This is a genomic window from Marinoscillum furvescens DSM 4134 (assembly GCF_003386095.1).
Taxonomy (GTDB): domain Bacteria; phylum Bacteroidota; class Bacteroidia; order Cytophagales; family Cyclobacteriaceae; genus Marinoscillum; species Marinoscillum furvescens.
In genome coordinates this window covers 60,163-117,833 of the sequence record NZ_QREG01000020.1, presented here as the reverse complement: position 1 = coordinate 117,833, position 57,671 = coordinate 60,163, and the positions used below count along the sequence as shown (strand labels likewise).

Here is a 57,671-nt window from a genome sequence, read left to right as displayed (position 1 = left end):
CCCATAGAGTTCCATGTTGATGCCATTGGCATGCATATGGTTGCCCAGCGACCCATTGAGGGATACCATCATTCCGTCCTGGCCTTCGCCCATGCGCTGCACATGCCAGCTCACATTGGGTGCATAGAAAGTTTGTGTGATGTAATCCTCCCGCTGGCCTGCAGTATACCTGGGATCCAGCTCCAGCGGCTTGCTGGCAAAGAAGGAGGTGATTTGTGCTCTGGGCTTACGCTTGCTTTTGGCGCTTCCCTCTGAAGAAAACAATCGATACATCTCTGTATATTTCTTTTCCCGGTCCGTATCACCATATTTCTGAGCCAATCGGATCATAAGGGCCATAGCATCTGTACTGAGTGGGCCGTAGTTGCTATCACCAAAAGCAATGGTTTGCCCATTGGGAAACAGGTACTGTGGCAGCACCTGCACCGCCTTGTCCATCACCGGCATGTAGGGCAGCAGGTTGTGCTCAAACGTATTGTCAAAGTCATAAATGAACCTGGTGAGATCTTTAATCACTCCAAAGGAGTAGCCCGGACACTCGGCCCAAACACCATTGGAGAAATCGTAACCATATGCCAGGAACCGATTCATCGACCACTGGCGAGCAGAGGTTTCATTCAGGATATAATTGATATAATGCTGTCGCCCTTTGCCATCATCGTAGTGATCGTCATCCTGCAAGACCATGGCAGCTTTTAGGATGATTTTAGCCTGGTGGAGGTTCCAGTTGTTTTGAGGTACGCCGTTTTTGATGATGAGGTCATTCCATTTTTTGATAGTTGCGTCGTACAGTCTTAGTCTGTCTGGTGCACTCTCTTCCACATACTGGTGTAAAAAATCATACAATACGGCAGCATCTGTGAGCGTGCTCTCGTGGATCACCTGAAAGCAGGTAAGCCCAACAAGCGTCTGAATGTGTCCGTTGAGTAAGTCGATGGGTTCGCTGCGGTAGTACATGCCCATCATGTAGGTATCGAATATATCAAAAGCAAAACGAGCATATCGCTCATCACCTTCAAGCCAATACAAAAACGCTGCATCGCGGGCATAACCAATAATTCGCTGGTTGTGGCGATGTATAATTCCTCCGGTCTCCGAAGGGTCTACCCACTCCATAGGCCTGCCTTCTTTCCGACGGTTGACAAGGTAAAGTCCTCGTTCGTCATTCATATACGGCAGGATGTCTTCCAGCTCGGGCATGGCATAGTCGGTAGTATAATCTCTGGAGCCCGTAAAGCGCACTGTAGGCACCGGTGCTTCCCCATCGGCATGAGAATAGTAGATCCCTTCTACATATACATTGGTTGCCTTTGTTTTCCAGTACATCATAAGCCTTGACACCATCCACTCCGGATCTGACACATGACGCTCTACGTGCGCATCGATGCGTTGATGTATACCATCCAATACTTCCTGAGCCCAGGCTTCTTTTTTGATGGTTTTCAGCAAATCCTTTTTGCCTTCCTGATTGACATAAATCCGGGGGAATCCATCTTCCAGATTTTCAGGAAGCGGAATTTGGGCTTGAAGTCCAAAAACGATGAACAACAAGAATATTTGGAAGACCTGTTTAAAAAATAGCATTGCTCAGACTGTATTTATTTGATGGTGCCAATTTCCGGCTTTAGCCTTTTTAGGGATATAATTTCCCAATCCACGTTTATAAATTATGATTCATTTATAGTCGGCATTAAGCAACTTGCTTAAAATGTTGGGGTAACTCCAGTCTGCCTCACTTCCACCCCCTCTGGTAATAGAATCTCCAAAACAGATAATTTTCATGTTTGCAGAGACTAAAGCATGCTCAAGCAGTATGTGGTATACATTCATGGCTATGAAATGATACCCCAACCCCGTGGGATGAACACCATCGCGCTTGGAACTATTTCGTTCATTTTTGATGAACAAATCCTGGTTATGATTCGGTAAATTCAATGCCCGAAACTTCAAATTGAGATCCAGAAAATGAACGCTGGAGTCTGTTGCGAGCTTCTGCATTATTGCTTTTGCTGAGTCCAACCGTACATTTGGGGGATCTGTAAATAAGTCGCGATCGTGCCTATCAAACAGGTAACTAGTATCTACAGGCGGAGGGCTCAATAGAAGGACCTCAGCACCATTTTGCTTGATCCTACTCACTATCAATTTCAAATTATCAGCGTATGTTGCATAGGAAAGCATCTTTCGTGAATTCAACATATCATTGGTCCCAACCATTAAAATGACCATACCCGGATGTTTTTGAAGGACATCCTCCTCCAACCGATCCAAAAGGTTGAATGTATTGTTTCCACCCACTCCTGCATTGATTACACTGACCTGCCCGGCTAATGTGAACATAACCAAATAGGCCAGCACAAAGCAAAGCGACCTCCACTGAAAGCCGTAACTGGTATTGCTCCACTTTACATGTTTCATTGACTTACAGTCGTCTATCGGCACTTAGTATTTGATCAGCATTTAGTAGCTCTTGTTTTATGTCCTCATACTTGAGCTCATGAACGGCCTTGCCTTTGTCCACTGACATACCTGCCACCACTCCTGCACTTTGTCCAAGGATCATAAACACAGGCTCCATCCGGATAGACCCAAAGGCAATGTGCGAGCTGGACACTGCAGTAAGCACGAGTAAGTTTTCGCATTCTTCTTTTTTGGGTAGAATGGTACCAAGGTGAATCTGATATGGTTGCTCGGGCTCTACCCCCAAATCGCCTTCGTTTTGCACATACCCTTCCTCTGTAATGTAGCGCTGCGTATTGTGCGAATCCATAGTATATGCGCCCATACCGATAGGTTGCTTCACGGGACTTCTGCCCATGATTTCATTTTCCGTCATGACAAACTCACCAATCATTCTTCTGGCTTCCCGTACATATATCTGGTAAGGCCAATGGTCATTGTCTACAAACTCGTCTTTGGCAAGTCCCCACTTTTTAAAATTCTCTCTGAGCTCTTTTGGAACACTTTCATCATGGCCCCAGAAATATAAAAGCCCTTTGTGGTAGTTGATATGCTCTTCTAAAATCGCCTTTCTTTCCTCGTAAGAAGCCTCTGGATAGTCATAATTCATACCGATGTTGTCCGAACTAAATGGCCCAACGTTGTTTACATCTCGCTTGCCATTGGGAATTCTCCCTCCCCCAAACATGGCATGACGACCTGCACGAAATATACGTCTGAGTAGTTCATACTCCGCCGAATCGTAGTTTTCCGGCTTTTCAAATGGCTCTACATTACCTTCAGCATCAGTGGTGCAAAGGCGGTAATTATAAGCTTGTATGCGCTTGTCTCCGGTACCATTTTCTCCTAGAGGTTCGGTAGAGATGCGTGGCAAAACCCCGCTGCTCGGATCCCCCGGGATAACATATGGACTGATATTTAATTGCTGGTGATGGAAATTGTGACTGTGGTGGAAATGTCCTTTTTGTACGCCGTTCCAGGTTTCGTTGTAGACGCTATTGGCCTCTCTACCTACGTGATAATTTACACCCGCAGCAGCCATGAGGTCACCTTCGTAGGTGGCGTCCATAAAAATGTCTGCTTTAAAGGTTTTTCCGCTCAACATTGTGATGGATTTGATTTGCTTACCTTCCATCTCCACACCATTTTCACGATCGAGCCATTCGTCCCGGAGCACTTCGATGCTATTTTCAGCAATGAATTCTTCAAAAATTTGCTCCGCCACATGTGGTTCAAAGGTCCACATGGTTTGCATACTATCATTGATGGCTGTGGTACCCTGGGCTTCGTTACCATATTCCGATCTTGGCTGCCAGTTCCAGGCGTCTTCATTTTGGTAATGCAAATACACCCGATGGTAAAACTCGCGAGACAGTCCGCCAATCACTGATTTATCACCAACATCGGTAAAACCAAGTCCACTTGCGGATAAACCGCCAATGTGTTTTTCTGGGCAAACAATGAGGACTGATTTATCCATCTGGGCAAGCTGAACTGCCGCTGTAATAGCAGCACTAGTACCTCCATAGATTACTACGTCAGCGTCTTTGTCTGTGGATGGTTGGGAGCAGCTCAACACCAGAATTGTGAGCAGTATACTCCCAAATAAACTTGTTATGGATCTTCCTTTCATATTTGTGAATGGTTGTGTCATTGACAAGGTTAGTGGAAACAAAGAGTCCATTTTGTCAATTATGACCCAACCCAAATAAATAATGACCCAAACACCCAACTTCACCTTTCAATAGACTAACTATTGAAACCACCCTAATTTCTTACGGTCACCATCCATGACTAGACCATCTACCCAATCACATAAAAATGAAGCGCTAATCCACGACCAGTTTTTTCTCAATGGTTCTATTCTGCATCTTTAACCTAACCAAATAAAGTCCAGAATCTAGATGCATCAAAGAGACTCTCCTGGTCTTTGACACCATCTTAAATTTCAGTTTCTGAGTACCATCGACACTATAAATTTCCACTAAACAACCTTTTTCAGCTCTAATTGTGATTTGACCTGTGGCAGGATTAGGATAAAAGGCAGCACCATCAAACAGTTTTTCGGAGCCCAGTATTGTTCCACACTCACCTTCAGCAACCTCACATCCACACTCTCCTGCTGAAACCTTATCACCATTATCTGGGCACTCATCTCCTTTCTCTGCAACATATCCTTCAGGCTGAACACATTCACTCACAGTGCTGGTAGAGTCTCCTAATCCATCACCATCAGCGTCCTCATACCAAACCGCAGGACTGGAAGGTTCTACGCCTGTATCTCCTCCAGAGCACACACCACAGTCATCAACCATTGCTGTCCCTCCATAAACACCACTACAGTCTTTTGCCAAGCCCCTGGCCTTTGCATAAAGCTCCTCTGTGCGTTTGCGTAATTCTTTCAGTACTGAAGCATAGGCTTCATCACCTGCCAGATTATTTTGTTCCAATGAGTCATTTTCCAAATCATACAGCTCCTCAATGACCGGATCTTGCTCGTGATAGACAAAATACTTCCACTTAGCTGTGCGTACTCCATGAGCGCGATAGGATTTACCAGCTGCTACTTCGGCATCATTTTGCTCTGGGGTTTTGCGAATCATAGAACTAAGAAACCGATCCTCAATAAACACCGCATCCTGCCACTCAGACATCTCCTGAGTTTGATCCAAAACACCACTAAAATCACTACCCTGCATCATCTCCGGCACCTCTACACCTGCCAGTGAAAGAATCGTTGGAGCGATATCTACAGAAGAAATCATAGCTGCTTCACGTCGCTTACGTTCGGCGGCTGCCTTACGTCCATCAAAAACGATTAGCGGCTGCTTGATAGACTCTTCGTAGAGCAGTGCTTTGTCATACAAGCCGTGAGAGCCCTGAAAACGCCCATTGTCACTGGAGTAAATAATGATGGTGTTGTCCAGCATGCCGCGCTCTTTGAGCTTGGCAACCAACTTGCCCACCTGAGCATCTACACTATACCCTTGAGTGGCAAACTCCCTCACTTGCTCCTGGTATTGCTCCAAAGTGGCGGTTCTTTCTACGTGCAGCCTAAATCCACGCGCATAGTCCTGCACTACCTGTGGGAGGTCATTGTTAGGGCCTTCCACGTAGTTGTCAGGCACTGAAAAATTTTGATTTTTGAAAAGATCATAATGCTCTGCAGGAAACTCATTACCATCATGTTTCACAGCATAAAAGAAAGTCGTCAGACAAAAGGGCTGATCTGCCGGCTGGGTATCAATAAATCTGAGCATGGCATCTCCTGTCTTGAGCGTTCTTTCAGTTCTGGGTCGACCAGTATGATAGATTTGCTGTAAACCCAAATCATCTTCCGGCCAAATCTGCACTCCATGGGTTGGGTGATCATCACGGGTTTCTGCTCCGGCAAAAAAATCAAACACGTCCCCAACTTTACTTTTGTAGGTATACCCATCAGGAATTTTATTGCTGGGTCTTTGCCGCTCATCTGTAACGGTAAAACCAAACTTTCCGATAAAGCCATTTCGGTAGCCTGCTTCTTTCAATTTGGCTGGATAAGTTTCCGCAAACTCAGCCACAGGAAATGTCAGGTTAGAAGGTGCCGCAAAGCCTGTCTGGTGATTAGAAAGGTACCTCCCTGAGAGCATCGTCACCCGGCTGGGCATACAGATAGCCACAGCATAGGCCGCATTGTCAAACACTACTCCCTCCTCTGCCAAAGAGTCGATGTGAGGGGTATTAAACTCCGGCCTTCCATAGCAGCCCATATTGTCCCACCGCTGGTCATCGGTCATCAGGTAAATAATATTAGGTCGATCGGTCACCTGTCTTTCGTTGACTCTGAAATAGATACTATAAACAATACTGGTACTACCGTCCTCGGTACTGACCATCACAGTTGTAGTACCGGGGAGCTCTTCAGCCGGAGTGATCACTACACTGGCATTGGGATCTTCGGCTTTTGCTGTCACTGGAGGCACTTCCGTGCTACCTTCTGCCAGGATGGTTTCATAGGACAATTGTTTTGGATCGAAACCCGGATATAGCGACACCCCTTCTACTGATAACTCTTTCAGATCAGCACTTACCGGAACCACTTCGTCTTGATCACCAGCACCATCATCTGCCAGCAAAGCAGCAGCTTCAATATCTGCAACTGAGGAAAATGTAGCAATCCAGTCTACAGCATATGCGGCGGTGGTGTTTCTATTGAAAACATTGATAGACGTAAGGTTATAAGTTGCCTGTGTGTAGTCTCCCGGGGCAACATCCGAAAGCAAATAGTACTTCACCTCATTACCCGCTTTGGTTGTAAACGTACCTGTGGGGCCGGGTTTGGCTCCCCAACCTCCTGCTCCCCCGGAGTTGAACTGGATGGTGGGGTTTGCCCCTACAAACGGACCAATGTACTTGATAGCGATGTAAACGTCTTCCGCCGGAATCAAAGTGAAATCTGCATTTGCAAATCCGTTATTGTATCGAATGTCCTTGTTGGATCCGCTGGATGCTGCTGCCAGGTGGCCATTGGCCACTACATCATCGTCATTGAGAATATCCCAAAGACCTGGATCACCATCCACCGAAAAGGTGAAGGTAAAATTTTGAGACAGATCGTCAAACGTTTGGGATTGCGCTGCAACAGCACACCCCAGAAGACACACCACTAGTGCGCTTTTCAATATTAATAATCTTCGTTTCATAACATTTCCTATTCTTTTATCACTCTTTTCACAACAACCTCATCATCGCCCTATCCTGAGAAACTCCCGCTAGCACATCATAGACGAGTTTCTCCTACTTTTTCACTTGCCGATTCCGTGCTTCCTGTATGAACCTGGCATCCAGCTCCGGTGAGTCTTTGTATTTTAGTCTCAATGCTTTGAGTTGTTCTTTAAGATCAGTCACCACGTCCTGATACGCCGGATCGTCAATGACATTCTGCATTTCCATTGGGTCTTTCTGACGGTCGTAGAGCTCCCACTCATCCACATCGTAGTAAAAATGCACCAGCTTGAATTCTTTAGTGACGATCCCATAGTGACGCTTCACCATGTGCACAGACGGGTACTCATAAAAGTGGTAATAGACCGCATCTCTCGTCCAAAGTGAATCCTTTCCGGTCAGGAGCGGCATCAAACTTTCGCCCTGCATGTCGTCAGGTGCTGAGATATTTGCGGCTTCCAGAAAAGTCTGTGCAAAGTCGAGGTTTTGTACCATTTCCTCATTGGTGATCCCTGGTTGAATCTTATTGGGCCAGCGAATCAATAAAGGTGTTTTGAAGGACTCATTATAGATAAAGCGCTTGTCGAACCAGCCATGTTCGCCCAGGTAAAATCCCTGATCGGAGGTGTATACTACGATGGTGTTTTCGGCTAGCCCACTTTCGTCGAGATAGTCGAGCACACGCCCTACGTTATCGTCCACAGACTCGATGCATGCCAGATAATCCTGCATATAGCGCTGGTACTTCCATTTGATTTTTTCTTCATCCGTCATCGTTGGCCAGTTCGCTTCGAAGTAGTCAGAGATGGAATCCAGGACGGCATCATATTGTGCCTTTTGCGCATCATTCATGCGAGCATAGGTTTTGTAGCCCCAGGTCTGATTGCCCGGCACCACAGGCTTTACTTCTCCCATGCGATCCGTTGTTTCGTGTCGTACTTTGCTGTCACTGTTGTACTTCATATGCTTCAGGATGTTCATCTCCGCTGTTTTGGCAGCTGTCCCTCTGTTTTCATAGTCGTCAAACAAAGTTTCTGGTTCAGGAAAAGTCATTTTCGCATATTTCTGAAACTTGTCGCCCCTTGGCCACCAGTTTCGGTGGGGAGCTTTATGCAAATACATCATCAGGAAGGGCTTTTCTGGATTCCGCTTTTCCTTTAGCCAGTTGAGCGTGAGGTCGGTGATGATGTCCGTCACATAGCCCATAATGGTGGTGTCTCCTTCTGGCGTGATAAAGTCAGGGTTTAGGTAATCTCCCTGCCCCGGCAAGATCATGAAGTCATCCACACCCTTTGGGTTGTTACCAAAATGCAGTTTCCCGAACATGGCCGTCTCATAGCCGGCTGCTTGAAAGAGCTGCGGAAACGTAACTTGCGTGGTATCAAAGGCCGACAAATTGTCAATCTTTCCATTGATATGGGTGTGCTTTCCGGTAAGGATGGTTGCTCTGGAGGGTGCACAAATGGAGTTGGTGACACAGGCATTGGTAAAGCGCATTCCCTCTTTGGCAATCCGGTCTATATTGGGCGTTTGGATCAGGTAATCGCTATAAGCACTGATGGCCTGGTAGGCATGGTCATCAGACATAATGAAGAGAATATTGGGACGCGAGTCCTCCTGCTCCTGCTTTGAAGTGCATCCACTGATAAAGACCAGGAGTATCAGAGCTGTAAGAATTCTATTGCTGTTGAGATATTGGTGCATTGTCATTTTATTGTTCTGTCAGTGGTGTATAAGTTACGGTTATACTTCCTTCGGCCAGGGGCTCCACAAAATCCACCCCGATACGAAATGCCGGACCGCCTTCTCTCAGGTGCTCTACTGGCACTTGCTCATCGTTAAGCGTTACACGGCCACCTGTGGCGGTGACCACAGCTTTTACCTGCTGACCATTCTCAGTTAATATTAGTGTTTGAGCATCGACTATTTCATAGTCACTAAGTGTCATAATGGCCGTGCCAAATTTTACTGGTTCATTAGCCGTAAATGCATCGGTAACGGTGACAGTACCTGCGCCTGTTTTATCATTTTTCATCGATCGAGTGAGGGTTTTCAACTCGGGCACTTCATAGGCCGGCAGGATGTCCATCACCAACTGGTCGTATGCCGAAGAAAAATCTGTTTCCAACACCTTCCCCGCAAACTTCCTTCCTTTGGACTGAAGGGTGTTGTTGATCCTGGGCACAGGGTGCCCCCATGAGCTACGGGCTGGATTGTTGTCCGAAAAGGCACCTGCCCGGTACGAAGGAGCACCAATGTCTCCGGCCAGAATTTCATCTCCATAGGCGATGATGTAGCTACCCACATCCATGTGATTGTGGTTTTCGTCGTTGTGCCCTGCTTTGATGGATATAGAAAACGGAACCGCTTGCTGTCCACGGGAAATCACCACGCCATAGTCATCAAAGTACGTGACTGATGGCAGATTTACCGGCTCAGGTGTGTCACCCACGTAATTTTTATATGCTGCCCCCAGCACAATGGACTGTACCGATTCATTGGGCCTGAAAGCATCCTGCTTCTGAGCGCCATAGTATTTGGTAGCCATCAGGTAGGCAAAGTTGTCACTACCACTTTTCACACGTGTGACACCATCCGAAAATGGAGAATAAAGCCCCGGATGTATCTGGAACAGTTCGGGAAAATTAGCTACCCGCTTGAGTTTCTCAGGATTGTCAAAGGCAAACAAGTTGATACTTCCACCTGAGTAATCATAAAGTATCTCTGCCAGGTAGAGGTAGTGGCCAAACCCATAATTCCAATAGCCTGTACCTTCTGAGCAATAACCATCCTCACCAAACCCTGACAAGTAGTAACGCATGCTGTTGATGGCACTACCTACCGCTTGCAGACGCTTTTCATGACTTTCCTCGGCCACCATAATGGTAAACAGCGTACCTGATGTGCAAACCGAGTTCCAGTTGCTGGTGCTGCGTATCCAGCTATTGCTTTTTGGTTTTCGCTGCTTGGTAGAAGCCAGATAAGAATCCGTAATTCGCCATTTGAGCTGTGTATTGATTTCGGTCCTCAAATCGGTGGGTAGTTTGTCCGCCAGCAGCTCATCCGCCAGTGCCAGCACCAGGGCAAACTTGCGTGCTCCCAGGTCAATGTGCACGCGTTTCCCCTCCAGCACTGTGTTTTCATCGTCATCGTGATTGGGATGGATCCATGATTTCATAGACAGAATGGCTCGGGCATGTGCTTCTATAGCGTCTAGATACTGCCCGTCATTGCGCATGCACTCTGCCAGGATAAACTTCTCCAGCCGGTCCATGGTACGGTAATAGCGTGGCTTATAAATCCCACGATTTCCTTCGCGATTTGCCCTGCGGTATATTTCATCGGAAATGGGTACCTCGGACTCCCGGTCTTTCAGCTCATCTGCCTCTTTCAAATAATACTTCCCTAAGTCTGTATCTGCAAAACCTGTCCAGTACTGTCGATCTGTGTAGGCAGGCGCGGGCTGAAAGGGTTCTTCAGGGATGACACCCTCCAACATCGCCAGTTGCTGCTCATTCGGGTGAATGCCCTCTGGGTCTGCCAGGGCCAGATACTTTGCTATGTCCAGCGTCTGTGGCTCTTGTGCTTGGCTACAGCCGAAAAAAGCAACCATACAGAGGATAATGCCCAGCTTTTTCATACTCAAAGCTTTTCGATGTACACGTAATAAGCCGGATGTCTTCTTCCTGCCTCATCTAGCAGCTCTGCCTCCATGTCGTACTTACCAGCAGGGATCCGTGCTTTAAAAGTCACTTCCTCCTGTCCGTCATTTATGTCCTGGGATTTGGAAAAGTCTGCCAGATAAAGGAAAGCCTTTTTAAAATCATTCTTTTCACCTGCTGGTGCCACCCGATCGTATTCTATAGTTTTTTCCTGCGCCGGGAAAGTGGCATTGATAGCCAGCTGACTTTCGCGCGGAAACCTCCTCAGTGTAATGGTGTACTCCCCATCTGCTACAAATTCGATTTTCCAACTTCCTCCTGCCGGAGACGGCCGTATCGCACTGTTTTGATGCCACGCATTGGCGTATCTTCCACTGATCAGGTCATGAGCGGATATTTTTGTAGGGTTTTCATACGGTGAACCCACTTTGATGTAAGCATACTTTTCATCTACTCCCTCATCGATAAACGACTGCCACCAACGCTCATAGCCCACAGCCAGACGAGCTGCTACCTCCGGGTAGTTACCGATCACATTGTTTTCCTGCCCTCGGTCTACCCGCATGTCATAGAGCTTATCTCCGTCTACCAGGCGCCAGTGCTCATCCATGACGGTGTACTTGCGGTACTTCACCAGATTTTGCTCCCGCTGCGTGTCCATGTAGAGGATTCGATTTTCCCATTCGGGATTGTCTTCTGTGAGCAAAGGTTTTAGGCTTTTGCCATCCAATGGTTTTTTCGGATGAAAGTTTAAGTCCAGCAATTCGACGAAAGTGGGCAGTAGGTCATAGTGTGCCACCAATTGATCGATATCTTTTCCTCCGGTGAGTTCACCGTTGGGCCAGCGGATGAAAAAAGGTACGCGATGGCCTCCATCGTATTGGCTGCCTTTGCCGCCTTTGAGGCCTGCATTGTAAGTACTGCGACCGGCAGAGGTACCATTGTCGGTGGTAAAGATCAGGATGGTATTGTCGGCCAGGTCCAGTTCTTCGAGCTTTTCTTCGAGCTTTTTGAAATTGTCGTCAATGTTGGTGATCATCCCATAAAACCGCAGGAGACGCTCGTTCAGGTCTTTGTATTGCTTTCCCTGATACATCTCAAAATACTCCTTCGGTAGGTTGTAAGGTCCATGGGGAGCATTCGTAGACAGGTAGCAGAAGAACGGCTGGTCTTTGTTGCTCTCAATAAACTCCAGTGCCTCACCGAAAAAGACATCCGTGCAATAGCCCTCGTATTTTTTTGGTTCACCATTTTTGAAATAAGTGTCATCAAAGTAGTCATTGCCCCAGTAGTCGGGTCCCTGGCCTACTCCACCGGCACCATGCATGACCACCTGGTGAAAGCCCCGGTCCTGCGGCCGAAAGGGATAATTATCTCCAAGATGCCACTTGCCAAACATGCCATTTTTGTAGCCGTTTTGGGCTAATACCTCTGGCAAGGTGGTTTCATCTTCCAGGAGCAGCGAACGCCCGGCTATGGTGTGGTAGACATTTACCCTGTTGCAGTGGCGCCCGGTCATGATCGATGCGCGGGTAGGTGCACAGGTGGTAGACACGTGATAGTTGGTCAGGTGTACCGACTCGTTGTAAAATTGATCAAGGTTGGGCGTCTTGATGTAAGGGTTACCGGTGCATCCCAGATCGCCCATCCCCTGGTCATCAGTAATGATGAAAATGATATTTGGGCGCTCAGGACTGGTATTTTGTGCTGATGCCGCCTGCATACCAAAGCACGTCAGTAAAACAATAGTCAGTAATTTTTTCATAGTGGTTTATAGTTCAGGTTCACCTTTGAGGTACTTGAGCGACTTTAAAAATTGATCCATCTCACGTACGGTGAGGGTGTAAAACTTCCCATCGTATTTGTAATTGTTAAAGAAGCCGTGCCCAGCCTCATCGTATAGAAATAGCTCACATCGAGCCCCTGCTTCATCCATTTTGGCTTTATAGTTTTCTGCGATAGATACCGGAATCAGATGATCTTCTTTGCCTAGAAAAACGATAGTAGGCGGTGCTTCAGCGGTAATGTTGTGTGCCGGCGAAATCTCCCGCCAGCGCTCACCCATCCGCTCATTCTGAAAGCCGTCAGGTCCATTGTCAAATACGGGATTAAACAGCACCGTCGCATTGGGCTTAGAGCTAATGCTCAGGTCCTCATCCGGCTCGTCAAGTGTGGGACAGTTGGCCGTAGCTGCAGCCAGGTGTCCACCCGCCGATCCACCGGAAGCCACAATTTTCTTCGGATGTACATTGAGCGTTTTGGCATGCTTTCGCAAAAAGCGAATGGCAGATTTGGCATCCGCCACCGACTCATAAGGTGTGGTTTTGTGCCGTGACTTTACGCGGTAGTCGGCACGTACAGCGATCATGCCTCTGGAAGCCAGATATTCCGCTTGTGGCAAAAACTGCTTTACAGTGCCTCCATTCCAGCCACCACCGAAAAAGAAAATGATGGTAGGGTATTTCTTCCGTTTTTTAAAGTTTTCGGGATAGTGAATGGTCATGTCCAGCGAGACGCTATCGATGGTTTTGTAGGTTAGCGTAATGGGCTCCTTTTTATCCGCGGCCTCAATGATTGATTTTACGCTTTGCGCATTTACAGCTCCTACTGTAAAGAGCAACATTGCTATGAGTATTTGCTTCATGATTAGTTTGATTCTTGTGCGATCCAGTTGATTTGAGGCCAGTTTTCATTGACATAGGGCTGTGGGGCTCCTGGTGTGGAGCGCCCAGATTGTATGACCTCAGTGATTTCTTTTTCCAGCTGCGCTACGATGGCCGGGTGCTCAAAATACAGGTTGGTGGTTTCTCCGGGATCCTCCGCCAGGTTGTAGAGCTCATACGGTGCTTCACCTTCCTCCGGCTCTATAAATTTTGGCTTCAGGGAGCCTCCCGAGCCTCGAAACATGTTGAGCTTCCACTTCCCTTTGCGTATAGCAAAGTGTCCGGTAAACGAATGATTGACCACCACACGACTGGAGTCATAAGCTGATTTGCCTTCCGGCTGAATGAGCGGAAGGAGGCTGTGACTGTCCTCTGCTGCATGATCGGGCAGCTGTACACCCACGATCTCCGCAATGGTAGCCATATAGTCTGTCTGACATACGGGTAGGTCCACAGTAGTGCCTGCAGGAATAGCTGCAGGCCAGCGCATCAAAAACGGCACGCGATGGCCTCCTTCGTAGATGTCTCGTTTGCCTCCTTTAAAATGTAAAGAACTGTAGTGTCCATACGTATCCCTTTGGTACACATAGTTGCTCTCTGCTCCATTGTCTGACGAAAAGACCACCAGGGTATTCTCTTCCAGGCCATTGGCCCGCAAAGCCTCCAGTACCTGTCCAACTCGATAGTCGGTTTCTACCATAAAGTCTCCATAGTTTCCACAAGCGCTGATGCCCTGAAAGTCAGGGTGTGTACAATGCGGCAAATGAGGACTGGTGAGCGGCATGTAGAGAAAAAAGGGATCACCCGCTTTGGCGGCAGCTGCACGATCATTGATGTATTGTACCGCTCGCGTTGCAAACTTTTCCAGCACCTCTTCGTCATTGAAAGTAGGAGCCACTTCCAGGTATCCACGGCTCCACTCCTCTTTGTAAGGAGGGGTCATGCGGTAGGTGCGTGGAGTTACGTCCATTTTCTTTTTGGTAAATAACACCGGAGGATCCAGCACCCGATCGTTTTCCAGATAGGTCAGGATGCCATAGTTCATGGAGGCAGGAATACCGAAAAAATAGTCAAACCCCCGATCTATCGGACCTTCGCGAAAAGGTTTGGACCAGTCCCTGCTTTCGTTTACGGTACCTTCAAACTCCATCTGCAGGTGCCACTTGCCTACCATCGCAGTATGGTATCCCTGATCGCTAAGCATGGAAGCCAGCGTCATCCGGTCTTCCTCTATGAGACAAGGACCATCTGCGCGCAGTACGTTTTCCTTCAGTGACGTCCGCCAGCTATAGCGGCCGGTGAGTAGTGAATACCTCGACGGTGTACACACCGCATCGCTGCTGTGACCATCTGTAAATATTACACCTTCATTGGCAATCTTGTCGATGTTGGGTGTTTGAAACTTGGCATTGGGATTGAGTGCGCTCACATCTCCATAGCCCTGATCATCGGTATAGATGATGACGATGTTGGGACGAGAGGTGTCTGGTGCCTGCTGGTTACAGCTCACCCCTATCCAAAGGGTAAATGCAAAAAAAAGAATCTGATTAATTCGAATCATTAATAATTTGATTATCAATTAGTTATTAGATCCTGAAAGTGTACCAATCGGGCGGATTTCTTGTCCGGTGGTACGCCCCACATTGGTATCTCCAAGCTCCATTCTGGCTGTTTCTACCACCAGCATAATCTCCGTCACCTTCTCAGGATACAGGTCTATTACATTGTATTGCTCTCCAGGATCGGACATAAGGTTGTAAAGCTCAGGCTGCTCCACAGAACGTTTCTGCACCTTACCCCGATGGCCATCCTTACCGGGCGTAATTAGCTGAGCATAACTATGCGGAAGCACCAGTTTCCAAATGCCTTTGCGCACCGCATTTAGTCGGTTTTTATTGAAATAGTACAACACACTCTCGCGAGGACTTTTTGCCTGGGTGTTTCTAAGCAATGGACTGATATCAACTCCGTCTATTTTATTTTCGGACAGCTGACCGCCAGTAATACTTGCAAATGTGGGCAGCAGGTCTATAGCGCAGGCCAGCTCATTACTGATGGCTCCAGCCGGCACCTGTCCGGGCCACCGGATGATAAACGGCACCCTTTGCCCTCCATCCCAGTTGGTGAGCTTACCGTCTTTCAACCCTCCCGAAGAGCCTCCGTGATTGCCAAACCAGGTCCAGGGGCCATTGTCGGAGGTGAATACCACCAGGGTATTGTCCGAAAGCCCATTTTGCTCCAGTGCTTTCATGATTTCTCCTACTGACCAGTCCACTTCCATCATCACATCACCGTAAAGCCCTTGCTCACTTTTGCCGCGAAACTTATCTGAAACACCTAAGGGAATGTGTGTCATAGTATGCGGCAAGTACAGAAAAAACGGTTGGTCTACATTCCTTTGGATAAAATCCACCGCCTTTTCGGTGTAAAGCGTAGTGAGCTGGTCCTGATCCTTCAGGCTCGTGAGCGTTCTAATGGTTTCATTTCCTTCAATCAGTGGTAGTTCGGGATATTTATTTCTTCCGTGGTTTTCGGGCACCCTTTCGCCCGTCACATCAGAGTGTGGCCACATGTCATTGGAGTATGGAAGGCCAAAATACTCATCAAACCCATGTTGCATCGGCAAAAACTCCTTTTGCCAGCCCAGGTGCCATTTGCCAATACATGCAGTGGCATAGCCCTGATCTTTAAACATCTCCGCCATGGTGTATTCATCGGTATTGAGCCCCACAGTATCACGGGGAAACAATGCCCCGGAAATACCGATCCGGTTGGGATAACATCCGGTGAGTAATCCGGCTCTGGAAGCACTGCACACCGGCTGAGCCGCATAGAAGTTGGTAAACCGGGTACCCTCACTGGCTAACCGATCAATGTTGGGAGTGGTATAGCCCGTGGCTCCATAACTACCCAAATCACCGTAGCCCACGTCATCCATGAGGATGACGATCACATTGGGTTGTGTGGTGTCTGGTTTTTTTGGCGTACAGCCACCTCCTACGAGCGCTATGCAAAGTGTAATCAAACAGAGAAATGAAAATTGATTCATAGGCTTATATCTTCTCGATCTTCACATAATAGGCGCCTAGCTCAGTGCCATCCTCCAGAGTAAACCATGTTTGAAGATGGCTCTCTCCTGGTTGTAGCTCCATGGTAAACCCTACATATTCCTCATTTCCAGCTACAGGGCTGCTGTATTCCTGATCTTGAATTTTTATACGTGCCTGTTGGATACTTAGGGACTTGCCTGGCTTGCTGGCGTCCACACTCGTGCCAGGTAGTGCTGGTCTGATGGGCGCTTCCGCATGGAGTGCCAGGCCGGTCTCCTCCGGCCACCTGCGCAACTCAAATTTATAGGTACCCGCCTCGGCAACTCTAACACGCCAGAAGCCATTGTTGACATAGCCCGACCTGATGTGACGCTGTGCCCATGGAGTGTAACTATCCGAGTGCCAGTCATGGCAAAATAGCGTCATCGGGTTTTCTGCTTCATGCCCTACAATAAAGAATGGTTTTTCTTCAAACGTGGGAGAAATCTCTGCCCACCATTGATCATATTCTGCCGTAAGTTTCGCGACCATTTCCGGATATTGATCGGCCACATTGGTGGTTTGCCCCGGATCTGTGCTGAGATCGTAGAGCTCCCTGCCTTCTACCAGTCGCCAGTTTTGGTGCATCACCGTGGTGCGCTTCCAGGGTACCTGCGTGGCAGAAAACTGTGTGTTGACAAACACAAACCGATCGTCAAAATCTTCTGTTTTGCCCTGTAGAAGCGGCACCATGCTCTGTCCATCAAACTCGATGGCCGGCTCCACTTTCAACCCGCACAGGTCCACGAGTGTAGGAAAAACATCATAATGAGCTGTAAGTGCATCTATGTCCCTACCCTCATCCAGTCCTCCATTGGGCCAGTGGATATAAAACGGCACCCGATGACCTCCTTCGTACATACTCGCCTTGATACCCCGCATGCCGGCATTGTATCCTTGCACTACAGGTCCGTCCCAGTTGTTGACAGACTTGTCTATTTTGGCTCCTTGTGCCGAGCCATTGTCTGAACTAAAGATCACAATGGTGTTGTCCAGTTGACCCGAAGACTCCAGGTAGTTCATCAGCTTGCCGATGTTTTCATCAATATTGGCGATCATGCCATAAAATGGCTTATGTGGGATGTTGTCATTGCCCTCGTACTGCTCATAGTATTTATTCTCTACCCAGTACGGTGAGTGGGCAGCATTGGTAGCCAGGTAGCAAAAAAACGGCTCATCTTTCTTGGACTCGATGTACTTTTTGGCATTGTCAAACCACACATCAGTGCAGTAGCCTTCATACTGCTCCAGCTGTCCATTGTGCATGTACATGTCGTTGAAGTAGTCATTGTTCCAATAATCCATGGTCTGCCCGATACCGCCACCATTGTGGACCAGCACCTCATCAAAGCCTTTGTCCTCCGGACGGAAAGGGTAATTGTCTCCCAGGTGCCACTTTCCAAAAATGGCTGTGCTATAGCCGTTTTCTTTAAATACCTGCGCCATGGTTTTTTCACGCTCCAAAATCAGCGAGCGTCCCAAAATGGTGAAAAACACTCCGGTACGAAGGTTGTGATGGCCCGTGAGCAATGCGGCACGAGTGGGCGCACAGGTAGGACTCACGTGGTAGTCGGTGAGGCGCACACTTTTCGAATGGAGCTCGTCTATGTTTGGCGTTTTGATCCATGGGTTGCCATGGGCGGCAATATCTCCATACCCCTGATCATCTACCACGATCATGATCACGTTGGGAGGTGTAGGCTCCGGGTTTTGGCATGAAGCCAAAAAATGTACTGCCAGTAGTGCAAACAATAAGTTGGGAAGTCTCTTCATCGTTGAGCTGAAAAATAATTGGTCTAAGTGTAATTTCATTAGATTCATGAAAACCATATGGGGCGAACCCCCGGATTTTCTCCACAACAAAACTGCGTCATAACGCTTAGGATGCCTATGACTCATGGCTCACAAATGATAACTCATGTTTCTAGTATGGACGCAGTGTGCTGCATAGGCCCTTTTGATCTAGAGAACATCATAATCGGAAATTGAATCAGAATTTATAGGCATAGGTCCCTGACTTATCCGTGTAGTGGCTTTCGCGATCCAAATTTGACAGCCAATGAACAACCTTATGACACTACTAGCTTCTCCCTTGACCTACATCGTACGCATGACATTTGCCGTGTTGCTCGTAAGCCTGCTCACCAACTGCCAGCAGCTAGTACCTACGGTAGAGCGCTCTGAAAACTGGCCCCAATCTGCCGGCCCGAACGGCAGCTGGAAAGTAACCACCGATCAGCCGATTCCCCATGAGTTTAGCGTGCGTACCGGTCAAAACATTATATGGACCATGGACCTGCTCGAGGTGGGTCAAGGTGGAATCACCATTTGGGGTGATCACATTTTCCTTACGGTGATGAAGCCGCTGTATGAAGTGCCTGAGAAAAAAGAGCGACAAACCCATACTATCCTGGCGCTGTGCATCGATGCAAAAAGCCAGGAGATTCTATGGCAAAGAGAAATTGTAGGTACCACCAAAAGTCCCTATTTCTATGGATTTAGTGACAGCACCACCCCCGCACCTGTGACGGATGGCGAAAAGGTCTGGTTTTTCAACGCAAGTGGCAAAATCGTCTGCTACGATTTTGCAGGCAATCCACTATGGGAACGCGCCTGGAAACCTGTGGATCATATTGGTAAAACCCACTATCCGTTTAACAAGCAATTTGAACCCATACTGCATGGAGATCTGCTCATCAATATGGAATCTTACATGAGCGAAGATGGTACACGTGAATACGGATGGAACTACCTCTATGGGCTCGACAAAATTACCGGTGAAGTCAGGTGGATTTCCGAAGATGGCGTCACGCACTACTGTACTCCGGTTTTCAATACCACGGCTGATGGCGTGCCCGCTATGCTCATCGGCAGAGGTGCGCACCATAAGGTACCCGAAGCGCCAATGGGTTACTCACTGGTAGACCTGCGCAATGGCACAACCCTTTGGCGATACGAAACAGATGAAGGCATGGCCATGTACAATGCCACCTGGACACCCAAAAAAGCCTTGTGGTTTACCGAAAGGGAAAACGTAATCCATCAGGTCGATGCCCAGACCGGTGAGTTGATTGACAAAATATCGCTCGTAGACCAGGTAACCGTACATACCTACGACACCACCACACAGCAGTATACCCGGCTGGAAAACCACCATTTCAGTGATACATCGTTTGTTTTTCCGGCATGGTATAGCAACATCATTGTGGATGACAAATGCTACTTTATGTGTTTTAAACCTACCAGAGGGTATCGCATGGCCAATGCCGTACCCGAATATTCATTTGCTCGGGTAGACCTGAAAACCCAAAAGGTGGAATACCTGGAGGTTCCTGTGCAATACGACCTGGTGAATGATGAAAAACAGTATCTCTGGAAACAGGATTTGAAAACCGAAACCAAGAACATTCGTGAACTGGATGTAGCCTTTGACAAGCGCTCACAGCGCGATGGCTGGGTGTGGAATTTTAACGGCAATCCCATTGTGATCAACAACAAGCTCTTTTATACCACTATGTCAGGCATGGTGTACTGCTTTGATACTTCAGCAGACGCGTTTGATGAAAATGCACTCCTAAGCGTCAGTGACCTGGGCCCAAAAGGGAAAACCTGGACACTCAATGCACCCTCCTATGCTGATGGGAAACTTTATCACCGTACCAGTAAGCAGTTGATTTGCGTGGGGAAATAAAGCCTAGAGTATTAACGAAGTGTCAAAAACCCCTGAAAGCTTCATGAGCGTTCAGGGGTTTGCTTTTACCGGGATCGGTTCAGCCCCGACTAATGGTAGCGGAGCATCATTCGATCTTCCAACTGATTAGTATTTAACAACCTTCAATTGCTGGTTGGAAGTGTTTCCAATGACATTCAACAGGTAAATGCCCTTGTGTAAGTCCGTTACGTCAACCGACAGGTGCTGAAGGTCACTGGCTATCGCTCCGGAGCGAACGGCCTTACCATTCAGGTCACAGACGACATACTGCTGAAAATCTCCCGTACCTAAATCAACTTTTAACTGATCACGCACCGGGTTTGGATATACCTGCACCTTTGCGGCCTTAGGACCTGCAATGGACTCAGCGCGTCTGGCACCAGATCCGTCACTAAACTCAAACCAATCTACATTGAACAGATAGCCACTACCGCCAGTAAATACCAGGTATACATCCTGCACACCCGAAGCTCCTGATATGGCAGCACTGAAGATGGAATAGTTTCCCCAATTACCGGTTCCGGTTACCGCAACCGTACCAATTAAAGTTCCTGTAGGACTTCCCAATCGCACTTCTACATTACCGCCGCTTGTCTTGCTGGATGCCCTTATGTCCACATTTGTAGCACACGTCAGGTTGACATTGCTGTACATGGCCCAGTCTCCATCATGGATGTAACCAATATTAGTACCCTCATCCACAATTCCTGACATACTCGTAAAACTTTCAGCCTGAATAGTAGAGAAAGTTGCACAGCTCGCCGAACTGCCAAAAACCTCTACCTCAGCCAGTGAAAGTGGGTTGGTATCGTTGAGCTGCACGCGGACTTTATTCCCGACAATACCGCCTACATTGATGGTCAGCGAAGGATCTGGATACGTTGTGTAACTCTGTGAAAAGGTAGTGATACTGCCATCCAGTACAGAGACCGTAAAATTGGACAGTCGTGACTTACAGCAATTATCCGTTCGGTTGTAGATCACAATGTCGTCAACGCTGTAATCACCACTCAGGTCTACTTCCCACCAGGGGTTCGTTTCGCTGTTGGTATGGGTAACGGAGTTGCCAGACCAGGCGCCATTGGTATCTCCATCTACTGCTCTGGATGCCACACCGCCATAGCCTGTAGACGATTGCGATGCGCTTTTGCCCAAAGCAATGTTTACTCCACAATTCGTTGAATTGGAGACTGTATTGCTACTGCCATTGTCCGTAACCGCACCGCAGGAGGTCACATTGTTATTATTACTACCAGAAGCAATTACCACCGGATAGAGTGTTCTGTTGTCAACGGTATTTCCAGAACCCGTATGTGGCGGATCCCCCAATTGCGCGACATTGTCGGTTTGCCCACCTACCCGAATTTCCAATCCGGGCTCAACAGGTCCACCTCCATTGTGCAAAGTGATATTGCCATTTTCTCCACCAAAAAACGCGACCACTCCACTACCATTGTAGTAAGCATCACTTGGCGGCAGTATAGTTAAATCACCGGTGACCGTATTTCGTTTGTCGTCATAGGCATTCATATAGGCCGGTCCGTAGATTGCATCAGCGGCACAGTTGATGAGTTGAGTGGAGTGTGGAGAAAACCCAAACTCACAGCCTAGCAACGTAATGCCTTCCACATGATGAGTACCGGAAGACAATACAATGGAGCAACCACCTCTGGCATTCTTGACGGTGGTATTTTTCAAAGTAATGTCATTGGTTCCTCTGGCACTAATGTACTGCCCATTGATAATGGTCTCACCAGCATTGTAAGAACGAATACCTTCTTCACACAAAGCTTTCATGTACCCACGCGGAAGCTCATACCCCCAAACGGTCATAAAATTGACCTGATCTGCGGGAGAGCCTGTGCCCTCCTCGGTCCACATATCATCCGTAGACCGCATTTCACCTTCTACATAGCATCCTTCGATCGTTGGATGATTGGCTGCCTGCATGAACAGGCAGTGACCAAAAGCCCTTTGGATGAGGGTAGTATTTCTGAGGGTGTTATAGTCACCCCTGATCAAAATACCGCTATGCTTTTTAGGTCTTATCGTGGAGCCGCTCCCTTTCCCAAAGCTGTCTCCATAGGCATAGGGAAACGAACCCTTGGCAGTCACATGAAAGCCTTCCACCACATTGTTGGCCCCATCGATCACCACATTGGTCACTCCTCTGCGTGGTGCGTCATCTACGGTTCCATTATCCACCATCGTAAGGTTTTTCACTGTTGTATTGCTCCCTGTCACATGTAGTTCCCAGACATCTACATTACCAAATGTGGTAAACAAATCGGAGTTAAAAAGAATTGTGACGTCTGTAAAATCATAGATGCTATTAGACCCTGAAACGAGCATTACAGATTTGGCATAGGTAATGTCTGGATGAGGCGTGTAGCCCCATGCCCCGCTGGCTATATCTGCAGCATCTATGGTGTAGGTGCCCGCTGCCAGCTTCACATTCACATTGTCGTCATCCAAATAAGGCTTCAAGGCGCTAAGCGAATTCACCACCGTTTGGGCGTACGCACCGGATGCAGCCAAAAGCAGCACCAGGATTAGCATTCCAAAAGATCTTATCATTGGAATGCTATAAGAAGATTTACTTGTTTTCATTTGAGTAATTCGTTAAAAACAATTCAAGGAAGGTGATGTAGACATCACCTTCCAGAAATCCCTTATTGCTTGATGATCTTCAACTGCTGGTTGGAAGTCTTTCCAATGACATGCAACAGGTAAATGCCCTGGTGTAAGTCCTCTACGTCTATCTCCAGGTGCTGACGGTCACTGGCTATCGCTCCGGAGCGAACGGCCTTACCATTCAGGTCATAGACGACATACTGCTGAAACCCCCCCGTGCCTAAATCAACCTTTAGCTGGTCACGCACCGGGTTTGGATATACCTGCAGTTGTGTGGCTTTGGTATCAGCGATGGACTCAGCGCGTCGGGCACCAGATCCGTCACTAAACTTAAACCAGTCTACATTGAACAGATAACCACTACCACCAGTAAATACCAGGTATACATCTTGCACACCACTAGCTCCACTTATCGTGGTACTGAAGTTGCTATAATTACCCCAGCTGCCTGTGCCCGGAATGCTCACGGTACCCAAAAGTGTGCCTGTGGGACTTCCAGTTCTGATCTCCATGTTTCCACCACTCGTTTGGCTGGATGCCCGCACTTCAAAATCTGTAGCACAGCTCAGGTCAATGTTGCTATACATCGCCCAGTCTCCATCGTGGATGTATCCGATGTTGGTGCCTTCATCTACAATCCCAGACATGGAATTGAAGCTTTCAGCCTGGACTGTTGAAAATGAAGGACAACTTACTGTACTGCCAAAAACTTCTACCTCAGCCAGCGAAAGCGGGTTGGTATCGTTGAGCTGCACACGGACTTTGTTTCCTACCGCCCCACCTACTGTGATGGCCTGAGAAGGATCCGGATAGGTGGTAAAAGACTGAGAAAACGTGGTAGTGCTGCCATCTAATACAGAGACCGTGAAATTAGACAGACGCGCTTTGCAGCAGTTGTCGGTGCGGTTGAATATGTTGATATCGTCAATGGTATAGGTATCGGTCAGCGTTACTTCCCACCATGGGTTAGCCTCATTATTGGTATGGGTAACTGAGTTGCCAGACCAGGCGCCATTGGTATTGCCATCTATTGCACGCGCAGCATCTCCGCCATATCCAGTACTTGACTGTGCAGCCGTACCACATAGCGCAATATTGGTACTGGTGCAAGGGGCTGGCGGACTGCTGGTCTGTGCCGGGTCAACCATGTTGTATCCATCGGCTCCGTTGTAGAGCGATACATTGTCATAAGTCACCGTACGTGTTTCTCCAGCCATGTGACCATCAAACCAGATGTTGGTGCCATCGTAGGCATCGTCATAGCCGGCATTTTCTAGATAGTTGTACTGTCCCAAAGACGTACCGAAGCAATGCGTCCCATTGATCATTCCGCTGGAGTCCATTTCTCCCCAGCCGATGGTTTGGTTGTTTACATCCACTTTAAGCACTCCGTCTACCCATATTTGCACCGTTCCTTTGTTGTACTCCGCCAACTTCACATGTACAATTACATCCACAAACTGCTCCCTCGGAAAGTTAGGCTCTACCAGGATGTGGGTTTTATTTGCCACGCTATTGTAGCGATGCTGCCAAACCAGCGCACCCCCATTGCGCCCATCAAACTTGAGCATACACATGTGATTAGCTGCTCCGGTCTGCCCGTTGTAGCCCCAGATTTGCATGAGTCCCGCATGTGTATTGGTGTTCTGAGCCATATAATCATTGTGGATTTTGATGCGCAGCCCCATCCAGATGTGTTGAGTAAAGATGATATCATTGATGGGTCTAAACTGGGCCTTCCGGCCAGAGTTGGTCCCGTTATAAAGGGTCTGGTCCCAATGGGTTTCTACAGCATTGTTCATGATGTAGACTCTGGATTGCTGATCGGCCTTATTGACCTCATAAGGTCCAAAAGTGCCATCATTAAAATCATGAGTAATGTAGGTCTGACCTACTGCCGATAAGCTTGCCATTAGCAAGAAGGCAAGAATGGCTACTACGCCGCATTTCGCTCTTTTCATCATTGTTGAGTTTAGGTAATAACTAGTTTAGGTTGATATACCGGGGTGGAAAATGCTCCACCCCGGCATGGATCTTTATTTCTTGATTAGTTTCAGTTGTTGAGAGGTATCGCCACCCTCCAGCCTCAAAATGTACAGGCCACTCTGAAGTGTGCTCAGGTCTATTGAAAGCTCGGTTGCCTCTACGTTAAGGTTGCCTTTCAGCAACTGCTTACCATCGATATTGAGCACCTGGTACTTGTGATACATTCCAGCCGGGCTGACAAGAGTTAAGTGATCTTCGACCGGGTTTGGAAAGACTTTCACCTCGCTGTTTTGCTTCATCTCGCTGACTACCCGGGCACCACCGCTACAGCTCACTACAGCAGCATTGGGCCCTGTTACTTCGAGGTAATCAATATTTGCCAGGCCAGAACTGGTCACTCCTTCCAATCGGATAGTTTTGGCACCAGCCGCGAGTGTTACAGTCACATCTGCCGTAGAAGTCCAGGTCGTCCACGATCCGGTGGAGTTAAAAGCAATATTTGAAGACTCGGTCACGCCATTGACGATGAGGTCTGCAGGTCTGTCTGAAGAACTGGCATACCTCCAGCGGAAAGTATAGTCTCCAGCGGCACCGTCGATCTCCCAATTCACACCATTGCCCAGTGCATTGGCTGTATTGGCAAAGCCCGTCCCGGTATAGCCTGCATTGTTGCTGTCTACGGTACCATCCACGGAGCAAAACCCAGTTGTGTTTTCTTGTATGGTAAGCGTATTCGTCACCACGCCCGGGTCTTGATATACCTCTACTTCTGCTAGTGATAGCGGATTCGTATCGTTTAACTGAACACGTACCACACTACCCGTAGCACCTCCAGCATTTACGGTAATGGACGGATCTGGAAAAGTCGTAAAAGTCTGTGAAAAGGTGGTGGTACTACCGTCAAGTACGGAAACGGTAAAGTTGCTTAAGCGTGCTTTACAACAACCATCCGTGCGGTTGAAGATGTTGATATCACCGATATCATAGGTGGTATCCAACGCCACTTCCCACCAGGGATTGGTTTCGCTATTCGTATGCGTGACAGAGTTTCCTGACCAGGCTCCATTGGTATTGCCATCGATGGCGCGCTCGGCTACACCTCCATGACCGGTGCTGGATTGTGATGCGGTACCACAAAGGGCCAGGTTGCTGCTTGCGCAGCTTCCACCGGCATTGTTGATGGTGATGCTGTTGAGGTTAAATCCTCCACTCACCATGTCCACACGCATGCTTTGGACACCCTGATTCAAAGTGACGCCTTGCACCAGAACTGTATCGGTATACACCTGCCAATTTCCTGTTGCTTTGAGCGCAACATTCCCGGTTTTGTCTACTCCATCAGAAGAGACTTTAATTTGTCCTCCTGAATTAGGCGCCGCGTATTTCACTGAGATATCGTAATTTCCAGTGACTGGTACATATACGGTGTAGGTGAGAAATTCTCCAGCGTCTATCCACCCGATGTTATACCCACCTTCTGAGGCGACTTCCACGTCCACATTTTCATCGGTACGGTAGGCACCGCCGTTGTTGCCTGCGCCTGTATCGTTGTATACCCGATCTTCACCACTGGTAGCAAAGTAGTCAAAGTTTTCAGCCTCTATGGTCATAGGCAGCACATTCATGGCATAAATTGGCAGCCCATTGGCATCAAAGCCACTGATTGGGTCACCAGGGCTTACCCGGCGAAACTTCAGCCCGCCATACCCCGGGTGATCGGTTACCGTACCTTCTCCCTCCACGCCTATTTGAGCAGTGAGGTAGTCATGCCCACGCTGCAACCACTTGTAGTCGGCTGCAGGCAGTTGCAGCCTGTCTCGATAGTGTCCCAGGTTCATTTCGTAAACCGGCTGCAGGTTGTGTTGCCCGCGCTCTATTCGGGTGTCATCACACACCAGATACGGATTGATTTTCAATGACTTCCAGCGCCCGGATCGGTCTGTCCTTTCGATATACTCTCCTGACGCTACTGTAGGCTCCCAGGGTGTAGGCTGGTCCGGGTAGCTATTGGCATAGCTCAGGTTGTACCGGTAGTAAAACTCAAGGCCCAGTAACGGACGGTTGTTGAGGTGGCCGTAGAGGTCATCGCCCTGACTCCAGGCCATTTCAGACATTACAGCAATGGTAGAAACACCCGCCAGACCGTGCGCCTGGTCTCTGGAAGACTCCTGACACTGGCCATTTTCGTAGATATAGTTGCTGATCACTTCGTTGAAGCCATAATCTTCAATGGTGGTCTCAAATCCATTTTGCGTAAACTCATCAAAATACTCACATGAAGTCTTCTGGCTGTTGTTGATAGGAGGTCCGGATGGATACGCCAGGTCATCGGACCTGTGCGGCAGCCCCTGCAAGTAGCGCAGTGCCCGGTCATACATGATCTCATTGTCCAGGAAGATGGCCATGGCCATCATGGTGCGCATGGCAAACAGTCCCTGGTTGCCATGGCGTGCCGGATCTCCCTGGTATACTTTCCAGTAAAAGGTAATGTCATTGCTATTGATCGCGGCAGTGGGCACCGTAGTGTTGGAGTACCCCGGATACACCAGCATGTCTTTAAACTCCTGAATATCGCTGGCAGCCCATCCATTGTAGGTATGCTCTATGATCTCGGCTGCTTCGATGATGCGCCAGATGCGCCCCGAACTCAGTGGTATGGACATGGTGTTGCGCTTCAGCCCTTTCCAGGTGTTGAAGATCTCTATGGCCTTGTCCGCATGCCGGCTGTCGCCAGTGATGTACCACATCAGGGCATTGTAGTAGGCAGCTGTGCCGTCATTGATAAACCAGCCATCACTGGTAGAGTTATACTCAGTAGTGAGCGCAGGATCCACATTGACCTGGTAGGTATGCTTGGCCCGGCCGTGGTTGCTCAGGTTTTGAAAAGTGGTGGCCCAGGGTTCTATGCCTGCCTCCACCATGTATTTCATGCGATCCAGGTCCGACAGCTTGTGCGAAATGCCCGGGTGGACAAACTGAGCATTGGAAGAGAAGGCGACCAACAGGCCAAAGGCAAGCAGGATGAAGCGCAATGGCTTCACCTGCCGGGTGGCCCCTTGCGGGAAATAGTAGTGTTTTTTCATCTTTTGTTAGGTTTTAGTTTAGGTGTGAATCTGAGTGTATAGCAGACCACTTAATTGCCTCTATAAATTCGGGCTATTTTGCCCCGACATCCACTAGATCACTCTCCCAAGATATACTTTAAAACCTGGCCAAAAGTGCCAAAAAAGGCATTTATGGTGTCAATTCCTGAAATGACACTCGTTTTTTATACGCTATTAAGCGTTATAAGCTAAAATAAAGCTATTCACTACCCGGAAACTCCTTTTCCAGGTACTCAGAAGGCGTCAGTCCGGTCACTTTTTTGAAGGTGCGATTAAAGGTAGATTTCGATTTCAACCCACATGATTCGGCTATAGCCACCATGGTGTACCTTTTATATTCAGGATCCTTTAGTCTGCGTTTTACCTCGGCAATACGGTAGGTATTGACAAAATGCCGGAATCCCTGCCCAAGGTTTTCATTGATCGCCTGTGATATATAGCGATGATGAACATCTATCGCGGTAGCCACATCCTGAATACTCAAGTCTGCTTGCAGGTACACTTTGGACGACTCCAAATACTCGCGAACCTTGTGCAATGTTAGCAGGCTGGCTTCCTGATCCAGCGACGAGAGTTGGTACTTTTTTCGCTCTTCATTCCAGTTTTTAAGCTGCCTTATTTTGTGCTCATACACTTTTTTGTAATAAACCAGCCCCACTCCCAGACCCAGAACCATGAGTATGGCCAGCGACGAAAGGATCAGCGAAAAACTGGTCCCTCCGGCCTCTATAGTACTCAGCTGAAGCGAGCACCCCGACATTACCGCCCCAAAAGACCCATAGACCAGGAGCCTGCCAAGAACATACCTCCATGACCATACGTCTCTCAACGCTTTTTTCGTACCTGCCGACATCAAATAAAAAAGCACCACTAGAGCTCACCAAATTCTAGTCTTGCTACAATGCCAATGCTTCGGGTGTATCAGTATAAGTTGTGCCATAGTTTAGGTTTAAAGGTTGACTAATTGGTTTAGGTATTATGGCGTAGTTACAATGCTACTTTAAGTACCATTCCATGACTATGACTTATGATTCAATTCTCATAATTTATGACCCGAATAAGCATTCAAAACAAGCTTAATCTTAATTTTTACCAGAAAATAATGCGGTTTTGACAATCTGAGCGATGATGCATGAATGAAATCTGCTGGAGCCTCCAACCAATGCAGGGAAGCCTTCACCCCACAGACCAAAGTCTCTAACCAACGTACTGAAATCTAGTACAGCAAACGTTTTGTTCACAATTGTTTGCGTTGAGAGCCATCCGTGCTTATATTCAAACTTTTAACATAACGTATAATACTATGGAACAAATTAGAAATTTCCGATTTGCTGATGACATCCTCCTTCAGCATGCGTCTAATGTGCTCAGCTATTTAGATGAAGACCTAAGTACCTTTCAGGCTTTTGACCCTGACCTGGGTGAAACCAAACATGGCAAGCTCTACGAACTCACCACCTGGGCACTGCAAGAAGGTGGCGATGAGGTGAACGTAGCCCGTCTGGGAGATTACACCGAAAAGCTACTAACAGAAATCAACAATGCTCACCGCCTTTACCAGCAATTGCGCTACTGGGTGCTGAAAGCTTTTCCTGACCGAAAAGCCATCCAGCGCCAGTTTGGTATAGGCCGCTACAGTAAGCTCACTGCTACACAGGAAGGCACCATTGCTTTCTTTGCCAGCCTCAGCCAGACCATCACCGAACACCGGGCAGGACTGGATGCCGTAAACACACCTGAAATACTACTGGATAGCATCCCTACGCAAGCCGAAACCCTGCGCCAGGCACAGCAAGCTCAAGAAACCAAGAAAGGCAACCGCGAAGTAGATACTGAAGCACGAATCACCCGCCTCAACGAACTCTACGATCTCACTCAGTCATTCAATGCCGCTGCTGAGTATGTGTTTTTTGATTCGCCAGCAAGCCGAGATCGCTATCGCCTTCCTGGTGTAGCCGATCCTGTGGAATCAGAAGAAACAGATACCGAACCGGTACACCAACATTAAGTACCAAAAAACGCCCCATCGGGGCGTTTTTTTTTGTACCCACCTATAACCCGGATAACCCTCCGGTGGTAGCAAAGACGCAAAAACAATACGTGGCACGCAGATACGCAACGCATTGCGCCTCTGCGCGAAAACCATTTAGGACTGTAAGCCAAAATCTTACATCCATCGCAATCACCGGCACGGAATTCCTCCACCCTGATTCCCTTTTTTGTTTTCCATACCGTTATTATTGCCTATTTTTCCAACATTTTTCAATGAGATAGCGCAAGACACTATCTCAATGCTCACAATTCGAAAATACCAATTAATGGTGCCAGAGGCAGCGGACCTAATCAAAAAGAGAATATGAATCACAAGTCACACAATCAGATAATCAATTTTATATGGGGCATTGCTGATGATGTACTGAGAGATGTATTTGTAAGAGGCAAATACCGTGACATTATGCTCCCCTTCACAGTACTAAGGAGGCTCGACGTATTGCTGGAGCCTACTAAGGAAGCCGTACTAGAGGCTAATCAATTCCTGATCGATAATAAGATTGACAGCAAAGAAGGATTAAAAAACAAGACTGGTTATCCCTTCTTCAATACCTCTAGATTTACCATGGGCCTAAACAGCCCTAAAGATGCTAAGTTTCCTTTTGCCTCTCTGATGTCAGATCCAGACCATATAGACAGCAACCTGGAAGAATACCTGGATGGCTTTAGCGACAATGTCCAGGAAATCATCAGCAAGTTTAAGATTCGCAACCAGCTGGAAACCATGAAGGATGCAGGAATTACCTACTCCCTCATTGAAAAATTCACCTCAAACGAGATTAACCTCAGCACCACTGAGAAAAAGAATAGTAAAGGCGAAAAGCTTCCCCCACTGACCAACCTGGGTATGGGGTATGTTTTTGAAGAACTGATCAGAAAGTTTAATGAAGAAAACAACGAAGAAGCTGGAGAACACTTTACTCCCAGAGAGATCATTAGACTGATGACGCATGTAATCTTCGAGCCTATCAAAGATGACCTCAAAGAGCATGGTACCTACTCCATCTATGATCCAGCATGCGGTTCGGGTGGAATGCTCACCGAGTCAGAAGATTTTGCCCTGGAAATATCAAATGAAAAGAAATGTAAATTCTATCTCTACGGACAGGAAGTAAACCCTGAAACGTATGCCATCTGTACATCAGATATGCTCATCAAAGGCGAATCCCCTGAAAACATTGCCTTTGGCTCTACCCTATCTCGTGATGGCTTCCCTAATAAAGAATTTGACTTTATGCTTTCCAATCCTCCGTATGGCAAAAGCTGGAAGGTGGATATGGACTTCATTGTCGGTGAGAAGAAGAAGATACTGGACTTGCGCTTTACCAAAGGCGTACCACGCAGTAGTGATGGGCAGCTGCTCTTCCTGTCCAACATGGCTTACAAAATGAAGAAAAGATCTGAACTAGGTTCCAGAGTGGCTTCTGTACACAATGGCTCAGCGTTATTTACCGGTGATGCTGGCAGTGGCGAAAGTGAAATACGTAGATGGCTGATCGAAAATGACTGGCTGGATTGCATCATAGGTTTGCCTAAAAACATGTTTTACAACACCGGCATCAATACCTACATATTTATCCTAAACAACAAAAAGCCTGAGCGTAGAAAAGGCAAAATACAGCTGATTGATGCTTCGGAGATTTATCAAAAGATGCGCAGAAGCCTTGGCAGTAAATCTCATGAACTTACTGACGAGCACATCAACCAGATCACGCAATTATACCTCGACTTCAGAGAAACAGAACAATCTAAGATATTCAACAACGAAGATTTTGGCTATCAGAAAATCATCGTAGAAAGACCGCTTCGCTTAAAGGCTCAGTTAAAAGAGGAAGTCATTGAAGAGCTGATGTTCCACTCCGCGCTCCAGGAAGAAATGAAATGGATCTACAGCCGAATTGGTGAAGCGGTATATGAAAACCTGGCGGATCACAAAGAGACCATTTTCAAGTATTGGGAAAAGAACGAGATCAGTGTGAAGCCAGCAGATAAGAAAAAACTACTGGACGTCAAATTCTGGCAAAAGCAACGGGAGATACAAGAAGTAGCCAGACTGTTAAAATCAGAACTGGGGGATACGTGCTATGACGATTTCAATAGCTTCAAAAAAGACGTAGACAAAGCGTATAAAAAGCATGGGATAAAACCTGATAATGACACCAAAAAGCAACTATTAAATGCTTTTAGTTGGAAAGATGAATCAGCCGAAAAAGTCATCAAAAAGAAAGAAAAAGCCAGGCCCGGCCGGGACGTTACAATCATATACGAACCTGATGCCGAGCTTCGGGATTCAGAACAGGTACCACTTACAGAGGATATTGACGAATACTTCGAAAAAGAAGTACTGCCACATGTACCGGATGCCTGGATCGACTATGACAAAACGCTCATTGGGTATGAAATATCATTTACCCGCCATTTTTACAAATACCAGCCCCTAAGAAGTCTGAGTGAGATCACCAAAGACATCATGGCTCTGGAAAAAGAAACCGAAGGTTTATTAAAAGAGATTGTAGAATGAGCCGATACCCAGTATACCCCACCTACAAACCCACCTCCATCGATTGGCTAGGTGATATTCCTGAGCATTGGAAAGCCAGAAGACTCAGAAATATGGTTGATTTTATTTCCAGAGGTGAGACACCAAATTATGTGGATCACAGTAATAAAAAAGTGGTTAATCAGGCTACTTTTAGTAAAGGATACTGGGATGAAAGTTCTATTCGTTATACTGATAAAATAGTGAGTCGTGGGGTTGTGAATCAGTTCGATGTATTACTTGCATCAACTGGAGGAGGAGTTTTAGGGAAAACCTTTTTATTCGAACAATACCATCCGAATTTTCTTTATGTCGCTGACAGCCATGTTACCTTAATAAGAGACTCTAAAGGAAGAGTCGATCAAAGATTTATTTATTACTTTCTGTCAATAAACTTTTCTCTAATAGAGGTAACAATTGGTCAAGGTGCAACAAATCAGACCGAGATACAGAGTCGATTTCTAAAAAATCTAAAACTTCCTTCTCCTCCTCTTCCAGAGCAAACACATATAGCCAATTTCCTCGACCACAAATGCCGCTTGATAGATAAGTTTCTCGACAAGAAACAACAGTTAATTGAGGTACTCAAAGAGCAAAAGCAAGCCATCATCAATCAGGCAGTGACCAGAGGGCTCGACCCCAATGTGAAGATGAAAGACTCAGGGGTTGCATGGTTAGGTAAGATTCCGGCTCACTGGGAGGTGAAGAAGTTGAAATTTATTACAAAAAAAATTGGTAGCGGAGTTACTCCTAAGGGTGGGGCATCAGTTTACACAAATGATGGAATTCCTCTTTTAAGAAGTCAAAATATACATTTTGATAGAATTGACCTTTCGGATGTGGCAAGAATTAATCCTAGTGTCCATAATTCAATGAAAGGGTCTAAAGTAAAGGAAAATGATGTCCTTTTGAATATAACTGGTGGTTCCATAGGCAGATGTTTTTTTGTAACAGATACACTTGGGGAGGCGAATGTCAATCAACATGTCTGTATTATTCGACCTACTAATCATATCATTACAAAATACTTGTATTTGGTATTGTCATCCAATGTTGGTCAAAAGCAAGTATGGTTTTATCAATATGGTGGTGGTCGAGAAGGCTTAAATTTTCAAAACCTTAAAAATTTTGATTTGGCACTACCCCCACTTGATGAGCAGGAGGCTATTATTAACAATATAGATACTGAAACATCTCAAATCGAACAGGCCATTTCCAGAATTGAAAAAGAAATGGAATTGATCAAAGACTATCGCCAGATTTTAATCAGTGAGGCAGTTACAGGCAAGATCGATGTGCGGAACTGGCGTAGCAATGAAGAATCGGAGGATCAAATAAGTATGGCAGCTGAGCCAGCAGCGGATTATCAAGTAAAACGCAATGGAATAGACGCATGATACATGGCAGCACCGACACATCAGAAAAAGGCTTTCAAAGACTCATTACCAGGGAACTTCAAGAACTACACGGCTATGTAGCATCCACTTCCAATGAATTTGATCGGGAGTTTTGCCTCAATACCGGCCAGCTGTTGCAGTTTATAGAAGCTACCCAACCCATCACCTTCCAGGAGATCCAAAAGAAAGGTGAGCGTATTTTCTTAGCTCGCCTGGACAGCAAGATCAAGGAGAAAGGCATCATAGAGACCTTGCGGCGCGGTGTTAAGTTTTTTGACCGCACCATCACACTTTTCTATCCACAGCCAAACTCCAGCTACAATAGAAAAGATCAGGCAAAATATGAAGCCAACATCTTCTCCGTGACCGAGGAGCTGATCTATGCCGACAACAACAAAAACCGTCTGGATCTGGTCATCTTCATCAATGGCCTACCCATCATCACGATGGAGCTGAAAAACGCTTTTACCCAACAGGCAGTAAAAAATGCGATCAGGCAGTACATCAAAGACCGGAGTGCCAAAGACAAGCTCTTTCATTTTGCCAGGTGCATGGTGCATTTTGCTGCCGACACGGATGAGGTATACATGAGTACCACCATAAATGGCACCAACAACTTCCTCCCCTTCAATAAAGGCCTCAATGACGGGAGCCCTCACCCTCCCTTTGGTGCTGGCAACCCGGCCCCTAAAGACAAACTAAAAACCTGGTACCTCTGGCATGAAGTCCTGGCCAAATCCAGCCTGGCCAATATCATCGAAAAATTTGCCCAACTGGTAGTAGAGGTAGACCCCAAAACAAAAAAAAGCAAGAAAAAGCTGATTTTTCCCAGATACCATCAGCTGACCGTGGTGCGAAAGCTCCTGGTAGATGCCAAAGAAAAAGGAGTAGGTCAGCGCTACCTGATCCAACATAGTGCTGGTTCGGGCAAGTCCAATTCCATCACGTGGCTGGCCCATCAGCTGGTGAGTCTGTATGACAAAACCAACACCCAGCCGCTTTTCGATTGTGTGGTAGTGGTCACGGACAGAACCGTACTTGACAAACAAATCAAAACCAATATCAAGAGTTTCTCTCACGTAAAAAAGGTAGTAGAAGCCATCACAGGCAGTGCAAAAGACATCAAAGAGCTGGACCCCACCGAAACGTCATTTAGCAAGACCACCCACATGCGCCTGGCTCTGGCCAATAATAAGAAGCTGATGATCTGTACGGTACAGACTTTTCCATTTGTGCTAAATGCGGTGCAGGACATGCAGGAAAAAAGGGTGGCCATCATCATAGATGAGGCACACAGCAGCCAAAGCGGGCAGGCAGCAGCCAGCCTAAATGCCCTGTTTGCCAGCAATCAGCTAGCAGAGCTACCCAAAGACGAAGAAGGAGCCATCAGCACCGAAGACCTCTTAAACTACCTGATCCAAAGCAGGAAGATGCTGGCAAATGCCAGCTACTTTGCCTTTACGGCCACCCCTAAAAACAAGACCCTCGAAACCTTTGGTATACCTCAGGAATACACGGACGAAAATGGAGAAGTACATAAAAAATACATCCCTTTTCACACCTACTCCATGAAGCAAGCCATAGACGAAGAGTTCATCCTGGACGTATTGGAGAAGTATACTACCTACCAGAGCTACTACAAGATTTGAAAGGGAAGTGAAGAGATCAGCAGCACGCAACTTTACGATAAAAAAAGAGCCTCCAAAAAGTTGCGCTCCTATGTAGAAGCCAACGAAATGGCCATCCGAGAGAAGGCCCGAATAATGATAGATCACTTCCAGCAAAATGTTTGGCATTTGATCGGAAGAAAAGCCAGGGCGATGGTGGTGACTAAATCAATCGAGGCAGCCATGAAATATAAGGATGCCTTTGACGTGTACCTGAAAGAAATCAACGCTCCCTATAAAGCAATCGTGGCGTTTTCAGGCAAAAAAGCACACTACAGTACTGGTGAGGAGCTTACAGAGGATCAAATGAACCAATTCGCCGATAACGACGATATTCCTGAGCAATTTGAAAAAGACGAGTACAGGTTTCTAATAGTAGCCAACAAGTATCAAACAGGCTTTGACCAGCCGCTGCTGCATACCATGTACGTAGACAAGGAATTGACGGACGTACAAGCCGTGCAGACACTCTCACGCCTCAACAGGTCACACAAACCACTTAAGAAAGACACCTTTGTACTAGACTTTTACAACAGCCACCAGGACATCCAGGAAGCATTTGCACCCTTCTATACCACTACTATGCTGAGTAGAGAAACAGATGCAAACAAGCTCAATGACCTGCAAGATGAGCTTGATGACAAACAGGTCTATAGCCTGGAAGAGGTACAGCGCTTTTTTGAAGGCTACTATTCTGAAAAAGACAGACACTCCCTGGATAGCTTATTGGCCACTGCCGAGCGGGTGTTTGAAGAAGACTTAAACCAGGACGAACAGATTGATTTTAAATCCAAGGCAAAGTCTTTTTTAAGAACATACAGCTACCTCTCAAAGCTCCTTCCTTTTAACAACCACTACTGGGAAATGCTATGGTTGTATCTCAAGCATTTAGTTCCGAAACTCAAAGTAGAGGATGACGAGCCCGATGAAAACATCCTGGAGGTGATCGATATGGAGACGTACAAAATATCCAAAGATCAAGCCTCAGCTATATCGCTTGCCGCAGAGCCTGGCGAAATAGACCCGATACCTGTAAGCATGGGAGGAAATAAGCCAGTTGGTGAATTTGACACACTGGAAAACATCATTAAAACCTTTAATGACCGGTTCGGTAAAGACATAGCCGATATGGGTGAAGGCGTAGATGCCGAGGAAGCCAAAAAAGCCCTAATGAACCTTCCAGAAAAGCTCTACGAGGATGATTCTACCAGAAAGTCCATTGAAAATTCTGACAAGCAGAATGCAAAGATCACCTCTGACAAAAAGGTGCTTGACATCATGCAAAGCATGATTTTTACCCATACTGGGATCTACAAAAAGTTTATGGATGACCCTGATTTCAAAAATCGATATCAGGAATTCATATTTGATTTCCTGTGGGATAGAATAAGACGAACAGACGCTCGCTAATTGTCAAGTAAATTCAGGACGGTTCCCACGGAAGCCTCCAACCAACGCATGGAAGCCTCCAACTAATAGGCGGAAGCCTCCAACCAATACACGGAAGCCTCCAACCCATACATGGAAGCCTCCAACCAACGCACGGAAGCCTCCAACCAACGCATGGAAGCCTCCAACTAATAGGCGGAAGCCTCCAACCAATACACGGAAGCCTCCAACCAACGCATGGAAGCCTCCAACCAACGCACGGAAGCGTCCAACCAACGCACGGAAGCCTCCAACCAATGCATGGAAGCCTCCAACCAATGCACGGAAGCCTTCAACCAATGCACGGAAGCCTCCAACCAATGCACGGAAGCCTCCAACCAACGCAGGGAAGCCTCCAACCAATACACGGAAGCCTTCAACCCATTGGCTTCTCCTTCCCTACCTGCGCACTACCAGTTCATTTACTCCGGCGCTGAGCGCTACCTCTTTACCTTTGGCCTTTTGGCCGTTGAGGGAATGCACCTTACCCTTTGTGAGCACAAAGGTTCCCGTCATGTTTGGTGGCAGCTCAATGGTGTACAGCTCCTTACCCTCCTCCTGTGCGTAGCTAGCTACAATGGGACCATGTGGTGTTGGTGTTTTCACCTTTGTGCTCGCCAGACCTGCCAGCTGAGGCTTTACCCGCACCCTACCAAAGCCGGGCGTTGCTGGAGTGATGCCCCACAGGTGCCTGACGGTCACATTGAGCGGCGCAGTGCCCCAGGCGTGGTTCCAGTCGGCATTGGGCTTGTACTTCATGTCCCAGGCTTCCAGCGTCATGGTGGAGCCTATGGCTATCATGTTCCACCAGCTGCGGTCTGAAGTGGTCTCTGTCATCAGCTCCAGTGCATACTCCGGCTCTTCGGCCATAAAAAGTCCCTCTAGCAGGTACTGCGCCCCATATACGCTACAGGCCATCCCCCGGGTTTTGATAAAGGCTACCACGGACTGCTGATGTCTTTCAGGCACCAGCCCAAAGGCCAGCGGCAGCATGTTGGCATGCAGTGAAGCATGGGTAGCCCCCAGCCCGTCTACATACACGCCCCGGTCCTCATCAAAAAGCTTGTCATTGATCACGGCGCGCACCTGATCGGCTTTTGCTGCAAAGCTCCTGGCATCTGCTGCTTTACCCAGGTGCTGAGCGATGGCTGCCATGAGTGCCAGGTTGTGATAGTAGAAGGCATTCACCACCGTGTTTACCTCTACGCTCATGTCATAGCCGTCCCGTTCGCCTGCTTCGGTGGCCAGTTTCCATCCGGTATCTTTTTGCCCGGGAGGCCAGTCTACAATATCTCTTACGTTGGTTTTGGGGTTATCAAAACCGAGCTTTCGCTTAAAAGCGGAATCCAGCCGAGGGGATTTGCTGGTAATCAGCCCGTCAGGCCTGGCCAGCTCCTGCAGGGTGCGCACCTTCAGGTCGTCATAGTGCTTTTGCAGCAAAGACAAATCTCCCGTGTACATAAAATCCTGGTAAAACAACATGACGGTATGCAACAGCCACTCGGTAGGCCAGGTAGGATTTGCGATGAAATATTCGTTGGTTCTTTTGGCCATGCCATAGTCGTCATCCACGGCATAGTGGCTGAGCTGGTTGATGTAGGCATCTGCTTCATAGGGTATGCGCTCCCGGTCGCCATCTACATAGTACCCGGCAAAGGTAGTAGCCTTTATGGTGTGTTTGCACAGGTCATAAATACGGTTGAGCACCGTATCTGACGATGAAAAATAAGCGGCACCTTCGTCAAAGTTACTATGCACGGCACGCTGTGCAAAGCTCACAGATTGAATGGGCACCTGTAGGTTTTCCACTTCGCAATACCGAAAAGGCATGATCACGCCAATGGAATCGGGTATGGGGATGGCCTGGGGCTTGGTATTGCGGCGATCTGGCGTCAGCGACACCAACACCTGCTCCCCTGCGATGAGCTGAGGTACCAGTGCGCGCTGGTACCGGATGGTCCCCCCCGGCTTTTGATCGATGCGTCCGGCTTGTAGCTTTTCGCCCAGATGCACAGTAAGCGATTCCTTCTGGTCAATCTCCGACGCTATGGCTACCGTGCCAAAATAAGCTTTACCAAAATCTACGAGGTAGTGCCCCTCACCCAGCTGGGTGATGTTCTGCGGTGTGTAGTGCGCCACTACCAAATCGGGTGTAGACGAGTAGCTGGTGGCCGCTGGCTGTGCGCTCAGTGTATGGAGTCCAAACAGGAAGGTGACTAGGGTACAGAAAAGTTGTTTCATCGATGAATGATTTAGTGGAGCCCCCGGCAATCCTGTCTGTGCAGCTATCACTTGATCAGCTCACTGGGGGCGTATCCAAATTGTTTTTTAAATCGGCGGCTAAAGTACAGCGGATCATTAAAACCCACGGCGATGGCCACCTCTGAGACATTGTAATTTTTACTTTTCAATAAGGCCGCAGACTTTTTCAGTCGGATGGTGCGGATAAACTCATTGGGCGACATGTCGGTGAGCTCGGTGATTTTGCGGTATAGCTTGGAAGAGCTCAGGGCCATTTGATCGCTCAAAAAAGCCGGGGTTAGCTCCGGATTGGCCAGGTTTTCTTCTATGATTTCCTTGATTTTCGAGATCAGATCTATGTCTAGCTGCGAATGCGCCAGGCTGGTCACATCGCTTTCGGTCTCACCGGAAAACTCCTGCTTCAGGTCAAAGCGTATTTTGAGGATATTGTCTATCCTGGACTTGAGCAGCGAAGGATCAAAAGGCTTTACCAGGTAGCCATCCACCCCGATTTTGTAGCCTTTGATGCGGTTTTCGTTTTCGCCCAGGGCGGTGAGCAGGATGATGGCCGTATGGCTTATTTTCTCATCGTTTTTGACTTCCTGTACAAACTCAAAGCCATCCATCACCGGCATCATCACATCGGCCACACACAGCACCGGCTTGATCTTGCGACACAGCTCCAGCCCTTCTTTTCCGTTTTCGGCCTCATAGACCTTGAAGTGCCCAGAGAGAAACTCCACGAGGTAGTTGCGCAATTCGGCATTGTCATCCACCACCAAAACAGACGTTTTTATATCTGTATTGGTCTTGGGAGCCGCAAAAACACCCACCTCCTGCTGGGGCTTGCTATCTACCAGGGGCGCCGCATCGGGATCTACGGCAATAAAACTCGACACCTCACTGCTGGCAAAGGCCTCTTTAGAAACAGGGAGCTCCACCGTGAAGATGCTGCCTTTGTCTGTGGCACTTTGTACGGCTATGGTGCCTTTGTGAATCTCCACCAAAGACTTCACCAAAGAAAGGCCTATCCCTGTACCCGTCGTATTTTCTTTGCTATTGTTGGCTTGATAAAACCTCGAAAAAATCTTTTCCTGGCTCTCAGGTGGAATGCCTATGCCATCATCACTCACTTCTACCACCAGGCGCCTTTGGTCACTCTCTTTGATGCCCACAAACAACTCCACGTGCCCGTGGTTATGGGTGAATTTGATGGCGTTGGAAATCAGGTTGTACAGCACTTTGCTGTACTTATCCAGATCTACCCAGCACACCAAAGCCTCATCTTCCACATTGAAGTTGAAATTGATGTTTTTGGAGTGGGCCAGCTCCACAAACGAATAGAAAATGTTTTTGGTAGCCGGCAATATGTCTACCTCAGCTACCTGGAGTTTGACCTCTCCAGCTTCTGCACGCCGAAAATCCAGTATTTGGTTGACGAGCCTCAGCAGCTGATTGGTGCTGTGGTTGATCAGGTTGGCCCGGCTCTTGAGGTAGTCGTTGGACTCTACATGCTCGAGAATCTGACGCGTGGGCCCCAGTATGAGCGACAGAGGGGTGCGTAGCTCGTGCGAGATGTTGGTGAAAAACCGGAGTTTTTCGTTGTTGAGTTTTTCATCACGCTCCCGCTGTACTTTCTCAGTGAGCAGCTCTTGTTTGAGTTTTACTCTAAAGCGGATCTGCTTGCGTGTAAAATAGCCGATCAGCAGCAGCAAACAGACAATGACTGCCACTCCCTGGTAACTCGCCCAAAAAGTTGGCAATACTTCTATGCTGTAGGAAGACACGTCACTCCACTTGCCATCGCTATTGCTAGCTCTGATTTTGAAGTCATAGGTACCCGCGGGCATGTTGGTATACTGCACGGTGCGCGAATTGCCACTGGTAGCCACCCACGCTTCATCGAAGCCCTCCAGCATGTATTCAAATTTGTTGAGCCGCTGGTTGGTATAAGATGCCGAGGAGAACTGAATGGAGAAGTTACGGTTTTCGTAGTTGAGTGTAACCTGGCGCTCATAGTTGAGGTCTCGTTTCAGCGGTATTTGGCCGTTGAGCTGGACCCCGGGCAGTACCAGTTCATTGTTGACCTTAAACTCCGTGATAAACGGCTCTGGCGACCATTCATTTTCCTGAATGTCTTTCGGAGAAAAGCTGATTACACCGTTTTTCCCACCGAGATAAATCGTCGTATTGTTAAAATTGAAAAACCCACTAGAACTAAAAATATCGAGGCGATTGCCACTGTTTACGTTGTAGATGTTGGCCTGTTCCTTTTCCACATCGTACCAGGCGATGTTATTGTTGTTCATGTTTAGCCATAAGTACCCTCTGGCGTCTTCTACCACATCGGTCACCCATTTTCCTTTGAGCTCTGGATGTTCGCCTTTGAGCTTAAAGGCACTCACAGTTGAATCATACTCCGCAAGCCCTTTGCGTGTAGCAGCCCACACCCTACTTCGTGAGTCCACGAAGATATCGCTCACGTTTTCGTGCGGCAGCCCACCATTTTCCTCATTTCCCTCCGAAAAGGCTGTGGCATTTCCCGCTCCCACATGATAGCGTACCGCCCCACTTTCGGTAGCAAACCAAAGGAACTCGTCCTCTATCGCAAGTTTATTGATGTCAAAATCCGGCAAGATGTGTCGTACCGGCTTTAAGGTTTCCTTATCCATAAGCATGGCACCATCGCCATGTGAGCATACCACCAGGTAGTCTCCGTATTCGGCAAAATCAAAAACGGGTGTGTTTTCAAAACCCACATCTAGCAGCCTGGAAGACTGTGAGCCGTAATCATAAACCAGGATGTTGCCATTCCAAAGGCCACAATAAAACGTGCGGCCGTCACAGGAATAGATACTGGCCATGTCGTGGTTTTCGGTAAACAAAGGCACAAACTCTCCATTATGATCAATGAACAGGCCATTGTGCCGGGTGGCCACTACTACTTCGTCCTTGTAGGTCCGGGCAAAGCCCCTGATTCGAGGTGCCTGATTGTCAATGTATCGCGAGATGTCTTTGTTGATTTTAAACTGGTTTTCATACGGATCGTATTTGTCCAGCCCCTCTTCCGTACCGATCCACAACACCCCCGAAGGGTCAAAATACAGTGCGGACACGAGGTTGTCTACCAGCGAATTGTCTTCAGACAAGACTGAATAATACCACTGATAGTTTCCATCGGGAATGTCTTCGAGCTGATCGCAGATGAGCAGGCCGCCGAGCGTTCCTACCCAGTATTGACCATCAGGTGCCTGCGCTACACTCAAAAAGTAAGGCCCCAGCTTTTCGCGTGTCTGATCATCGGCTATGTACAGATTTTCAAACGTGCTTTGGTCCTGATCAAACTTATAAAGTCCTTTTCGAGTGCCTACGAAGATATCCCCCTTACCGTCTTCGTAGACAAAATTGGTATAGGGGTTGATCGCGGCAGCACCGGGAACCTCAAGTGTATAGTAGGTGATTTCTGATATGATTCCGGTACTTCCCAGCCTGAGCCTGGCCACACCAGCAGTTTCATAAGATGCTACCCAGATATTGCCCTGGCTATCTTCCACGATTTCTTTCACATAGTTGACACCCTCCAGTGGCACTTTGGTGAAGGCATTCTCCTCCGGCTCAAACAGGTATAGCCCCAGGTCTTTGGTACCCACCCATACCCGATCAAACTTGTCGAGGTAAATCGAACGAACCTCCTCATCGGGAAGGCTGTTGGGGTCTTTAGGATCGGACAAAAAGGTTGTAAACTCGTACGTATCCAGTTGCAAACGCGTCAGTCCTTTTCGGGTACCTATCCAGAGGCTATTGGTGGCACTGTCCAGCTGCAGCGCGGTGATGTCGTCATTGTGGAGAGTATTGCCTGCCTCGTTACTGAGGTAGTTTTTGAAATGAAAGCCATCGAAGCGATTGAGACCGTAAAAGGTACCCAGCCAGAGGTAGCCCTGATCGTCCTGCACAATGTGCCTGATGGAATTGTGAGACAACCCATCATTGTCATTGTAATGCTCAAACTTGAGGTTTTGCCCCTCCGCACTCATGCTAACGACAAACAGAAAAATCCCCAACCATGCTGGCAGGGATTTTATGCTTAACCTCCTCCGATATTCCAATATACCTAAAATCATTCCTCCTCCTAATCTATAGCAACGTGCTCCAATATGAGAAAAAAGATACTCCTTTTTTACAGCACCAATCTTTTAAACTCACCACATCACTCCACAAACTCCACGTTGGTCAATTTCACCACGATCGGATTGGGCCATACCTTGTTGTTGTATAGGCGCTGCGCCCGTGTGATGGACAGCTCCAGGTTGTGTTTGCGCTGGCTAAACCGGGACTCTGGCTTGTTATTGGGAGAGTACTCCACCACCAGGTCGTTTTGGCCCAGTACAGAGATCTCCGTATCCTTTGTAGCCCGGATGCTTTCGGTATAGAAGAGCCTTCTTCGCCCCTTGAACCACTCCGGCTGCTGGGTGACAAACGCATAGACCGTATTTTCATCTTTGGCTTTGGTAAACCAGAGGTCGCCTTCTTTGATGACGCTCGGTACGGTGCGCACATTCTTGATGGCTTCATCGTTTACAAACATCCAAAGGGCGATTTCTCGCAGGCGTTCTTCTTGCTCTTTGGGAATCTCGCCATTCGGCTTGGGCCCTACATTCATCAAAAAATTGCCGCCCTTGGCCCGTATTTCTATGAGCTTATTGATCAGCTCCCCTCCGTCCTTGTACACTTCGTTGGTAGGTTTGTAAGCCCACTGGGTGCCCATCGTCATGCAGGTTTCCCAGGGGCCAGGCATGGGCGCGTCGGGTATTTTCTGTTCGGGAGTTTTCATCTCCCCTCTGGTGACCACCACCTCCGGGTATTTTTCATGCACGTATTGCACGAGGTTTTTGGTAGAAAAAGCATCGAAAAACACCATTTCTATGTTGCCATAGTTGGTAAAAAGTTCGTCCACCTGGCGTTTGGAATATTCAAACAGCTCCTTGTTCGCCGTGATCTGAGTCATGGGCCCTTTGCGGGAAATTACGTGCCCCTGCTTGTGCAGAAAACTAAAATCCTCTGGCGAATAGTAAAAGCCCACTTTCAATCCGTATTTGCGCAGGGCTTTCACCAGCATACCCGTAATGTCTTTTCCATACGGCGTATTCATGATGTTGAAATCAGTGGTTTCCGTATCCCACATGCAAAAGCCGTTGTGGTGCTTGGTGGTAAAGACGACATATTCTGCTCCCGTGAGCTTAAAAAGCCGCGCCCACTCCTCGGGATCAAACTTATCCGGATAAAATGTCTGGGGCAGGTCCTGCATGTAGCGCTGCAGGTAATCTTCGGATGCTCCCACCATGGAGTGACTGATCACACTTCCCAGCTGCGAGTCTAGGCTCCAGTGAATGAAAATCCCAAACCCCATGTCCATAAAGCGCTCTTCCAGCTCCGGCTTGTTTTGGAGCTGCGCACTAAGTGATAGACTGGCACATAGGCCTATTAGAAACAATCGGTACTTCACCTTAGAGATCATTATCGTTGGAATTATTATCTATCGTTGGCTGATCGGTCATTTGCAGCTCCAGGTAACCACCGCTGGTCAGCGCACTGTGCTGAATGACCGGACCCACCAACGGCTCCTCATTAAGCTGTAATGAGGCCACGTATACATTTTCATTGCTATTGTCGCGTGCTTCTATGACGAAGGTCTCTCCGCTGTGGTAGTCAGGGTGCAGCGTGATGCTTATCTTGTCAAACACCGGACTACCAATGAGGTATTCAGGATCTTCGTCCGTGCCGCCATTGATCTGAAACAAGCCCATTTTCATCAATACTGCCAGGCTACCCATGAGCCCCTGATCTTCGTCACCGTTGTAGCCAGTGGCTGGAGAGAGTCCACTAAAGGTTTGCTGGATCACCTGTCGCGACCAGTACTGTGTTAGGTCCGGACGGCCGAGTTTATGAAAAACATACCCCGTTTGAATAGACGGCTGATTGCCGTAGTTGATGGGAATCCTCCGGTACTCGGGGTGCTCCTCCACGTCGTGTGAGGTACCTGCGGTAAATCCAAGTTTTTCAGCCTCCTCAAACTGAGCATGGAGCTTTTGAGCAGCTTTTTCTGGTCCACCCATTAGCGCTGCCAGCCCTTCCAAATCGTGCGGCACAAACCAGGTAGCCTGCGCACCATTGGCTTCCACAAAACCTACTTTGTATTGGTACGGATCAAAGTCTTTTAGCCAGTTGCCAGCCAGGTTTTTGGGGCGTATCCATCCGCTGGTAGCATCGTATACGTTTTTATAATTTTCAGATCGCTGGAGGAAATACTGATAATCTTCCTCATACCCCAGTTTTTTGGCCAGCTGGGCGAGTGTCCAGTCCTGATAAGCATACTCAAGGGTAAGACTCCCCCCATCCTGATGGCCACCAAATTTACCTTCAGGTATAGGATATGGTACGTAGCCTTTTTCCACATAGTATTTCAGCCCACCGCCTAGTTGGGTGTTGTGCTCATAGCCCGACTTCTCCATAATGCCTCCGGGCATGTGGTTAATTTTCAATGCCTCGTAGATGCTCTCCAGGTCTTCGGTGATGATACCTTCCTGAATGGCACTCACTACAAAAGGTGTGCTGGACGCTCCTGTCATTACGTAGGTGTAGTTGCCTCCAGATGGTCCGCGCGGCACGAGTCCACCGTCTTTTTGGTACTGTAGCAGTGAGTGCACAAACTGTGCTTTGATTTCGGGATAAACCAATCCCCACAGGGTACTGATGGTCCACTGTGCACCCCAAAACGAATCCGAATTGAAGTGATTGAATTTGGGCTTACCGGACTCATCTAATGGCAGCTGCCCTACTCTGAAGTCTTCCCCGGTATTGTCCGGGTAGGCGCCGTTTACATCGCTAATGATTCTTCGCCCCTGTAGCGCGTGCCAGAGGTCGGTGTAAAACCGGCGTTGTGCTATGCGTGTGCCGCCTTCTACTTTGATTCGGCCCAGGTGGCCGTTCCATTCTTTCTGGGCGTCAGCTACTACAGCATCAAAATCCCAATGAGGCATTTCCTGTTGAATGTTGAGGTCGGCATTGGCCAGTGAGGTATAGGAGATCCCTACTTTCATGAGCACAGGTTCACTGTCATTGGTGAGGCTCACGAGGTAGTTGCCCGTTGTTGGATCTCTGTCTACTGAGGCTATGTCGGTAGAAAGTTTTACTTTAAAAAATATGGTCAGTGGTTTGGGGCGGCGCATGGTGGGTTTCATCACCACCTGGCCTGCCAATGTTCGGTTGTCTTCTTTTTGTAGCTTGCCGTTGATGTTTTCGCAGGGCCCCAGCATGGTGTTGAGGTTGAAAAGTACGGCTGCTCGTGAGTCATCGGGAAAGCGATAGTGATGCAAACCTACACGTGTGGTACTGGTGAGCGAAGCTGCCACCTGATAGCGGTCGAGCTCGAGGTAATGAAAACCAGGCTTGATTCGCTCTGTTTGGTGACTAAACGGGGAGGAAAAGTCACGAAATATTGTATTTTGGTTACTTGATGTTAGCGTGACAGGCATCACGGATACTCCTGACATTTGCCAGGCGTGAATATGGCTAAAGCCCTGAACGGTGTCCGTTTTGTATCGGTAGCCACTACCCCAGGCACCGTCTATTTCCGTGTCGGGGCTGAGGTTGACCATACCGAAGGGCCTGCTCGCGGACGAAAAGAAAAACCAGCGGGAGTTTTCCGTATCGAGCTGAGGGTATACCATCTCGGCATAGTTGACCTGCTCATCCACTTTTTCTACCGTTTTTACCTTTAGCTTGCAAGAAGCGCTCAATCCTACCATCAGGAAGCAAAGGAGCCGTATGTATAATGTGTGCTTATGCATGTATTTTCTCTTTACATCACGAGTGATTTATTTTTCGGTCATTGCCTCCACTCCATCTTTTTAATGAGGAAGACCGCATATCCACTCCAGTGCTGACCTACCAGAGTGCCCCACTGATGGCTCTTGCCATTACCTATGTGGTTTACCCTTCGCATGGAGGCACTGCACTTCATGGAGGTTTCAAAACAGGTGCATAAAAAGGCAGACAGCTAGTGGGCTGCCTTTTTACACCTGCGAGATAAGATTTCGTTAGAACATGATCCTAGTATCCATCATTTTGTGAAATGGTAGGCAAAGACCTGTCAATCTCCTTCTGAGGAATAGGACGCAGATAATGCGTCGTTTTCATTTGTCCCAAAGCTGCGGTCCATGGATTCATCTCTGTGGTCCGCTCGATCAGCTTTTCTGTACGTTTCAGGTCATACCATCTGGTATACTCGCCCATGAGCTCTCTGGCGCGTTCGTCCAAAATCATGTCGATATCCAGGTTGCCATTGGCCCGGTAAGAAACAGCATCCAAAGAAGCCAGGTTGGCTGGGTCTTCGGCACGCATGGGGTCTGCACCTGCATTGGCGCCAAGTGCACGGTCTACTACCGTATTGTAATATACTTCTGCACCTCCGAGGTTGCCGTTGGCAGCACCTTTTAGGATGGCTTCTGCAGCGATCAGGTAAGCTTCAGCTGATCGGTACAGCGCCAGGTCAAATGTACCCAGTGCTTCGTCATATGGCAGACCCGGCTCCCAAAACTTCCACATGAGAGGAGTCATGTCTTTTATGTGGTATGGCGTAAGGTCTTTGACACCTATCTCATCCAGATTGAGCACGGCGTAGTGTTTGTTGCCTCCTACATCCATACCTTTTTCAGAATCGCTCGCCGGATCGTTCCATGGAGGGAAGTACAATACCGTGTCTCCCTGTGCGATATCAATCTTCGTGTCAGGGTCGTCCAGGTTTGGCACAAAGTCAGTGACGTCCGTCATGGCGTACATCACCTCCAGGAAGTTGTGATGGTAGCGGGTATCCAGGCTTGGATCAAACAAGCGATACGTAGCAGGCGTCACGATGTAAGTGTTTCGGCCTCCATTACGGTTATAGTGGGTAGTTCTGCCAAGTGAGCCAGGGATTTTCTCTGCATCTCCACCAAAAATAGAATGGTAATCGTTTCCGATTTGGTATTGATGAGGCTCATCAAGGTCACTACCATTGGTCAGCAAGTTATCACTAAACTGCACGGCAAATACGATTTCATCGTTTTGGTCATCCTGAGCAGGATAGGTTTCCTCTAGCGGATTCTCTGAGCGCTCTGGGAATAAGTCGCTGTATGAGGCAGCCAGTGGGTAATCCTGAATGATCAAGTCAGCATATTCTACGGCTTTGTTGAAATCTTCGGCCGTACCTCCGAGCGAGTTGTTGTAGTTCCAGCCTCTGGTAAGGTGAACTCTGGCCAGCAGGAAGCGTGCTGCACCTTTGGTAGCACGACCGTATTCGGTATTTCCTTTAGTAGGCAGTACTCCTTCGGCTTCTTCCAGGTCTTCGATGATCTGATCATACACCTGAGCGGCTGGTACGCGAGTCACTTCTCTGCTAGCGGTAGTGACTTCCTCCAGTGGCATAGGTATGTCGCCCCACTGCTGTACGGCATAGAAATATGCCATGGCTCTCAGAAACTTAGCCTCTCCCACTCTCACAGCTTTCAGGCTTTCATCCATCCCCACTACACCCTCTGCACGCGAAATGGTGGTATTGGTTCTGGATATTTGCTTGTATAGCAGGTCCCAAAGTGAGGTGCCCGCACCTACATTTGGTGTAAACCGGGTATCGTAAACGTTGAGTACGTTGCCCTGATTACCGACAGTAGCTTCGTCCCAGGCCAGGCTGGTGAACAAGTCCGTCCCCATAAATACCAGGTCACGCTCTTTGTGAATCTCACGCAGCTTGGTGTAGTTGGAGCGTACCAGGTCTTCAAATCCCTGCTCCGTCACATAGTAATTGTCTGAAGTCTGGTGTGAAACCGAATTTTCATCCAGAAAGTCGTCACAGCTGGTACCGAACAATGCTACGATGACCAGTGCCGCTATATATTGTTTATTAAATAGTTTCATCTTTTGATAGTTTAATGTCCGAAATAGAACGATTAGAATGAGACATTTAAGCCGAACAAGTAAGTAGCTGTAGGGATGCCGTCATTGTACGTACTGGAATTGAATTCAGGATCCATGCCATCAAAATCGTGGAAGACAAACGGGTTGCTCACCTGTGCATACATTCTGAAGTTGCTAAAGCCGAAGTTGTCCAGTACGGAACGTGGCAGTGTATAGCCCAATGTGATGTCAGAGATTCTCACAAAGCTGGCGTCCTGATAGAAGATGGCTCCTCTGTGCGGATTAGGCACACCTGGCCCGTAGTAGTCGTTGGTCGGGTTGTTTACCGTCCAGTAGTTGAGGTTTAGGGTATTGTATCTACCAGCGCCTATTTGTCCCATGGTGCCACTCAGCATGCTATTTCGATATATAGCTCCCTGGCTGGTGTAGATCAGAAACGACAGGTCAAAGTTGCCATAAGTCACCTTATTGGTCATACCCATGGTCCAGTCTGGCTGCTGAGAGCCAATGATGGTACGGTCATCGATTCCTTCATTGGAAGATATCATGCCGTCATTGTTTTGGTCTACTACCTTTACAGAACCAGGTACCTGATCGTACTTGGCTGCTTCGGCTTCCTCGTCTAGCTGCCAGATGCCATCGAACTCATAGGAGTAGTGAGCCTTTAATGGGTGACCTACAAATAGCCCTGTAGCGATATCTCTATCTATTCCGTCTCCTATGGAGATTACTTCGTTTACATTTTTGGCAAAGTTGATATTGGTGCTCCAGGTAAAGTTTGACTTGGCAATATTTACGGTATTCAATGACAACTCAATTCCTCTGTTGGCAACTTCACCCACATTAGTTGTCACGCTGCTAAATCCAGAAGAGGTCGGGATTTGCACGTTGTAAATCAGGTCTACCGTATTTCGGTTGTAAAGCTCCAAACTAGCGCTGATTCGGTTTTTAATGAAACCCATGTCCAGTCCGATGTTCAGTTCTTTACTTTTCTCCCACTTCAGGTTTTTGTCTGCCAGGTTAGCTGGAGCAAAACCAAAGGCTGGGGAGCCACCAAAGTCATACTGTGTGCGTGAAAGTCTCGCCTGCGTGCTGTAAGGAGCAACGGAGCTATTACCTACAAAGCCATAGCTCACTCTGAATTTCATATCAGAAATCGCTTCGATATCGCTGATGAAATCTTCTTCGCCAAGTCTCCATGCTACCGCTGCGGACGGGAAGAAATCCCACTTATTTCCTTCACTCAGCTGTGACGCTCCATCCCACCGGCTTGTAAGTGTGAGTATGTATTTGTCTTGAAATCCATAGATCAATCGCCCCATGTAGGACAATAGAGATCTCTCAGTAAGCTGTGTGGCAAGTTCCACAGGACGACCCGTGCCATAGGCATACCAAAGTGAGTTGTAAGGGATTTCGTCCACATAGCTATCCATCTCCTCGTTGCGCTGCATGAAAGTACTCTGCACACCGGTTATGGTGATATCATGATCTCCTAAATTCTTTTTATAGGTGATAATATTATCCCAGGTATAGTTCGCTAAATCGTCTGTTTGTCGGAAAGATCTCGGCAGACGTGTGGTCTTTCTGTCTTTGGTCATGGTGCCTCTAAACTGTCCGAATCGGGAATTATCTACCGTGGCAGACAAGGTGGATCGGATAGAAAGGCCATCTACAGGCGTCAGTTCGAGGTAGGCATTTCCAAAAAAGGTATTGTATCGTGTTTCGTCTTGAAAGTTATGTGGGTTGATTTCGATGAGCGGGTTGAGCACCTGCTTGTCATTGATGCCCATCCATGCCGCGTAGCCTCTCCACTCAAAATCCTGGTTTTCATCAGGGTTGAGGATGTCATCGTAATGCACCACCCCTGTAGGTCGTGCTCTGTAAGCACTTCTGAGCGCTTCATTCGACCCTACTTCGCGTTTGGCATAGCTATAGTTGGCTGTAAATCCTACTTTCAGGAAATCATTCACTTTGCTATCCATGCTTCCTTTGATGTTGTATCGCTGGAACTTGGTGTTTTCCAAACTACCACCTTCATTGAGGTAGCCAGCAGAAAAATGGTAATTGGTACTGCCGCTGCCACCACCTACTGAAACCGAGTGATTCGTTTGCAAGGCTGGTCCAGATATTTCGCCTAGCCAATCGGTGCTTTTTCCTGACTCTACCAGGTCAAGTTCCGTGGTAGTAAACGAGCGTGTTTGCGGATAGCCGTTTAGCTCTCGATCGGTTACACTCGCCTTGTAAAACTGCTGTGCGTTCATCATGTCTGGAAGGTGGGCAGGGGTTTTCACGCCTACATATCCATCATAGCTTACTACAGGTTTGCCTGTGGCACCACGCTTGGTGGTGATGATGATCACACCATTGGCTCCTCTGGATCCATAAATAGCTGTAGAAGAAGCATCCTTGAGGATGTCCATCGATTCAATGTCTGCCGGGTTGAGCGCATTGATATCTCCGCCCATTATACCATCGATTACCACAAGGGGCTCATTGCTATAGTTGATCGAGCTCAAACCTCGGATGTTGATGTTGTATCCTGCTCCGGGGCGGCTGTTTTGCTTGGTCACAATCACCCCAGCAGCCTGACCCTGAATGGCCTTTGCCGCTTGCACAGGGTTTGCCCGCACAATGTCCTTAGACTCTACGGAAGCAATCGCCCCTGTAACATCTTCTTTCTCTACCTCACCATAGCCAATGACCACTACCTCGTCTAGCGAGGTTACATCCTCACTCATGGAGACATTGATCACGGAGTTGTTACCAACTGTTATTTCCTGCGTATGGTAACCTATAGCACTCACTACCAAAACCGCATTTTGATTGGGTACATTGAGCGCAAAATTTCCGTCTATATCGGTAACTGTACCATTAGACGTGCCTTGAATAAGTATGCTCACTCCAGGAATAGGAGCCTTAGCTTCATCTGTTATCACCCCAGTAACTCGGGTCTGTGACCAGGAAGTACTCGCGTAACCTAGTAATAAGGTTAACATTAGGAGTTTAAGTCTTTTCATAGAAATACATTTTAGTTAGAAATAAATGTGACCTTCCCTAGTGGATTATCAAGGCTCAAGTAAGCTCAAATCGCGATTTTCAGGATGGATAAATTATCCAAAAACATGGATGAATTGCGTTTTTAACAAAATCAGGGCACTTTTTATGAATTACCATCAACATTCACATCAAATCCGCCCAGCATTTTAACATTTTACAAAATCAACTCAACATCTGCTCTGACTAAACCTTTCCATTGATTCTGACAGCATGGAACTGTGCCCTCTTCCGAGGAAAGATTACATGGTTTGACCAATGTGTCCATGTGATACCTGCACGAAACCAGAAGTTTTGCTAGATGAGTGCCATGATCATTGAACGTCCCGAACCAATTCTTCGAAATTTAAGTGAAGCGAATGTAGGTTATGTTTAAAAGTCAAGGATTTGGCTTTTGGTTCGGCATAAATATAAGGTGCATCAAACCGGGAATAAGTCGTATTTACCGGGGTGCCGTTTATCGACAAGTCTCGGAGGTACTGCAGCCTGTAGTCATTTTCTGCAGAAGTGTAGGCAAGCTCCATGCTCTCCGGCGAAAAGTGAACGGAATTAGAAACAATACGATCCACAAATGCTAAAAAAGACCCCTCCTCTGACTGAGCGCTGACCTCCGTGATCCAGAATGTCTGCCTACCCGGCTGTATCAGGTCGTCTGTAGCTCCTGGCGCTAAGTAAAAATCATTGGCACCAATAAAGGCACAATAGGTCTGACCTTTCTGACCAAAGGCATAATTGGACTGGATAAAAGCGGTATCAAATTGCGCTGTAGGAAAGTAAGCTCTGGTGAAGTCTATGAGCTCAGGCTCCATCAGGTTTTTCTCTTCGGGAGTGTGATAAAGAGCGAGGCTAACATTGCGATGCTGCACCACATGAGGCAAGCGCCCGTAGCCTATGTCATAGCCTGGAGATTGATTCTTTTTGGATTCCCTGCGCGCTGGATGCATATGAAAAACGGCAAAATGATTCCCAATATTAGCTCCAAACACGTGCTGCTGATAGCTATAGGTGCCAGGGTGATAGGCCTGGGACGTATACATGGTGTAATCTTTGGTTTTGTAGGTATAAGTATTGCCTTGCTGAATGGCTACTCCATTGGAGGGCGGATTGATCAGGCGAATAATGGCGGGTTCCAGATGAAGCCAATTGAATAGCGTAATGTCGAGCATTTTCATGGGTGCAACGGAGGCATTGGCAAAAGTGAGGTGGTGGCGAACGGTATACAGAGAATTACGCACTACTTCGGGGTTGGAAAAAGCCTGCATCCCCCACTGCATCATCATGCTGCGATTGTCCGTACCGTAATACCCCTCGCTTTTTAGGTCGGTGATGTTCAAACCATTGCGTTGTTTGATGACTACCGAAGCTGTGTCCTGGGCAATGGCTTTGAGCACCGGAGGAACCTGATAGTTTTTTGTGACCATCAGCCCATACATGATGCCTGGTTTGATGGGAGTGCCATCTCCCCAGTAGTAATTAGGAATACCACTAAACCGCGAACCTGAACTTCCCGTACGGTTTCGTGCATAGGCACGGCCACTCGTAGAAATGAACATAGTGCCAATACTCTGGGCCGCAATGTCATAAAATAGCAAGTCCATCACTATTTTACTTTTGGTGACCACCTCTTCATCGTGAGCAAAGTCTATGAGGTTGATCAACGCACCAATATCTTCTTTGTAGTATACACTGGAGTAGTATTCTGTAAATCCGTAGTTCCACCGCATTTCCAACCAGTCCAGCACCCGAACTCGAGCCCTGTCCATGTGCTGCCTGCCTGTGAGACCGCTATCAAAAATCTCATCGGGGTATTTTTGACCTACCAGGTACTCGGCAGAGGCAAATAATATCTGATGATTTTCTGTCCAGTAGCACATAGAATTCTGACCGGGCAGATCCCACCAGTACCTAAAACCAAACAATACCCTATTGATTTTTTGCCGGTAGCTGACTGGAACCTCTGACTCATATTCGTACAAAATGCGCAGCAGGTTGACCAATCGAAAATCGGCGCAATCATACTCCGAAGCAATGAACTCAAGAGTAGGGTCCAGTCGATCCCAATCCATGACTTCCATCCCCTGTACCAGCTCCCAATAGATAGTATTTTGGGCATTGCTATATTTTTTTGGTGGGTTCATGGCTATGGTTTCGTAGCCACTGATTCGTACGAGATCCACGATCAGTGTAGCCACTACCAGCAGTAGTAGTCCCACGAGGAGGTGTTTAAGTTTTAGTTTTTTGATTGAAAACATATCTATGGGGTTTAACAAAAAAATCACCCCTGATACGAGATCAAAGGTGATTTCATCTACTACTCTACACTTGTCTAACTTAAACCGGCTTGATTTCCCAGCCCGGCTCGTATGTTCTGGACCATAGTTTCATCGCTTCGCGATTGTATATGCGTCCGGTATTTTCATCTACCTCATAGGCATCGTTGATGCGGTAGCCAATGTTGGCGTAGTGCGTGAGCATCTGGCTAATGGCTCCCTCGTCTATCGGAGAAGTAAGCTCAGCTTTGCCTCTGATCGCGTCGAAGAAGTTTCGGGTATGCATGGTGGACATATCACCTCCACCACCGAGTGCAGTACCTGCTTCTTTTCCAGAGGAGAGGTTTTCTTTGATCAGCTCACCTTTGAGGCTGTAGAGCTTATAGCCTCCTCTGTCTATAAAAACGGACCCTTTAGACCCATAAATGATGGTACCTCTACCCGCTCCAAATTTGTAGTATCCGTTTCGGCTTTGACCATCCCATTTGATGGTTTTGTTGTCTGCAAACTTGAAAGTGGCTTCCATGGTGTCGTACATCTCCCAGCCATCGTCTTTGTACTGATATTTACCAGCATTGACCTCTACGCGCTCCGGGTACTTCACCTGTAGCGCCCACCGGGCTATGTCCAGTTCATGAGTGGCATTGTTTCCGGTCTCGGCAGTACCATAGTCCCATCCGTACCAGTGCCAGTTATAGTCCCAGGTATTGTCGGTGTAGGGTCTTCTGGGTGCTGGTCCCTGAAACAAATCCCAGTCCAATCCCTCTGGCGGAGCAGTTTTTGTCTGATGCGGCACGGGCCCTCTCCTACTGGTATAAAAAGCGATGGCCTGATATACATCTCCGAGGATACCTTCATGGATGTCTTTGATGATCTCCTGTGACTGTGGTGACGAGCGCTGCTGGTTGCCCATCTGCACTACCTTATCATATTTCTTTTGGTAGGCTACCAGCAGCTCCCCTTCGCGGGGGTTGTGGCTACAGGGTTTTTCGAGGTACACGTGCTTGCCAGCCTCCATAGCCATACACGCTCCGGGTGCATGCCAGTGATCAGGGGTTGCCATAAATACGGCATCCACTTTTTTGTCGCTCAGCACCTTACGGATATCATTTTCTAGCTTAGGCTTGTCACTGGTGACTTTAGCAAAAATCCCTGCAGCACGCTCACGCTGACTTTTCATTACATCACACAGGTAGCTCAGCTCGATGTTGTTGTTTTTATCAGCAATGGCGTCTTTGTATGCCGGAAATCTACGCCCCAGCCCCTGCAGTGCCACATGGATCCGATCATTGGCACCAATGATTTTGGAGTAGCTTTTGGCACTCATAGCGCTGAGCTGGCTGCTAAGGCCGATGCCTGCAGCTCCTGCTGATGCTTTTATCAAAAAATTTCTTCTGTCTTTTCTCATAACTTTTCTATTCTCGGGTTTAATCCAAAGGACGAATTTTCACATTTCGGAAGGAAACCAAGTCTCCGTGATCCTGAAGCAGGATTTGACCTCTGTCCAGTTCACCAAAGTCTTTCCATTTCACATATTTGCTTTCCGAAACCAATTTTCTGTATTCAGGGCTCTTGCGCTCGTATTCCAGCACTTTCATGCCATTGAGCCAGTGCTCCACGTGATTGTCTACTGATTTGATATGGGCAGTATTCCACTCACCGATAGGCTTCACAGGTTTACGTGGGTCGGCTTTGATCAGGTCATACAGCGATGACACAGTGCGGCTGCCTTCGTGATTGCCTTTTTTGGCATCCGGGTGTAGCTCATCATCCAATATCTGAAACTCCAGCCCTATAGAAGAACCCGGCCCTTTGTTGATCTCGGTATCTACGTAATACTTGATTCCGCTATTCGCTCCAGGGGTGAGTTTAAAGTCTACCTTCAACTCGAAATCTCCAAATAGCTCTTCAGTCACAATGTCGCCTCCTGCTCTGGATTCGGCACCACCCGAGGACAAAACAGATAGCACACCGTCTTCGATGACCCAGCCTTTTTCAGGAAACTTGTCCAACTTAGCTCCACGCCACCCTTCAGTGGTTTTGCCATCCCAGAGCATCTTCCAGCCCTTCTTTTTCTCATCGATGGTCAGGTTATTCTTTGTTACCACCGGATCCAGGGAAGATTGTCTGGCATATTGATCCAGGTTGGTGGTTAAGATTTTGATGTTTCTCCATTTGATCTGTTTGCCTTCCTGGGTTGGCTTTTTGATGCTATGTACCTGCAAGCCAATAAATCCTTGTGCCGTTTTGTCATCTATCAGATAAGCAGCCGGCACGCCGTTTACCCAGGTTCTGATGGTATCGCTGATTGCTTCTATTCTGTAGTGATTCCAGTCATTTTGCTTAAAGGCCTTCTGTGCAGCGGGATTATTTTCCATAGTATTTAGCCAGCCTCTGCGAGCCTCGTCATAGATACCTCCGCTCCATGCACGCTCCGACGGGTCAATCTCTACCTGATAGCCGTGTACACGACCATTTAAATAATGGTCGAAGCTGTTGCTGCGAATCTGAATGCCGGAGTTCATAGACGGGTCCACCAAATACTCCAGCTCCAGGATGAAATCACCATAGAGCTTATCAGACCTTAAAAAGGTGTTAGGGGTATTCATGGCTGTGGTGCCAACAATGGCTCCGTCCTCCACTTGGTAAGTGGCGTCCCCTCCTATTTTGGACCAGCCATTTAGCGTTTTGCCATCAAATAACTGAACCCACGGAGTATTATCCTTAGCCGTGGACTGGCAACCTATAATACTCACCAGCACAAAAGCTGCCAGTAGGTTTTTGAATGCGTTCGTTTTCGTTCTCATATAATGAAAGAGTCTGATTAATTCGGTTTGTAATTATTCCAAAACTAGAAGGATACCGATACTCCCATATGGATAAATCACTCAAAAACATGGTCAAATTTGAAAATATCGAACTTTTAACCGAAAAACAGCCCTTAACACCTTTGAGACGGCACACTCAGTTGGACTTACGGATGATCACCTTCTGGAAGGGTTTTTCCAGTAGGTAGTCGATGCGATTGGGGTTGTTTCGGTTTCTCATGCCTTGC

The 57,671-nt window shown here is 47.6% G+C and carries 32 protein-coding genes (2 of these 32 only partly in view); 7 read left to right on the top strand and 25 right to left on the bottom strand.

Annotated features, from left to right (window positions below; genetic code table 11):
* The 11 genes from C7460_RS18075 to C7460_RS18025 form a co-directional block, all read right to left on the bottom strand.
* Positions 1–1,584, bottom strand: the 5' portion of a protein-coding gene (locus C7460_RS18075; protein WP_115869543.1) for a hypothetical protein. It extends 1,140 nt beyond the left edge of the window; the window shows 1,584 of its 2,724 coding nt (coding positions 1–1,584); its start codon is at positions 1,582–1,584; its stop codon lies off the left edge, out of view.
* A 90-nt stretch (positions 1,585–1,674) separates the two neighbouring features.
* Positions 1,675–2,418, bottom strand: coding sequence for an SGNH/GDSL hydrolase family protein (locus C7460_RS18070; RefSeq protein ID WP_115869542.1), 744 nt, complete (start codon positions 2,416–2,418; stop codon positions 1,675–1,677).
* 4 nt (positions 2,419–2,422) lie between these two features.
* On the bottom strand, positions 2,423–4,093 hold the full coding sequence (locus tag C7460_RS18065; RefSeq protein WP_115869541.1) for an FAD-dependent oxidoreductase: 1,671 nt from the start codon (positions 4,091–4,093) through the stop codon (positions 2,423–2,425).
* A 196-nt stretch (positions 4,094–4,289) separates the two neighbouring features.
* Positions 4,290–7,145, bottom strand: a complete 2,856-nt coding sequence (locus tag C7460_RS18060) for a sulfatase-like hydrolase/transferase (RefSeq protein WP_147303017.1) — start codon at positions 7,143–7,145, stop codon at positions 4,290–4,292.
* Positions 7,146–7,239: 94 nt separating this feature from the next.
* Positions 7,240–8,871, bottom strand: coding sequence for a sulfatase family protein (locus C7460_RS18055; RefSeq protein WP_221409577.1), 1,632 nt, complete (start codon positions 8,869–8,871; stop codon positions 7,240–7,242).
* 7 nt (positions 8,872–8,878) lie between these two features.
* On the bottom strand, positions 8,879–10,807 hold the full coding sequence (locus C7460_RS18050) for a hypothetical protein (protein ID WP_115869538.1): 1,929 nt from the start codon (positions 10,805–10,807) through the stop codon (positions 8,879–8,881).
* A 2-nt stretch (positions 10,808–10,809) separates the two neighbouring features.
* Positions 10,810–12,594: an arylsulfatase gene (locus C7460_RS18045; protein ID WP_115869537.1), complete on the bottom strand. Its 1,785-nt coding sequence runs from the start codon at positions 12,592–12,594 to the stop codon at positions 10,810–10,812.
* A gap of 6 nt (positions 12,595–12,600) precedes the next feature.
* Positions 12,601–13,473 carry an alpha/beta hydrolase gene (locus C7460_RS18040; RefSeq protein ID WP_115869536.1) on the bottom strand — a complete coding sequence of 291 codons (873 nt, stop codon included), beginning with the start codon at positions 13,471–13,473 and terminating at the stop codon, positions 12,601–12,603.
* 2 nt (positions 13,474–13,475) lie between these two features.
* On the bottom strand, positions 13,476–15,053 hold the full coding sequence (locus tag C7460_RS18035) for a sulfatase family protein (protein WP_115869535.1): 1,578 nt from the start codon (positions 15,051–15,053) through the stop codon (positions 13,476–13,478).
* A gap of 18 nt (positions 15,054–15,071) precedes the next feature.
* Complete coding sequence (locus C7460_RS18030; RefSeq protein ID WP_115869534.1) at positions 15,072–16,541, bottom strand: sulfatase family protein; 1,470 nt, start codon at positions 16,539–16,541, stop codon at positions 15,072–15,074.
* A gap of 4 nt (positions 16,542–16,545) precedes the next feature.
* On the bottom strand, positions 16,546–18,354 hold the full coding sequence (locus C7460_RS18025; protein ID WP_170148091.1) for an arylsulfatase: 1,809 nt from the start codon (positions 18,352–18,354) through the stop codon (positions 16,546–16,548).
* Between the two features lie 286 nt (positions 18,355–18,640).
* On the opposite strand from C7460_RS18025, the gene C7460_RS18020 reads away from it, so the two are divergent.
* Positions 18,641–20,272, top strand: coding sequence for an outer membrane protein assembly factor BamB family protein (locus C7460_RS18020; protein ID WP_245986455.1), 1,632 nt, complete (start codon positions 18,641–18,643; stop codon positions 20,270–20,272).
* A gap of 126 nt (positions 20,273–20,398) precedes the next feature.
* Here C7460_RS18020 and C7460_RS18015 read toward each other — a convergent pair whose 3' ends face one another.
* The 4 genes from C7460_RS18015 to C7460_RS18000 form a co-directional block, all read right to left on the bottom strand.
* Positions 20,399–22,903, bottom strand: a complete 2,505-nt coding sequence (locus C7460_RS18015; RefSeq protein WP_115869532.1) for a carbohydrate-binding protein — start codon at positions 22,901–22,903, stop codon at positions 20,399–20,401.
* A 62-nt stretch (positions 22,904–22,965) separates the two neighbouring features.
* On the bottom strand, positions 22,966–24,891 hold the full coding sequence (locus C7460_RS18010) for a carbohydrate-binding protein (RefSeq protein WP_115869531.1): 1,926 nt from the start codon (positions 24,889–24,891) through the stop codon (positions 22,966–22,968).
* A 72-nt stretch (positions 24,892–24,963) separates the two neighbouring features.
* On the bottom strand, positions 24,964–27,996 hold the full coding sequence (locus C7460_RS18005; RefSeq protein ID WP_115869530.1) for a carbohydrate-binding protein: 3,033 nt from the start codon (positions 27,994–27,996) through the stop codon (positions 24,964–24,966).
* 220 nt (positions 27,997–28,216) lie between these two features.
* Positions 28,217–28,846: a helix-turn-helix domain-containing protein gene (locus tag C7460_RS18000; RefSeq protein ID WP_170148090.1), complete on the bottom strand. Its 630-nt coding sequence runs from the start codon at positions 28,844–28,846 to the stop codon at positions 28,217–28,219.
* Between the two features lie 474 nt (positions 28,847–29,320).
* Between C7460_RS18000 and C7460_RS17995 the strand changes: the two genes are divergently transcribed.
* The 5 genes from C7460_RS17995 to C7460_RS24120 all read left to right on the top strand — a co-directional run bounded on the left by C7460_RS17995 (position 29,321) and on the right by C7460_RS24120 (position 37,082).
* A complete protein-coding gene (locus tag C7460_RS17995) occupies positions 29,321–30,025 on the top strand; it encodes a hypothetical protein (protein ID WP_115869528.1) in 705 nt (234 codons plus the stop codon).
* A gap of 348 nt (positions 30,026–30,373) precedes the next feature.
* Complete coding sequence (locus C7460_RS17990; RefSeq protein WP_115869527.1) at positions 30,374–32,590, top strand: type I restriction-modification system subunit M; 2,217 nt, start codon at positions 30,374–30,376, stop codon at positions 32,588–32,590.
* On the top strand, positions 32,587–34,005 hold the full coding sequence (locus tag C7460_RS17985; protein WP_115869526.1) for a restriction endonuclease subunit S: 1,419 nt from the start codon (positions 32,587–32,589) through the stop codon (positions 34,003–34,005). The genes C7460_RS17990 and C7460_RS17985 overlap by 4 nt, the downstream gene beginning before the upstream one ends.
* Positions 34,002–35,654 (top strand): type I restriction endonuclease, encoded by a 1,653-nt coding sequence (locus C7460_RS24125; RefSeq protein ID WP_221409576.1) that lies wholly within the window; start codon positions 34,002–34,004, stop codon positions 35,652–35,654. The genes C7460_RS17985 and C7460_RS24125 overlap by 4 nt, the downstream gene beginning before the upstream one ends.
* 87 nt (positions 35,655–35,741) lie before the next feature.
* Positions 35,742–37,082 (top strand): type I restriction enzyme subunit R domain-containing protein, encoded by a 1,341-nt coding sequence (locus C7460_RS24120; protein ID WP_221409575.1) that lies wholly within the window; start codon positions 35,742–35,744, stop codon positions 37,080–37,082.
* Positions 37,083–37,499: 417 nt separating this feature from the next.
* Here C7460_RS24120 and C7460_RS17970 read toward each other — a convergent pair whose 3' ends face one another.
* From C7460_RS17970 to C7460_RS17955, 4 genes are all read right to left on the bottom strand, one after another.
* Positions 37,500–39,341, bottom strand: a complete 1,842-nt coding sequence (locus C7460_RS17970; RefSeq protein ID WP_115869524.1) for an alpha-L-rhamnosidase-related protein — start codon at positions 39,339–39,341, stop codon at positions 37,500–37,502.
* Between the two features lie 47 nt (positions 39,342–39,388).
* A complete protein-coding gene (locus C7460_RS17965) occupies positions 39,389–43,375 on the bottom strand; it encodes a two-component regulator propeller domain-containing protein (RefSeq protein ID WP_115869523.1) in 3,987 nt (1,328 codons plus the stop codon).
* A gap of 173 nt (positions 43,376–43,548) precedes the next feature.
* The gene (locus C7460_RS17960) at positions 43,549–44,844 is read right to left on the bottom strand and encodes an alpha-L-fucosidase (RefSeq protein ID WP_245986452.1); all 1,296 of its coding nucleotides are present in this window, start codon (positions 44,842–44,844) and stop codon (positions 43,549–43,551) included.
* Position 44,845: 1 nt separating this feature from the next.
* Positions 44,846–47,188 (bottom strand): GH92 family glycosyl hydrolase, encoded by a 2,343-nt coding sequence (locus tag C7460_RS17955; RefSeq protein WP_115869521.1) that lies wholly within the window; start codon positions 47,186–47,188, stop codon positions 44,846–44,848.
* Positions 47,189–47,229: 41 nt separating this feature from the next.
* Here C7460_RS17955 and C7460_RS24115 point away from each other — a divergent pair, with 41 nt between their 5' ends.
* On the top strand, positions 47,230–47,385 hold the full coding sequence (locus C7460_RS24115; RefSeq protein ID WP_221409573.1) for a hypothetical protein: 156 nt from the start codon (positions 47,230–47,232) through the stop codon (positions 47,383–47,385).
* Between the two features lie 65 nt (positions 47,386–47,450).
* Here the strand turns inward: C7460_RS24115 and C7460_RS17950 are convergent, their stop codons facing one another.
* From C7460_RS17950 to C7460_RS17925, 6 genes are all read right to left on the bottom strand, one after another.
* Complete coding sequence (locus tag C7460_RS17950) at positions 47,451–49,292, bottom strand: RagB/SusD family nutrient uptake outer membrane protein (protein WP_115869520.1); 1,842 nt, start codon at positions 49,290–49,292, stop codon at positions 47,451–47,453.
* 32 nt (positions 49,293–49,324) lie between these two features.
* A complete protein-coding gene (locus tag C7460_RS17945) occupies positions 49,325–52,309 on the bottom strand; it encodes a SusC/RagA family TonB-linked outer membrane protein (protein ID WP_115869519.1) in 2,985 nt (994 codons plus the stop codon).
* A 351-nt stretch (positions 52,310–52,660) separates the two neighbouring features.
* Complete coding sequence (locus tag C7460_RS17940) at positions 52,661–54,598, bottom strand: hypothetical protein (protein ID WP_115869518.1); 1,938 nt, start codon at positions 54,596–54,598, stop codon at positions 52,661–52,663.
* A gap of 79 nt (positions 54,599–54,677) precedes the next feature.
* Positions 54,678–56,024 carry a Gfo/Idh/MocA family protein gene (locus tag C7460_RS17935; protein WP_115869517.1) on the bottom strand — a complete coding sequence of 449 codons (1,347 nt, stop codon included), beginning with the start codon at positions 56,022–56,024 and terminating at the stop codon, positions 54,678–54,680.
* Positions 56,025–56,043: 19 nt separating this feature from the next.
* Positions 56,044–57,423 carry a 3-keto-disaccharide hydrolase gene (locus tag C7460_RS17930; RefSeq protein ID WP_115869516.1) on the bottom strand — a complete coding sequence of 460 codons (1,380 nt, stop codon included), beginning with the start codon at positions 57,421–57,423 and terminating at the stop codon, positions 56,044–56,046.
* A gap of 157 nt (positions 57,424–57,580) precedes the next feature.
* Positions 57,581–57,671: the 3' end of a heparinase II/III domain-containing protein gene (locus C7460_RS17925; RefSeq protein WP_170148089.1), read on the bottom strand. It continues 2,711 nt past the right edge of the window; 91 of the gene's 2,802 nt are visible here — the last part of the coding sequence; the start codon falls outside the window, past its right edge; its stop codon occupies positions 57,581–57,583.

Excerpts from the sequence above, each read along its gene's own strand:
- C7460_RS18070 (WP_115869542.1), bottom strand. The coding sequence starts at position 2,418 with ATGAAACATGTAAAGTGGAGCAATACCAGTTACGGCTTTCAGTGGAGG.
- C7460_RS18065 (WP_115869541.1), bottom strand. The coding sequence starts at position 4,093 with ATGAAAGGAAGATCCATAACAAGTTTATTTGGGAGTATACTGCTCACA.
- C7460_RS18060 (WP_147303017.1), bottom strand. The coding sequence starts at position 7,145 with ATGAAACGAAGATTATTAATATTGAAAAGCGCACTAGTGGTGTGTCTT.
- C7460_RS18055 (WP_221409577.1), bottom strand. The coding sequence starts at position 8,871 with ATGCACCAATATCTCAACAGCAATAGAATTCTTACAGCTCTGATACTC.
- C7460_RS18050 (WP_115869538.1), bottom strand. The coding sequence starts at position 10,807 with ATGAAAAAGCTGGGCATTATCCTCTGTATGGTTGCTTTTTTCGGCTGT.
- C7460_RS18045 (WP_115869537.1), bottom strand. The coding sequence starts at position 12,594 with ATGAAAAAATTACTGACTATTGTTTTACTGACGTGCTTTGGTATGCAG.
- C7460_RS18040 (WP_115869536.1), bottom strand. The coding sequence starts at position 13,473 with ATGAAGCAAATACTCATAGCAATGTTGCTCTTTACAGTAGGAGCTGTA.
- C7460_RS18035 (WP_115869535.1), bottom strand. The coding sequence starts at position 15,053 with ATGATTCGAATTAATCAGATTCTTTTTTTTGCATTTACCCTTTGGATA.
- C7460_RS18030 (WP_115869534.1), bottom strand. The coding sequence starts at position 16,541 with ATGAATCAATTTTCATTTCTCTGTTTGATTACACTTTGCATAGCGCTC.
- C7460_RS18025 (WP_170148091.1), bottom strand. The coding sequence starts at position 18,354 with ATGAAGAGACTTCCCAACTTATTGTTTGCACTACTGGCAGTACATTTT.
- C7460_RS18020 (WP_245986455.1), top strand. The coding sequence starts at position 18,641 with ATGAACAACCTTATGACACTACTAGCTTCTCCCTTGACCTACATCGTA.
- C7460_RS18015 (WP_115869532.1), bottom strand. The coding sequence starts at position 22,903 with ATGAAAACAAGTAAATCTTCTTATAGCATTCCAATGATAAGATCTTTT.
- C7460_RS18010 (WP_115869531.1), bottom strand. The coding sequence starts at position 24,891 with ATGATGAAAAGAGCGAAATGCGGCGTAGTAGCCATTCTTGCCTTCTTG.
- C7460_RS18005 (WP_115869530.1), bottom strand. The coding sequence starts at position 27,996 with ATGAAAAAACACTACTATTTCCCGCAAGGGGCCACCCGGCAGGTGAAG.
- C7460_RS17995 (WP_115869528.1), top strand. The coding sequence starts at position 29,321 with ATGGAACAAATTAGAAATTTCCGATTTGCTGATGACATCCTCCTTCAG.
- C7460_RS17990 (WP_115869527.1), top strand. The coding sequence starts at position 30,374 with ATGAATCACAAGTCACACAATCAGATAATCAATTTTATATGGGGCATT.
- C7460_RS17985 (WP_115869526.1), top strand. The coding sequence starts at position 32,587 with ATGAGCCGATACCCAGTATACCCCACCTACAAACCCACCTCCATCGAT.
- C7460_RS24125 (WP_221409576.1), top strand. The coding sequence starts at position 34,002 with ATGATACATGGCAGCACCGACACATCAGAAAAAGGCTTTCAAAGACTC.
- C7460_RS24120 (WP_221409575.1), top strand. The coding sequence starts at position 35,742 with ATGGCCATCCGAGAGAAGGCCCGAATAATGATAGATCACTTCCAGCAA.
- C7460_RS17970 (WP_115869524.1), bottom strand. The coding sequence starts at position 39,341 with ATGAAACAACTTTTCTGTACCCTAGTCACCTTCCTGTTTGGACTCCAT.
- C7460_RS17965 (WP_115869523.1), bottom strand. The coding sequence starts at position 43,375 with ATGAGTGCGGAGGGGCAAAACCTCAAGTTTGAGCATTACAATGACAAT.
- C7460_RS17955 (WP_115869521.1), bottom strand. The coding sequence starts at position 47,188 with ATGCATAAGCACACATTATACATACGGCTCCTTTGCTTCCTGATGGTA.
- C7460_RS17950 (WP_115869520.1), bottom strand. The coding sequence starts at position 49,292 with ATGAAACTATTTAATAAACAATATATAGCGGCACTGGTCATCGTAGCA.
- C7460_RS17945 (WP_115869519.1), bottom strand. The coding sequence starts at position 52,309 with ATGAAAAGACTTAAACTCCTAATGTTAACCTTATTACTAGGTTACGCG.
- C7460_RS17940 (WP_115869518.1), bottom strand. The coding sequence starts at position 54,598 with ATGTTTTCAATCAAAAAACTAAAACTTAAACACCTCCTCGTGGGACTA.
- C7460_RS17935 (WP_115869517.1), bottom strand. The coding sequence starts at position 56,024 with ATGAGAAAAGACAGAAGAAATTTTTTGATAAAAGCATCAGCAGGAGCT.
- C7460_RS17930 (WP_115869516.1), bottom strand. The coding sequence starts at position 57,423 with ATGAGAACGAAAACGAACGCATTCAAAAACCTACTGGCAGCTTTTGTG.